Source organism: Brevibacillus laterosporus LMG 15441 (assembly GCF_000219535.2).
Classification (GTDB): Bacteria; Bacillota; Bacilli; order Brevibacillales; family Brevibacillaceae; genus Brevibacillus_B; species Brevibacillus_B halotolerans.
Genome location: NZ_CP007806.1, coordinates 142,501 through 198,715, shown reverse-complemented (window position 1 = coordinate 198,715; position 56,215 = coordinate 142,501). Strand labels below are relative to the sequence as shown.

69 protein-coding genes, 1 rRNA gene and 2 other annotated features (2 of these 72 running past the window's edge) are annotated in these 56,215 nt (G+C 42.8%); of the genes, 2 read left to right on the top strand and 68 right to left on the bottom strand.

Translation table 11 applies throughout. From position 1 onward, the window contains the following. From BRLA_RS01055 to rpsJ, 32 genes are all read right to left on the bottom strand, one after another. Nucleotides 1-437 carry the start of an energy-coupling factor transporter ATPase gene (locus BRLA_RS01055; RefSeq protein ID WP_003333758.1) on the bottom strand. The gene continues 442 nt to the left of window position 1, outside the view, so only the first 437 of its 879 coding nucleotides appear in the window; the start codon lies at nt 435-437; its stop codon lies off the left edge, out of view. Further along, the gene (locus BRLA_RS01050) at nt 413-1,249 is read right to left on the bottom strand and encodes an energy-coupling factor transporter ATPase (protein WP_031309258.1); all 837 of its coding nucleotides are present in this window, start codon (nt 1,247-1,249) and stop codon (nt 413-415) included. Before BRLA_RS01050 ends, BRLA_RS01055 begins: the two co-directional genes overlap by 25 nt. A gap of 151 nt (nt 1,250-1,400) precedes the next feature. Next, entirely contained in the window at nt 1,401-1,763 is a 363-nt protein-coding gene (rplQ, locus tag BRLA_RS01045; protein WP_003333760.1) for a 50S ribosomal protein L17, read from the bottom strand. Nucleotides 1,764-1,889: 126 nt separating this feature from the next. Next, the gene (locus BRLA_RS01040) at nt 1,890-2,834 is read right to left on the bottom strand and encodes a DNA-directed RNA polymerase subunit alpha (protein ID WP_003333761.1); all 945 of its coding nucleotides are present in this window, start codon (nt 2,832-2,834) and stop codon (nt 1,890-1,892) included. A gap of 158 nt (nt 2,835-2,992) precedes the next feature. After that, nucleotides 2,993-3,391, bottom strand: coding sequence for a 30S ribosomal protein S11 (rpsK, locus tag BRLA_RS01035; RefSeq protein ID WP_003333762.1), 399 nt, complete (start codon nt 3,389-3,391; stop codon nt 2,993-2,995). A gap of 16 nt (nt 3,392-3,407) precedes the next feature. Beyond that, nucleotides 3,408-3,776, bottom strand: coding sequence for a 30S ribosomal protein S13 (gene rpsM / locus BRLA_RS01030; protein ID WP_003333764.1), 369 nt, complete (start codon nt 3,774-3,776; stop codon nt 3,408-3,410). 23 nt (nt 3,777-3,799) lie between these two features. Beyond that, nucleotides 3,800-3,913 (bottom strand): 50S ribosomal protein L36, encoded by a 114-nt coding sequence (gene rpmJ, locus BRLA_RS01025; RefSeq protein ID WP_003333770.1) that lies wholly within the window; start codon nt 3,911-3,913, stop codon nt 3,800-3,802. Nucleotides 3,914-3,944: 31 nt separating this feature from the next. Further along, a complete protein-coding gene (gene infA, locus BRLA_RS01020) occupies nt 3,945-4,163 on the bottom strand; it encodes a translation initiation factor IF-1 (RefSeq protein ID WP_003333772.1) in 219 nt (72 codons plus the stop codon). 136 nt (nt 4,164-4,299) lie between these two features. After that, nucleotides 4,300-5,046 carry a type I methionyl aminopeptidase gene (map, locus tag BRLA_RS01015; protein WP_003333773.1) on the bottom strand — a complete coding sequence of 249 codons (747 nt, stop codon included), beginning with the start codon at nt 5,044-5,046 and terminating at the stop codon, nt 4,300-4,302. Between the two features lie 6 nt (nt 5,047-5,052). Further along, a complete protein-coding gene (locus tag BRLA_RS01010; RefSeq protein ID WP_041752452.1) occupies nt 5,053-5,697 on the bottom strand; it encodes an adenylate kinase in 645 nt (214 codons plus the stop codon). Nucleotides 5,698-5,805: 108 nt separating this feature from the next. Continuing rightward, nucleotides 5,806-7,101 carry a preprotein translocase subunit SecY gene (gene secY / locus BRLA_RS01005; protein WP_003333775.1) on the bottom strand — a complete coding sequence of 432 codons (1,296 nt, stop codon included), beginning with the start codon at nt 7,099-7,101 and terminating at the stop codon, nt 5,806-5,808. Continuing rightward, nucleotides 7,101-7,541 (bottom strand): 50S ribosomal protein L15, encoded by a 441-nt coding sequence (gene rplO / locus BRLA_RS01000; protein ID WP_003333776.1) that lies wholly within the window; start codon nt 7,539-7,541, stop codon nt 7,101-7,103. Before rplO ends, secY begins: the two co-directional genes overlap by 1 nt. 31 nt (nt 7,542-7,572) lie before the next feature. Beyond that, on the bottom strand, nt 7,573-7,761 hold the full coding sequence (gene rpmD / locus BRLA_RS00995; protein WP_003345160.1) for a 50S ribosomal protein L30: 189 nt from the start codon (nt 7,759-7,761) through the stop codon (nt 7,573-7,575). Nucleotides 7,762-7,777: 16 nt separating this feature from the next. Next, on the bottom strand, nt 7,778-8,275 hold the full coding sequence (rpsE, locus tag BRLA_RS00990; protein ID WP_003333777.1) for a 30S ribosomal protein S5: 498 nt from the start codon (nt 8,273-8,275) through the stop codon (nt 7,778-7,780). A gap of 29 nt (nt 8,276-8,304) precedes the next feature. Next, nucleotides 8,305-8,667, bottom strand: coding sequence for a 50S ribosomal protein L18 (rplR, locus tag BRLA_RS00985; protein ID WP_003333778.1), 363 nt, complete (start codon nt 8,665-8,667; stop codon nt 8,305-8,307). A 33-nt stretch (nt 8,668-8,700) separates the two neighbouring features. Continuing rightward, nucleotides 8,701-9,237: a 50S ribosomal protein L6 gene (rplF, locus tag BRLA_RS00980; protein WP_003333779.1), complete on the bottom strand. Its 537-nt coding sequence runs from the start codon at nt 9,235-9,237 to the stop codon at nt 8,701-8,703. Nucleotides 9,238-9,267: 30 nt separating this feature from the next. Next, nucleotides 9,268-9,666 carry a 30S ribosomal protein S8 gene (gene rpsH, locus BRLA_RS00975; protein WP_003333780.1) on the bottom strand — a complete coding sequence of 133 codons (399 nt, stop codon included), beginning with the start codon at nt 9,664-9,666 and terminating at the stop codon, nt 9,268-9,270. A 27-nt stretch (nt 9,667-9,693) separates the two neighbouring features. After that, entirely contained in the window at nt 9,694-9,879 is a 186-nt protein-coding gene (locus tag BRLA_RS00970) for a type Z 30S ribosomal protein S14 (protein ID WP_003333781.1), read from the bottom strand. 24 nt (nt 9,880-9,903) lie between these two features. Then, a complete protein-coding gene (gene rplE, locus BRLA_RS00965) occupies nt 9,904-10,446 on the bottom strand; it encodes a 50S ribosomal protein L5 (protein WP_003333782.1) in 543 nt (180 codons plus the stop codon). A gap of 26 nt (nt 10,447-10,472) precedes the next feature. Next, nucleotides 10,473-10,787 carry a 50S ribosomal protein L24 gene (gene rplX / locus BRLA_RS00960; RefSeq protein WP_003333783.1) on the bottom strand — a complete coding sequence of 105 codons (315 nt, stop codon included), beginning with the start codon at nt 10,785-10,787 and terminating at the stop codon, nt 10,473-10,475. 48 nt (nt 10,788-10,835) lie between these two features. Further along, nucleotides 10,836-11,204, bottom strand: coding sequence for a 50S ribosomal protein L14 (gene rplN / locus BRLA_RS00955; RefSeq protein ID WP_003333784.1), 369 nt, complete (start codon nt 11,202-11,204; stop codon nt 10,836-10,838). Nucleotides 11,205-11,263: 59 nt separating this feature from the next. Continuing rightward, nucleotides 11,264-11,530, bottom strand: a complete 267-nt coding sequence (gene rpsQ, locus BRLA_RS00950) for a 30S ribosomal protein S17 (protein ID WP_003333785.1) — start codon at nt 11,528-11,530, stop codon at nt 11,264-11,266. A gap of 22 nt (nt 11,531-11,552) precedes the next feature. After that, on the bottom strand, nt 11,553-11,750 hold the full coding sequence (gene rpmC / locus BRLA_RS00945; protein WP_003333786.1) for a 50S ribosomal protein L29: 198 nt from the start codon (nt 11,748-11,750) through the stop codon (nt 11,553-11,555). After that, complete coding sequence (gene rplP / locus BRLA_RS00940; RefSeq protein WP_003333787.1) at nt 11,740-12,174, bottom strand: 50S ribosomal protein L16; 435 nt, start codon at nt 12,172-12,174, stop codon at nt 11,740-11,742. Before rplP ends, rpmC begins: the two co-directional genes overlap by 11 nt. A gap of 2 nt (nt 12,175-12,176) precedes the next feature. Next, the gene (gene rpsC, locus BRLA_RS00935; protein ID WP_003333788.1) at nt 12,177-12,839 is read right to left on the bottom strand and encodes a 30S ribosomal protein S3; all 663 of its coding nucleotides are present in this window, start codon (nt 12,837-12,839) and stop codon (nt 12,177-12,179) included. Between the two features lie 13 nt (nt 12,840-12,852). After that, a complete protein-coding gene (rplV, locus tag BRLA_RS00930; RefSeq protein WP_003333789.1) occupies nt 12,853-13,185 on the bottom strand; it encodes a 50S ribosomal protein L22 in 333 nt (110 codons plus the stop codon). A 30-nt stretch (nt 13,186-13,215) separates the two neighbouring features. After that, the gene (gene rpsS, locus BRLA_RS00925) at nt 13,216-13,497 is read right to left on the bottom strand and encodes a 30S ribosomal protein S19 (protein WP_003333791.1); all 282 of its coding nucleotides are present in this window, start codon (nt 13,495-13,497) and stop codon (nt 13,216-13,218) included. A 53-nt stretch (nt 13,498-13,550) separates the two neighbouring features. Then, a complete protein-coding gene (gene rplB, locus BRLA_RS00920; RefSeq protein ID WP_003333792.1) occupies nt 13,551-14,381 on the bottom strand; it encodes a 50S ribosomal protein L2 in 831 nt (276 codons plus the stop codon). Nucleotides 14,382-14,414: 33 nt separating this feature from the next. Then, complete coding sequence (gene rplW / locus BRLA_RS00915) at nt 14,415-14,705, bottom strand: 50S ribosomal protein L23 (RefSeq protein WP_003333793.1); 291 nt, start codon at nt 14,703-14,705, stop codon at nt 14,415-14,417. Beyond that, the gene (gene rplD, locus BRLA_RS00910) at nt 14,705-15,328 is read right to left on the bottom strand and encodes a 50S ribosomal protein L4 (RefSeq protein ID WP_003333794.1); all 624 of its coding nucleotides are present in this window, start codon (nt 15,326-15,328) and stop codon (nt 14,705-14,707) included. Before rplD ends, rplW begins: the two co-directional genes overlap by 1 nt. A 17-nt stretch (nt 15,329-15,345) precedes the next feature. Continuing rightward, nucleotides 15,346-15,972 (bottom strand): 50S ribosomal protein L3, encoded by a 627-nt coding sequence (rplC, locus tag BRLA_RS00905; protein WP_003333795.1) that lies wholly within the window; start codon nt 15,970-15,972, stop codon nt 15,346-15,348. 148 nt (nt 15,973-16,120) lie between these two features. Continuing rightward, nucleotides 16,121-16,429 carry a 30S ribosomal protein S10 gene (gene rpsJ / locus BRLA_RS00900; RefSeq protein WP_003333796.1) on the bottom strand — a complete coding sequence of 103 codons (309 nt, stop codon included), beginning with the start codon at nt 16,427-16,429 and terminating at the stop codon, nt 16,121-16,123. A 261-nt stretch (nt 16,430-16,690) separates the two neighbouring features. On the opposite strand from rpsJ, the gene BRLA_RS00895 reads away from it, so the two are divergent. Beyond that, nucleotides 16,691-17,095 carry a globin domain-containing protein gene (locus BRLA_RS00895; RefSeq protein WP_003333797.1) on the top strand — a complete coding sequence of 135 codons (405 nt, stop codon included), beginning with the start codon at nt 16,691-16,693 and terminating at the stop codon, nt 17,093-17,095. Nucleotides 17,096-17,140: 45 nt separating this feature from the next. Here BRLA_RS00895 and BRLA_RS00890 read toward each other — a convergent pair whose 3' ends face one another. From BRLA_RS00890 to BRLA_RS00765, 26 genes are all read right to left on the bottom strand, one after another. Beyond that, nucleotides 17,141-18,064, bottom strand: a complete 924-nt coding sequence (locus BRLA_RS00890) for a DMT family transporter (RefSeq protein WP_022585118.1) — start codon at nt 18,062-18,064, stop codon at nt 17,141-17,143. A gap of 145 nt (nt 18,065-18,209) precedes the next feature. Then, nucleotides 18,210-19,400, bottom strand: a complete 1,191-nt coding sequence (tuf, locus tag BRLA_RS00885; protein WP_003333799.1) for an elongation factor Tu — start codon at nt 19,398-19,400, stop codon at nt 18,210-18,212. Between the two features lie 165 nt (nt 19,401-19,565). Then, nucleotides 19,566-21,644, bottom strand: coding sequence for an elongation factor G (gene fusA, locus BRLA_RS00880; protein ID WP_003333800.1), 2,079 nt, complete (start codon nt 21,642-21,644; stop codon nt 19,566-19,568). 70 nt (nt 21,645-21,714) lie between these two features. Further along, nucleotides 21,715-22,185 (bottom strand): 30S ribosomal protein S7, encoded by a 471-nt coding sequence (gene rpsG, locus BRLA_RS00875; RefSeq protein ID WP_003333802.1) that lies wholly within the window; start codon nt 22,183-22,185, stop codon nt 21,715-21,717. A 51-nt stretch (nt 22,186-22,236) separates the two neighbouring features. Beyond that, entirely contained in the window at nt 22,237-22,659 is a 423-nt protein-coding gene (gene rpsL, locus BRLA_RS00870) for a 30S ribosomal protein S12 (RefSeq protein WP_003333803.1), read from the bottom strand. A gap of 118 nt (nt 22,660-22,777) precedes the next feature. Next, nucleotides 22,778-23,032, bottom strand: a complete 255-nt coding sequence (locus tag BRLA_RS00865) for a 50S ribosomal protein L7ae-like protein (RefSeq protein ID WP_003333804.1) — start codon at nt 23,030-23,032, stop codon at nt 22,778-22,780. A gap of 164 nt (nt 23,033-23,196) precedes the next feature. After that, complete coding sequence (rpoC, locus tag BRLA_RS00860) at nt 23,197-26,814, bottom strand: DNA-directed RNA polymerase subunit beta' (protein ID WP_003333805.1); 3,618 nt, start codon at nt 26,812-26,814, stop codon at nt 23,197-23,199. Between the two features lie 30 nt (nt 26,815-26,844). Further along, a complete protein-coding gene (gene rpoB / locus BRLA_RS00855; protein ID WP_003333806.1) occupies nt 26,845-30,381 on the bottom strand; it encodes a DNA-directed RNA polymerase subunit beta in 3,537 nt (1,178 codons plus the stop codon). Nucleotides 30,382-30,717: 336 nt separating this feature from the next. Beyond that, nucleotides 30,718-31,314, bottom strand: a complete 597-nt coding sequence (locus tag BRLA_RS00850) for a class I SAM-dependent methyltransferase (protein ID WP_003333807.1) — start codon at nt 31,312-31,314, stop codon at nt 30,718-30,720. A 108-nt stretch (nt 31,315-31,422) separates the two neighbouring features. Further along, the gene (gene rplL, locus BRLA_RS00845) at nt 31,423-31,782 is read right to left on the bottom strand and encodes a 50S ribosomal protein L7/L12 (RefSeq protein ID WP_003333809.1); all 360 of its coding nucleotides are present in this window, start codon (nt 31,780-31,782) and stop codon (nt 31,423-31,425) included. A 31-nt stretch (nt 31,783-31,813) separates the two neighbouring features. Continuing rightward, nucleotides 31,814-32,329: a 50S ribosomal protein L10 gene (rplJ, locus tag BRLA_RS00840; protein ID WP_003333810.1), complete on the bottom strand. Its 516-nt coding sequence runs from the start codon at nt 32,327-32,329 to the stop codon at nt 31,814-31,816. A 28-nt stretch (nt 32,330-32,357) separates the two neighbouring features. After that, nucleotides 32,358-32,506, bottom strand: a sequence feature (ribosomal protein L10 leader region). Nucleotides 32,507-32,554: 48 nt separating this feature from the next. After that, entirely contained in the window at nt 32,555-33,238 is a 684-nt protein-coding gene (gene rplA, locus BRLA_RS00835) for a 50S ribosomal protein L1 (RefSeq protein WP_003333811.1), read from the bottom strand. Between the two features lie 98 nt (nt 33,239-33,336). Beyond that, entirely contained in the window at nt 33,337-33,762 is a 426-nt protein-coding gene (gene rplK / locus BRLA_RS00830; protein ID WP_003333812.1) for a 50S ribosomal protein L11, read from the bottom strand. Between the two features lie 169 nt (nt 33,763-33,931). Further along, nucleotides 33,932-34,468, bottom strand: a complete 537-nt coding sequence (gene nusG, locus BRLA_RS00825) for a transcription termination/antitermination protein NusG (protein ID WP_003333813.1) — start codon at nt 34,466-34,468, stop codon at nt 33,932-33,934. A gap of 48 nt (nt 34,469-34,516) precedes the next feature. Continuing rightward, nucleotides 34,517-34,711, bottom strand: a complete 195-nt coding sequence (gene secE, locus BRLA_RS00820; protein WP_003333814.1) for a preprotein translocase subunit SecE — start codon at nt 34,709-34,711, stop codon at nt 34,517-34,519. Between the two features lie 29 nt (nt 34,712-34,740). After that, complete coding sequence (gene rpmG / locus BRLA_RS00815; protein WP_255193757.1) at nt 34,741-34,893, bottom strand: 50S ribosomal protein L33; 153 nt, start codon at nt 34,891-34,893, stop codon at nt 34,741-34,743. A 285-nt stretch (nt 34,894-35,178) separates the two neighbouring features. Then, the gene (sigH, locus tag BRLA_RS00810) at nt 35,179-35,829 is read right to left on the bottom strand and encodes an RNA polymerase sporulation sigma factor SigH (RefSeq protein WP_003333816.1); all 651 of its coding nucleotides are present in this window, start codon (nt 35,827-35,829) and stop codon (nt 35,179-35,181) included. Nucleotides 35,830-35,908: 79 nt separating this feature from the next. Further along, nucleotides 35,909-36,433, bottom strand: a complete 525-nt coding sequence (locus BRLA_RS00805; protein ID WP_003333817.1) for an NYN domain-containing protein — start codon at nt 36,431-36,433, stop codon at nt 35,909-35,911. 1 nt (nt 36,434) lies between these two features. Then, the gene (gene rlmB, locus BRLA_RS00800; RefSeq protein ID WP_003333818.1) at nt 36,435-37,190 is read right to left on the bottom strand and encodes a 23S rRNA (guanosine(2251)-2'-O)-methyltransferase RlmB; all 756 of its coding nucleotides are present in this window, start codon (nt 37,188-37,190) and stop codon (nt 36,435-36,437) included. 5 nt (nt 37,191-37,195) lie between these two features. Further along, on the bottom strand, nt 37,196-37,603 hold the full coding sequence (locus BRLA_RS00795) for a Mini-ribonuclease 3 (RefSeq protein WP_003333819.1): 408 nt from the start codon (nt 37,601-37,603) through the stop codon (nt 37,196-37,198). 11 nt (nt 37,604-37,614) lie between these two features. Continuing rightward, nucleotides 37,615-39,021 carry a cysteine--tRNA ligase gene (gene cysS, locus BRLA_RS00790; RefSeq protein ID WP_003333820.1) on the bottom strand — a complete coding sequence of 469 codons (1,407 nt, stop codon included), beginning with the start codon at nt 39,019-39,021 and terminating at the stop codon, nt 37,615-37,617. Further along, nucleotides 39,002-39,667, bottom strand: coding sequence for a serine O-acetyltransferase (gene cysE, locus BRLA_RS00785; RefSeq protein ID WP_003333821.1), 666 nt, complete (start codon nt 39,665-39,667; stop codon nt 39,002-39,004). The genes cysS and cysE overlap by 20 nt, the downstream gene beginning before the upstream one ends. 151 nt (nt 39,668-39,818) lie before the next feature. Further along, nucleotides 39,819-40,070, bottom strand: a binding site (T-box leader). A gap of 17 nt (nt 40,071-40,087) precedes the next feature. Beyond that, on the bottom strand, nt 40,088-41,554 hold the full coding sequence (gene gltX, locus BRLA_RS00780) for a glutamate--tRNA ligase (protein ID WP_003333822.1): 1,467 nt from the start codon (nt 41,552-41,554) through the stop codon (nt 40,088-40,090). Nucleotides 41,555-41,604: 50 nt separating this feature from the next. Then, nucleotides 41,605-42,078, bottom strand: coding sequence for a 2-C-methyl-D-erythritol 2,4-cyclodiphosphate synthase (gene ispF / locus BRLA_RS00775; RefSeq protein ID WP_003333824.1), 474 nt, complete (start codon nt 42,076-42,078; stop codon nt 41,605-41,607). After that, the gene (gene ispD / locus BRLA_RS00770; protein ID WP_003333825.1) at nt 42,075-42,776 is read right to left on the bottom strand and encodes a 2-C-methyl-D-erythritol 4-phosphate cytidylyltransferase; all 702 of its coding nucleotides are present in this window, start codon (nt 42,774-42,776) and stop codon (nt 42,075-42,077) included. Before ispD ends, ispF begins: the two co-directional genes overlap by 4 nt. Before the next feature lie 30 nt (nt 42,777-42,806). Then, nucleotides 42,807-43,898 carry a PIN/TRAM domain-containing protein gene (locus BRLA_RS00765; protein ID WP_003333826.1) on the bottom strand — a complete coding sequence of 364 codons (1,092 nt, stop codon included), beginning with the start codon at nt 43,896-43,898 and terminating at the stop codon, nt 42,807-42,809. A 307-nt stretch (nt 43,899-44,205) separates the two neighbouring features. Here BRLA_RS00765 and BRLA_RS00760 point away from each other — a divergent pair, with 307 nt between their 5' ends. Next, the gene (locus tag BRLA_RS00760; protein ID WP_041751882.1) at nt 44,206-44,598 is read left to right on the top strand and encodes a nucleoside triphosphate pyrophosphohydrolase family protein; all 393 of its coding nucleotides are present in this window, start codon (nt 44,206-44,208) and stop codon (nt 44,596-44,598) included. Nucleotides 44,599-44,699: 101 nt separating this feature from the next. On the opposite strand, the gene pssA is transcribed toward BRLA_RS00760, so the two are convergent. From pssA to BRLA_RS00710, 10 genes are all read right to left on the bottom strand, one after another. After that, the gene (gene pssA, locus BRLA_RS00755) at nt 44,700-45,419 is read right to left on the bottom strand and encodes a CDP-diacylglycerol--serine O-phosphatidyltransferase (protein ID WP_003345131.1); all 720 of its coding nucleotides are present in this window, start codon (nt 45,417-45,419) and stop codon (nt 44,700-44,702) included. A gap of 140 nt (nt 45,420-45,559) precedes the next feature. Further along, complete coding sequence (disA, locus tag BRLA_RS00750) at nt 45,560-46,606, bottom strand: DNA integrity scanning diadenylate cyclase DisA (protein WP_003333829.1); 1,047 nt, start codon at nt 46,604-46,606, stop codon at nt 45,560-45,562. 9 nt (nt 46,607-46,615) lie between these two features. Next, on the bottom strand, nt 46,616-47,980 hold the full coding sequence (radA, locus tag BRLA_RS00745; RefSeq protein ID WP_003333830.1) for a DNA repair protein RadA: 1,365 nt from the start codon (nt 47,978-47,980) through the stop codon (nt 46,616-46,618). Between the two features lie 191 nt (nt 47,981-48,171). Beyond that, nucleotides 48,172-50,634 carry an ATP-dependent Clp protease ATP-binding subunit gene (locus tag BRLA_RS00740; RefSeq protein ID WP_003333831.1) on the bottom strand — a complete coding sequence of 821 codons (2,463 nt, stop codon included), beginning with the start codon at nt 50,632-50,634 and terminating at the stop codon, nt 48,172-48,174. 27 nt (nt 50,635-50,661) lie between these two features. Beyond that, nucleotides 50,662-51,726 (bottom strand): protein-arginine kinase McsB, encoded by a 1,065-nt coding sequence (locus tag BRLA_RS00735; RefSeq protein ID WP_003333832.1) that lies wholly within the window; start codon nt 51,724-51,726, stop codon nt 50,662-50,664. A gap of 26 nt (nt 51,727-51,752) precedes the next feature. Next, nucleotides 51,753-52,289, bottom strand: a complete 537-nt coding sequence (locus BRLA_RS00730; RefSeq protein ID WP_003333833.1) for a protein-arginine kinase activator protein McsA — start codon at nt 52,287-52,289, stop codon at nt 51,753-51,755. A gap of 77 nt (nt 52,290-52,366) precedes the next feature. Beyond that, on the bottom strand, nt 52,367-52,831 hold the full coding sequence (locus BRLA_RS00725; protein WP_003333834.1) for a CtsR family transcriptional regulator: 465 nt from the start codon (nt 52,829-52,831) through the stop codon (nt 52,367-52,369). A gap of 225 nt (nt 52,832-53,056) precedes the next feature. Then, on the bottom strand, nt 53,057-53,728 hold the full coding sequence (locus BRLA_RS00720) for an HAD family hydrolase (protein ID WP_003333836.1): 672 nt from the start codon (nt 53,726-53,728) through the stop codon (nt 53,057-53,059). Nucleotides 53,729-53,789: 61 nt separating this feature from the next. Next, a complete protein-coding gene (locus BRLA_RS00715; protein WP_003333837.1) occupies nt 53,790-54,890 on the bottom strand; it encodes an MGDG synthase family glycosyltransferase in 1,101 nt (366 codons plus the stop codon). A 408-nt stretch (nt 54,891-55,298) separates the two neighbouring features. After that, a 23S ribosomal RNA gene (locus BRLA_RS00710) occupies nt 55,299-56,215 on the bottom strand (it continues 2,013 nt past the right edge of the window).

Sequence of the window (56,215 nt, the reverse complement as noted above, 5' to 3'; positions counted from 1 at the left end):
CTTAAATGGAAAGGAGAGCGATCTTTAACCTCATCGAAAGAAAGTCCCACAATTTCAAGCGATTCTTTTGCCCTTTGATAAGCCATTTGTTCGGGTAATTCATAATTTAGTGGACCGTACATCACATCTTTAAGTACAGTTTCTTCAAAAAGTTGATGTTCCGGATATTGGAACACGAGCCCCACCTGACGGCGCAAATTACGCGTTTTTTTCGTTGTCGGAGTAACAACCATCTCGCCGACCCGCACAGTACCCTCTGTCGGCTTAATTAAACCGTTCAGATGCTGTATCAAAGTTGATTTTCCGGAGCCGGTTTGGCCAATAATACCTACAAACGAACCCGATGGGATAGTAAAGGAGATGTGCGAAAGTGCCTCTTTTTCAAACGGAGTCCCTTTTCCATACAAATAGGTCACATTTTCAAAAGATATTTGCATAATTCGTCAACCAACTCCTCTTGATCCAGTACAGTCTGAAGTTTTATACCTTGTTGCCTTAAAGTGTGACGAAGCCTTCCTGCAAAGGGAACATCCAGACCAATAGCCTTCAGACCCTCTACGTCAGCATACACTTCAACAGGAGTACCATCCGCATAAATCTTCCCCTGATCCATCACAATAATGCGATCAGACTCTAATGTCTCTTCAGGAAAATGCGTAATGTTAACGATTGTGAGCCCTTCTTCTCGGTTCAACCGGTGAACCAATTGAATAACTTCTTTCCTTCCTTGTGGGTCAAGCATAGCTGTGGCTTCATCCAAAATAATAATGGACGGGCGCATTGCCAGAATTCCAGCAATCGCAACACGCTGCTTCTGCCCACCAGATAGCCGTTGAGGCTGGCTTTTCAGGTAGGCTGTCATCTTAACCGATTCTAAGGATTCGTCAATACGCTTACGCATCTCAGTTGCTTCAATACCAAGGTTCTCAAGCCCAAAGGCTACGTCATCCTCGACGATCGTACCAACGATTTGATTATCTGGATTCTGAAACACCATACCTACCTGCTGTCTGATGTCCCATAATCGTTCCTCATCGTCAGTAGAAAATCCTGTGACCGTCAGTACCCCTGCAGTCGGTACCAACAAAGCGTTCATAAGCTTTGCTAACGTCGATTTGCCAGAGCCGTTATGTCCAATGATTGAAACAAAAGAACCTTCCTGAATAGAAAAGTCTATACCTTTTACCACGGGGGATGCTTCTGCTAGCTCCGAGTGATATTGAAAAGAAAGCCCACTAGCCTGAATCATGTTAGATTGTTCTTTCAAAGTCCTCACATCCCTCGTCACAGGCAAAATTACAAGATGTTTTTGGAACTAAATCTGGATAAAAGAAAAAAGGGTTGAATCAGAACCCGGCAAAACCAGACCCTGTCCTCACCCTTTCTCTAGCAACCAGTTACTATTCAACTAATTCGATATAAGCCATTGGTGCAGCATCGCCACGGCGAGGACCAACTTTAAGGATACGAGTGTATCCACCATTACGCTCAGCGAAACGTGGTGCGATATCATCGAAAAGTTTTTGAACAGCTGTTTTGCCTTCCTCAGTAGCAACTTCGTTACGAACGAAAGCAGCTACTTGACGACGTGCATGAAGATCACCGCGTTTTGCAAGAGTGACCATTTTATCAGCGATAGAACGTAGTTCTTTCGCTTTCATTTCAGTCGTTTCGATGCGCTCATTGATGATAAGATCTGTTACCAAATCGCGGAACAGAGCTTTACGAGCCGCAGAACGACGTCCAAGTTTACGGTATGCCATGTTCTAACCTCCTTCTTTCTGGTATGTTGTGACTTAATATGCATCAGCATTTCACACCAGATTTGACCCTCTCCCAAGACAAGGAGTGGATAGTAGCATCTGTATAGATAACTATGCTAAAAGCTCTTAGTCGTCGTTACGTAGTCCTAGACCAAGCTCTTGAAGTTTTTCTTGAACTTCTTCTAAAGATTTACGTCCCAAGTTACGAACTTTCATCATATCTTCTTCAGACTTCTGAGTTAACTCTTGAACCGTGTTGATACCAGCGCGTTTCAAGCAGTTGTAAGAACGAACAGAAAGATCAAGCTCTTCGATAGTCATCTCTAAGACTTTTTCTTTCTTATCTTCTTCTTTTTCGACCATGATTTCAGCATCTTTCGCTTCGTCAGTCAAACCAACAAACAAGTTAAGATGCTCCGTCATGATTTTGGCTCCAAGGCTAACAGCTTCCTCAGGGCGGATGCTTCCATTTGTCCAAACTTCCAATGTTAATTTATCATAGTTAGTCATTTGCCCTACGCGGGTATTCTCAACCTGATAGTTAACACGTTTGATTGGAGTGTAAATGGAGTCAATTGGAATAACACCAATTGGTTGATCCTCAGATTTATTGCCATCTGCTTGAACATACCCACGACCGCGCCCTGCTGTCATGCGAATATGCAGACGACCGCCATTTGCTAACGTTGCGATATGCAGATCAGGGTTTAAAATCTCCACATCACTATCAGCACGAATATCTCCTGCTTTCACAACGCCTTCGCCTTCAGCATCAATCTCAAGAATTTTTTCTTCATCAGAATGGATCTTAAGCGCAAGACCCTTGATGTTGAGGATGATTTCAGTTACGTCCTCCACTACTCCCTCGACAGTCGAGAATTCGTGTAGTACTCCGTCAATTTGAACAGAAGTAACCGCCGCGCCTGGCAAAGAAGACAGTAAAATCCGTCTGAGTGAATTGCCAAGGGTTGTACCGTAACCACGCTCAAGGGGCTCAACGACGAATTTGCCGTACAAGTTGTCGTCGTCTAACTCCACAACCTCAATTCTAGGTTTTTCTATTTCTATCATTCTTAACAAACCCTCCTTCAAAACGTCGAAATTCAAGGGTGGGCCTAGGGACCCACTCAGGAATTTCTTTCGGCGGTTTACCGTTTGCATGCATGTCAAGCCAAAAAAGCAGAATCTACCATTCTATTATGGACAAGTTCTGAGCTTTATAAACCCGACTACACGCGGCGACGTTTTGGTGGACGGCAGCCGTTGTGTGGGATTGGGGTAACATCTTTAATCATGTTAACTTCCAAACCAGCAGCTTGCAATGAACGGATAGCAGCCTCACGACCAGCACCAGGACCTTTAACTAGTACTTCCAAAGAACGCATTCCATGATCCATTGCAGTTTTTGCTGCAGTTTCAGCAGCCATTTGAGCTGCGAATGGAGTGCTCTTACGGGAACCTCTGAAGCCGAGGGCACCAGCACTGGACCAAGAGATTGCGTTGCCATGAGGGTCTGTGATCGTAACGATAGTGTTGTTGAACGTAGAACGGATATGTGCTATGCCAACTTCAACATTTTTACGATCGCGACGACGTGTACGAGTCGCAACTTGTTTTCTTTTAGCCATGTTAATTTACCCTCCTTTACTTCTTCTTGTTCGCTACTGTACGACGAGGACCTTTACGTGTACGAGCATTTGTTTTAGAACGTTGACCACGAACTGGTAAACCACGACGATGGCGGATACCACGGAAGCAACCAATTTCCATCAAGCGTTTAATGTTAAGAGAGATTTCACGACGAAGGTCCCCCTCAACTTTGATGTTCTTGTCGATGAATTCACGAAGTTTGTTAACTTCATCTTCAGTCAAATCACGAACACGAGCATTAGCATCTACGCCAGCTTCCGCAAGAATGCGTTTGGAAGTAGAGCGACCGATACCGAAGATATAGGTAAGTGCGATTTCCACTCGTTTTTCACGAGGCAAGTCGACGCCTGCAATACGTGCCATTCTTCTAAAGCACCTCCTTAAATTTATCCTTGTTTTTGCTTATGTTTTGGATTTTCACAAATAACCATAACGTTACCTTTGCGACGGATAACTTTGCACTTTTCGCAAATCGGTTTTACCGACGGTCTTACTTTCATGGTTCTTGCCTCCCTTTTCTAGGGGTTAAAATTATTTGTAACGGTACGTAATACGCCCGCGAGTTAAATCGTAAGGCGATAGTTCGACAGTTACCTTGTCTCCAGGAAGAATACGAATGAAGTGCATTCGAATTTTTCCAGATACATGTGCCAATACTTTATGTCCATTTTCCAGCTCAACACGGAACATTGCATTTGGCAATGGTTCGATGACGGTACCTTCTACTTCAATTACGTCGTCTTTGGCCATTGGCTAGTCTCCTTTCAACTGTTTATACAGTCAGACCATGAGTTTGGCATCATCATAATGCCTCGAGAAACTTCTCGGCTACTTGAACAAACTTATCGTCAACACGTTGAACGACAATCTTCCAGTTCACCTTCGTTTAGGGTCTAGTCAAGATCTCATAGCCATCTTCCGTAATCGCGATGGTGTGTTCATAGTGCGCACACTTTTTCCCATCCACTGTTACGACCGTCCAATTGTCCTCCAATGTGCGGACATAACGCTCGCCAGCATTCACCATCGGCTCGATTGCTAAAACCATTCCTGGCTTTAATCTTGGCCCTCTGTTAGGAGAACCATAATTAGGAATTTGTGGATCTTCATGCAAACTTTGACCGATTCCATGTCCCACGTACTCGCGGACAATTGAATAACCAGCAGCTTCCGCATGTAGTTGAATCTCATGAGAGATATCAGAAAGGCGTCCATCAGGAATTGCTTTCGCTAAACCTTTATATAAGGACTCTTCCGTGACTTGCATCAGACGCTGATCATCCACAGAGATGTTACCAACAGCATAGGTCCAGGCTGAGTCACCATGATAACCTTGGAACTTAGCACCAATATCTATGCTGATGATATCTCCTTCTTGCAATGCCCGTTTTCCTGGAATTCCATGTACGAGTTCCTCATTGACTGAGGCACAGATACTGCCTGTAAACCCACCGTAGCCCTTAAACGACGGAATCGCATTATGACTGCGAATAAAAGTTTCGGCCAGCTCATCAAGTTCCTTTGTAGTAACACCCGGCTTTATGAAGTTTGCCAGTTGTTGATGAGTTAAAGCGACAATTCGGCCAGCTTCCCTCATTATCTCAAGTTCAGCTTTAGACTTTATATTAATCATTATCGCTTACCCTCGCAATAACGTGGCAATATTTTCAAACACCTTGTTGATATCCTGTTCCCCATTGATTGTACGCAAGATACCCTCTTTGGAGTAGTAATCAACTAAAAGATTAGCTTGAGAAATATTAACATCTAAACGTTGTGTTACTACTTCTGCTTTGTCATCATCTCGTTGGAATAGCTTGCTGCCATCTTTGTCACAGAATCCATCCACTTGAGGTGGGTTAAACACTGTGTGGTAGCTCGCAGCGCAAGTTGGGCAGATCCAGCGACCAGTAAGACGTTCAATTAACAACTCGCGGCGAACCTCGATGTTAATCACGTGGTCAAGTTCACGTCCCAGTTCTTTTAGCATGGAGCTTAATGCTTCAGCTTGTGGAACTGTGCGCGGAAAACCATCGAGAAGAAATCCTTTTGCACAATCATCTTTACTTAAACGTTCCCGCACAATGCCGATCGTAATCTCATCTGGTACCAAGTTACCTTTATCCATGTAGGACTTTGCTTCCACGCCTAATGGAGTCTGGTTCTTAATAGCAGCCCGGAACATATCTCCGGTAGAGATGTGTGGAATGTTAAAGGTTTCTACGATACGCTCTGCCTGTGTGCCTTTACCGGCTCCAGGAAGACCCATCAAAATTATATTCATGTCAATCCCCCGTCCACTTACGAAAGACCCTATAAGGAAATCCTTAAAGAATTCTTTCTGCACCAGATCCTCTCCCATTAGGAGGTTCAGAGGTGATTATTATACTCGTTATTTAATGAAGCCTTTGTAATGACGCTGTATAAGCTGGCTCTCGATTTGTTTCATGGTGTCGAGAACAACCCCAATCATAATCAAGATGGAAGTACCACCGATATAAATCGTGTTAGGTAATCCAAACATCTTACTAAAAGCGAAAGGCAATAGTGAGATGATAGTCAGGAATATAGCACCGGCGAACGTTAGGCGAGTTAATGTACGAGTAATATATACCTCGGTGTTAGTACCAGGGCGAATTCCAGGAATGTAACCGCCATTCTTTCTCATATTTTCTGCCATTTGAGCAGGATTCATCTGAACAAATGTATAGAAGAACGTAAAGCCAATGATTAACACCGCATAGAGCGTCATACCAAGCGGAGCGCTAACTTGGAAGTTGTTATAAATCCAGTTAGCAATTCCTTCACCAGTTGGTTTAACCCAGAAACTAGCGATTGTTGACGGGAACACTACTAGCGACACAGCGAAGATTACCGGAATAACCCCTGCTGAGTTGACTTTTAGTGGAATATGAGAAGACTGTCCACCATACATCTTGCGTCCTACAACACGTTTCGCATACTGAACAGGAATCTTACGCAAGCCTTGTTGCATGTAGATAATCCCTACAATCAGTAATAGAACTGCAAGTAGAATCAGCAAGATTTTAATAACTCCAAAGAAAACTTGCGAGTTGGGATTGTTAAACTGCATCTCATAGATCGTATGAATCCCACCAGGTATATTGGCGACGATACCCGCCATGATGATAATGGAAATACCATTACCAATGCCCTTTTCGGTAATTTGCTCACCTAACCACAGCAAAAAAGCAGTTCCTGCTGTTAGAGTCAAAGCAATTAACAAAAAGCTGCTCCAAGATGTATCAGTAACTAATCCGTTCATCATTCGGTTAAAACCATAGGTCATACCAAGTGATTGGATAAATCCAAGAACAATCGTACCGTAGCGTGTTACCTGCGCAATTTTGCGACGTCCCACTTCTCCTTCCTTCGACCATTGCGTAAACTTCGGAACCACATCCATGGAAAGAAGCTGCATAATGATCGAAGCAGTGATGTATGGCATAATTCCCATCGCGAAGATAGAGAATTTTTTCAATGCACCACCAGAGAATGTATCCAGAAGACCTACAAAATTGTTGGTATTACCTTGAAGTAAATCAACATTGATGTTAGGCACAGGAACGTGGGTTCCAATTCGGAAGACGACAAGCATCAAAAGAGTGAAAAACACCTTTCGACGCAGGTCGCCTATCTTAAAGATGTTAGAAAAAGATCCTAACATTAGATCACCTCAGTGGTTCCACCGACTTGAGCAATCTTTTCAGCAGCAGCACCAGAGAATTTGTGAGCTTTTACTGTTAGCTTCACTGTTAATTCACCGTTAGCCAAAACTTTCACGCCATCACGAAGAGCACTGATAACTCCTGTTTCTTTAAGCAACTCAGGTGTAACCACTGTACCTTCAGCAAAGCGGTTCAATGCATCTAGAGATACGATTGCAAACTCTTTGCGGTTGATGTTGTGGAAGCCACGTTTAGGTAAACGACGGAATAGTGGGTTTTGACCACCCTCAAATCCTGGGCGTACGCCACCACCAGAACGAGCATTTTGACCTTTGTGACCTTTACCAGCTGTTTTACCAGTTCCGCTTCCGATACCACGTCCTAGACGTTTACGCTCATGACGGGAACCTTCTGCTGGTTTAAGTTCATGCAATTTCATAGGTTGCACCTCCTCACTATCAATCTGTAGCTTATTCTCCGATTTCCTTTACATCTACAAGATGTTTAACTTTGAAAATCATACCACGCATTGCTACGTTGTCTTGTTTTTCTACTGTTTGATGGATTTTGCGAAGGCCAAGGGCTTTCACCGTTTCCTTCTGGTCAGCCGGACGACCGATTAGGCTACGTTTTAGCGTGATTTGTAATGATTTCGCCATGTCCCTTTCCCTCCTTCTATCCTAAAAGTTCTGCGACAGTTTTTCCGCGAAGTTTAGCTACGTCCTCAGCAGTTTTCAGACGGCTAAGACCTTCAAGAGTAGCGCTAACCATGTTGATTGGGTTGTTAGAACCCAAAGATTTACTCAACACGTCACCTACACCTGCAAGTTCAAGTACCGCACGAACTGGGCCACCCGCGATAACTCCTGTACCTTCAGAAGCTGGCTTGATCAATACGCGGCCAGAACCGAAATGGCACAAAACTTCGTGAGGGATGGTAGTTCCTTTTAAAGGTACGCGAATCATGTTTTTCTTCGCGTCATCAATTGCTTTACGAATAGCGTCTGGTACTTCTTGGGCTTTACCCATACCAGAGCCAACATGGCCGTTCTTATCGCCTACTACTACTAGTGCGCTAAAGCTGAAGCGACGACCACCCTTAACCACTTTCGCTACGCGGTTAACAGCGACGACTCTTTCTTCTAGCTCTAATTTGCTAGCGTCGATACGCATTCTTTTCCCTCCTTGTATCTTATTGTCTCCTAGAATTGCAGACCAGCTTCACGTGCTGCATCAGCTAGTGCTTTAACACGTCCATGGTACAAGTAACCACCACGGTCAAAGACGATTTCAGTGAGACCTTTTTCTTGAGCGCGTGCTGCGATCAAGTTACCAACAGCAGTTGCTGCTTCGGTATTAGAACCGTTATTTAAGTTAAGCTCTTTATCAAGTGAAGATGCAGCTGCAAGAGTTGTACCTGCTACATCATCGATTAACTGAGCATAGATATGCTTAGAAGAACGGAAAACGTTCAAACGTGGACGAGCAGCAGAACCCATTACACGCTTACGAATACGCAGTTGACGTTTTTTCCGTGCTTTGTTTTTATCGTTTTTCGTAAACATTAAGCGGCCTCCTTTCTGATGAAACTATGCGGCTTATTTACCTTTTTTACCTTCTTTACGACGAACAACTTCATTGCTGTAACGAATACCTTTACCTTTGTAAGGCTCAGGTTTACGTAGAGAACGGATTTCAGCAGCCACTTGGCCTACACGCTCTTTATCGATACCTTTAACAACAAGTGTTGTTTGGTTAGTTAATTCTAATTCGATTCCTTTTTCAGGAGTTACCTCAACTGGGTGAGAGAAACCTAAAGAAAGAGTTACACCGTTAGCAGACTTAGCTCCACGATAACCTACACCTACTAGTTCAAGTGTACGAGTGAAACCTTCAGATACACCTACAACCATGTTCGAAACCAAGGCACGAGTAGTACCATGGAGAGAACGATGAAGTTTATTGTCAGACGGACGTTCAACGTTTACTTCAGATTCAGAAATGTTGATTTTGATGTCCGGATGAAAGTTACGAACGAGAGTACCCTTAGGGCCTTTTACTGTCAACTCTGTACCGTTCAGAGTTAAAGTAACGCCTGCAGGAACCGTAATCGGTTTTTTACCGACACGTGACATGACTTGCACCTCCTGTGCGTAAATCTAAGATTACCAAATATAAGCTAGTACTTCTCCACCAACATGCGCTTGACGAGCTTGCTTGTCAGTCAAAACACCTTTGGAAGTAGAGATCAAAGCGACACCTAGTCCGCCTAATACACGAGGAATTTCATTGTTGTTAGCATAAACACGGTGTCCTGGCTTACTGATACGTTTTAGGCCAGTGATTACACGTTCGTTGTTAACCCCGTATTTAAGGAACAAACGAATGATTCCTTGCTTGTTGTCTTCAATAAATTCCGCATCACGGATAAAGCCCTCTTCTTTCAAAATACGAGCAATTTCCTTCTTCAGGTTAGATGCAGGAATTTCAACTTTCTCGTGACGAACCATGTTCGCATTGCGGACACGAGTTAGCATATCAGCAACTGGATCAGTCATTACCATGAGAGAAAAACCTCCTTCCCGTCTATATTACCAGCTGGCTTTCTTTACACCTGGAATTTGGCCTTTGTAAGCCAATTCACGGAAGCAAATACGGCACAGTTTAAATTTGCGAAGCACAGAGTGCGGACGACCGCAACGTTCGCAACGAGTATACGCACGAACTTTAAACTTTGGATCACGCTGTTGCTTCACGATCATAGATTTCTTTGCCACAATTGTCCCTCCTTACGATAGGGTTTATTTACGGAATGGCATACCCATCTGAGTTAGAAGTTCACGAGCTTCTTCGTCAGTTTTCGCAGATGTTACCACTACGATGTCCATACCGCGAACCTTATCAATTTTATCGTATTCGATCTCTGGAAAAATCAATTGCTCTTTAAGACCAAGAGTATAGTTTCCACGACCGTCAAAAGCTTTGGATGAAATACCACGGAAGTCACGAACACGTGGTAGAGATACGTTCATCAATTTATCGAGGAATTGGTACATACGCTCACCACGAAGTGTTACCTTCGCACCGATTGGCATACCTTCACGCAATTTGAAACCAGCGATAGACTTCTTCGCACGAGTAACAATTGGTTTTTGACCAGCGATTAATTGCAAATCTTCAATGGCTGTATCGATAGCTTTTGCGTTAGCAACTGCTTCACCAACACCAATGTTGATTACGATTTTCTCTACTTTAGGAACTTGCATGACAGTTTTGTAGTTAAACTTAGTCATCAAGCTAGGAACGATTTCCTGCAAGTACTTATCTTTCAATCTTGCTGCCATTTAAGACAACCTCCTTTCCGACCTGACTACTTATCGATTACTTCGCCAGATTTTTTCGCAACCCGAACTTTTTTACCGTTCTCTAATACTTTGTAACCTACGCGGGTAGGTTTTCCTGTTTTAGGGTCAATTAGAGAGACATTAGAAACGTGGATAGCAGCTTCTTGTGTTACGATTCCGCCTTGAGGATTCGCTTGAGAAGGACGAGCATGCTTCTTCACAAGATTAATACCTTCTACCAACACACGGTCTTTTTTAGGTAAAGCAGCCAATACTTGACCTTTTTTACCTTTGTCTTTGCCCGCAGTAACGATAACCATATCGCCTTTTTTTACGTGCATCGCTGGGTGCACCTCCTATCGAACAAAATACAAATTTGTTACGTTAATTTAGATAACCTCAGGAGCCAGAGAGATGATCTTCATGAAATCTTTTTCACGAAGCTCACGAGCAACCGGTCCAAAGATACGTGTACCACGTGGAGAGTTATCATCTTTGATAACTACCGCTGCATTCTGGTCGAAGCGGATGTAAGAACCATCGTTACGACGTACACCACTAACGGTACGAACGATAACAGCCTTAACTACTTGACCTTTCTTGACAACTCCTCCGGGTGTAGCAGCTTTGACAGAGCAAACGATAATGTCGCCTACGTTAGCAGTCTTGCGGCCAGATCCACCAAGAACCTTAATGCACATTAATTCTTTAGCACCAGAGTTGTCAGCAACTGCTAGTCTGGATTGAGTTTGGATCATTCTGAGTCACTCCCTTCGGATGTGATGTTTTATCCGAGTCTATCATATAGTAAGCTATCTTATACAATGACAGCTTCTTGTACTACTTTTACAAGACGGAATCTCTTGTCCTTAGAAAGCGGACGAGTTTCCATAATTTCTACGATATCACCGATTTTAGCTGTATTGTTTTCATCGTGTGCTTTGAACTTTTTAGAGTACTTCACACGCTTACCATACAACGTATGTTTTTTGTAGGTTTCAACCAGAACAACAACGGTTTTATCCATTTTGTCTGATACTACACGACCTACCAGCGTTCTACGCAAATTGCGTTGTGCGGTCATCGTTGGAACCTCCTTCCTTATATTAGCCGATTCCTAATTCACGTTGGCGTAGGATAGTTTTCGCGCATGCGATATCCTTACGCACTTGCTTAATACGAGCCGTGTTTTCCAATTGGCCAGTAGCTAATTGAAAACGAAGGTTGAACAATTCTTCTTTCAAAGAAGAAACGTTTTGTTCGATCTCGGCAGTGGTTAGATTGCGGTATTCATTAGCCTTCATGTGCGTCACCACCCACTTCTTCGCGCTTAACAAACTTACACTTAACAGGTAGTTTGTGCATAGCAAGACGCATAGCTTCACGCGCTACTTCTTCAGATACACCAGCAAGTTCAAACATAACTTTACCTGGTTTAACTACAGCAATCCATTTTTCAACGGAACCTTTACCAGAACCCATGCGGACTTCTAGAGGTTTTTGTGTAATCGGTCTGTCTGGGAAAACTTTAATCCAAACTTTACCGCCACGACGGATATAACGTGTCATCGCAATACGTGCTGCCTCGATTTGACGATTCGTTACCCAAGCTGGTTCAAGAGCTTGGAGGCCATATTCACCGAAAGCAACAGTTGTACCGCCTTTAGCGTTACCGGACAACTTCGGACGATGTTGTTTACGATGCTTCACGCGTTTAGGCATCAACATGTTTACTTGCCTCCTTCCACTCGTGCAACGTTCTTCTTAGTTGGAAGAACTTCACCACGGTAGATCCATACTTTTACACCGATGCGGCCATAAGTAGTGTGAGCTTCAGCTGTACCATAGTCGATGTCAGCACGCAATGTATGAAGAGGTACAGTACCTTCGCTGTAACCTTCAGAACGAGCGATATCAGCTCCACCTAGACGACCACTAACAAGTGTTTTGATACCTTTCGCACCTGCACGCAAAGAACGAGTGATTGTTTGCTTTTGTGCACGACGGAAAGAAATACGGTTTTCTAATTGACGAGCAATGTTTTCAGCTACTAGAGTAGCGTCAAGATCAGGTTTCTTGATCTCATTGATATTGATGTGTACACGCTTGCTAGTAAGTTGGGAAAGAGCTTTACGAAGTGTTTCAACTTCAGAGCCACCTTTACCGATAACCATACCAGGCTTAGCAGTGTGAATTGTTACGTTTACGCGGTTTGCAGCGCGTTCGATTTCAACTGTAGATACAGCAGCGTCTTTAAGACGACCTTTGATGTATTTACGAATGTGAAGGTCTTCATGCAACAAAGTTGCGAAGTCCTTATCAGCATACCATCTGGATTCCCAGTCACGAATTACGCCAACTCGCAGACCGACCGGACTTACCTTTTGTCCCACTCAATTTCCCTCCTTATTTTTCGTTTAGTACCACTGTAATGTGGCTAGTGCGCTTATGAATACGGCTAGCACGACCCATTGCACGTGGGCGGAATCGTTTCAAGGTAGGACCTTGATCTACGAAAACTTGACTCACAACAAGATTCTCAACGTCCATGTTGTGGTTGTGCTCAGCATTAGCAATCGCAGAGTTTAAAAGCTTCTCTACTACTGGAGAACCTGCTTTAGGAGTGTGTTTCAAAATACCTAGAGCTTCTCCAATTTTCTTGCCTCTGATTAGATCGATAACTAGACGCACTTTACGAGGCGCGATTCGAATATTACGAGCAACTGCTTTAGATTCCATGTTTGTACCTCCCCTCTATGAAGAGAATAATTAGCGCTTCTTGGATTTTTTGTCGTTGTCGACGTGACCCCTGAAGGTACGAGTAGGTGCGAATTCACCTAATTTGTGTCCGACCATATCTTCAGTCACGTATACAGGAACATGTTTACGACCATCGTATACAGCGAATGTATGACCGATAAAATCAGGGAAGATAGTAGAACGGCGAGACCAAGTTTTGACAACTTTCTTCTCGTTTTTCTCGTTCAAAGCATCAACCTTTTTCATCAAGTGGTCGTCCACGAAAGGACCTTTCTTCAAGCTACGACCCATAGTTCAGAAACCTCCCTTCGCCAAAGGCGTTCGGTTTATTGTATTATCCGATCTTACTTCTTACGGCGACGGATAATGTATTTATCGTTCTTGTTTTTCTTCTTACGAGTCTTAAGACCCAATGCAGGTTTACCCCAAGGAGTAACTGGTGCTTTACGACCGATAGGAGCGCGACCTTCACCACCACCGTGTGGGTGATCGTTAGGGTTCATTACGCTACCGCGAACAGTAGGACGTACGCCCAACCAACGTTTACGACCAGCTTTACCGATGTTGATCAACTCATGATCCAAGTTACCAACTTGACCGATAGTAGCACGGCATACGTTGTGGATACGGCGAGTTTCACCAGAACCTAGACGCACGATTACGAATTCGCCATCGCGACCTAGCAATTGAGCAGAAGTACCAGCTGCACGAACCAACTGAGCACCTTTACCTGGTTTCAACTCGATGTTGTGGATTGTTGTACCAACAGGAATGTTTACAAGTGGTAAGCAGTTACCTGTTTTGATGTCTGCATCTGCGCCAGATACAATCTCATCTCCAACTTTCAAACCATGTGGAGCGATGATGTAACGCTTTTCACCATCAACGTAGTTAATTAACGCGATGTTTGCAGAACGGTTTGGATCGTATTCGATAGTAGCTACGCGACCTACGATACCATCTTTGTTACGTTTGAAATCGATAACACGATATTTACGCTTATGGCCGCCACCTTGATGACGAACAGTAATCTTACCTTGGTTATTACGTCCAGCTTTTTTGTTAAGCGGTTGTAGAAGAGATTTCTCCGGAGTGGAGGTTGTGATCTCTTCGAAGGTAGAAACCGTCATATGGCGACGACTCGGAGAAGTCGGTTTAAACTTCTTGATACCCATTCCTTATTCCCTCCTTATAGAAAGTCGTCGAGCTTAAATACCTTCGTAGAATTCTAGCTCTTTGCTATCAGCAGTCAATTTAACGATTGCTTTTTTCCACTCAGAAGTGTATCCAGCATATTTACCATAGCGTTTAGGTTTTGCAGCAACGCGAATTGTGTTAACTGCTTCAACTTTTACGCCGAAAACTTTCTCAATAGCTTGTTTGATTTCCGTTTTGTTGGCTTTCATAGGTACTTCGAAAACGTACTTCTTGTCAGCCATCATATCGGTGGTGCGCTCAGTAATGATAGGGCGCTTGATAACATCATGAAGGCTCTTCATTATGCGAGCACCTCCTCTACTTTAGCAACCGCTTCTTTAGTTACGATTACTTTATCATGAGCAACTAGGTCAAGAACGTTAACGCCAGCAGCATCAATGCACTTAGCACCTGGGATGTTGCGAGAAGAAAGAGCGATGTTTTGATCAAAGTCTGCTGTTACGATAAGAACTTTACGATCAACTTTCAAGCTAGAAAGAATACCAGCAAATTCCTTAGTTTTAGGAGCAGACAAAGTCAATGCATCTAGTACCAACAATTCATTGTTTTGTACTTTTGTAGATAGAGCGGATTTAAGAGCCAAACGACGAACTTTACGGTTTAGCTTATATCCATATTTACGAGGTGTAGGTCCGAATACTACGCCGCCGCCTTTCCATTGAGGAGAGCGAATAGATCCTTGGCGTGCACGACCAGTACCTTTTTGACGCCATGGTTTGCGTCCACCACCACGTACTTCAGAACGATTTTTAACATCGTGAGTACCTTGGCGTTGAGAAGCTTGTTGCATAACGATTGCATCAAACAGTACAGCGTTGTTTGGTTCGATACCGAATACAGCTTCAGCCAATTCGATGTCGCCTACTTGCGCACCTGTTTGGTTATAAAGAGCTACTTTTGGCATGTCAGTTCCTCCTTTCCTTATTTCTTGACAGCCGTACGCACGACTACGTAGCTGTTTTTAGGTCCAGGTATGGAACCTTTAACAAGAATCAAGTTACGGTCTGTATCAACTTTAACAACCTCAAGATTTTGGATTGTTACTTTTTCGCCACCCATTTGACCAGGTAATTTCATACCTTTGAATACACGGTTAGCTGCGATAGAACCCATGGAACCTGGTCCACGATGGTAACGAGAACCGTGAGCCATTGGTCCACGAGCGTGGTTGTGGCGTTTGATAGAACCTGCAAAACCTTTACCTTTTGACTCGCCGGACACGTCTACAAACTCTCCTGCGGCAAAAATATCGGCTTTAAGTTCTTGACCTACCTCATAATCAGCGAGGTTAATTCCGTTGATTTCACGGATGAAGCGCTTAGGTGCAGTGTTAGCTTTAGCTGCATGCCCTTTTTCAGGTTTGTTCGTACGATTTTCTTTCTTATCGTCGTAACCGATCTGAATTGCCTCATATCCATCAGTCGCTTGATCCTTCTTTTGAAGAACCACGCAAGGACCTGCTTGGATTACAGTTACAGCAGTTGCTGTACCATTTTCAGCGAAAACTTGAGTCATTCCAAGTTTTTTTCCTAAGATTCCTTTGGTCATTTGTGCCACCTCCTACATTAACATTTTCATAAAATGACCTTTGTTGTATCAAGTCCCTACTGACGAGCAGGGGAGCTATATGGTGAATCCTTTAACTTCCGTACTCATCAAGACAACGCTAGCTAGCGTGTCGCGCTCTAGGTAGAGATTAAAGCTTAATCTCAATATCAACACCAGATGGTAGATCCAAACGCATTAGTGCATCAACCGTTTGTGGTGTTGGATTCAAGATATCAATTAGACGCTTATGCGTACGCATTTCGAATTGCTCACGAGAATCTTTATACTTATGAACCGCACGAAGAATTGTGTACACAGCTTTCTCAGTAGGAAGTGGAATCGGACCAGATACATTTGCACCGGAACGTTTCGCAGTTTCTACGATTTTTTCTGCTGATTGATCTAGAATCTTATGATCATATGCTTTCAATCGGATACGAATCTTTTGTTTTGCCATTGTAGTCCCTCCTTTTTCGCCCATATTATAACGGACATTTCTCCGCGAAAATATCCTGCACCCCAGCAATGGCAAAGGAGCCGGGTGTGTCAGCAACCTCCCGCATCATCGCAAGTCCATGACCAACATTCACTATTTTACTAAAGAAATATAGGCATTGCAAGTTTTTTTTGTAATTCCTATGAATTTCTAATCAAACAAGTATAATAGATTTATGCGAGCTACGACTTTTGCTATTATACAATAGAAAGGAGCCTTCATGTGATTGAAAAGTCTGGAAGCCTTTATGACCAAATTGGAGGAGCTCCCACCCTTAGGAAACTAGTAAATCACTTCTATGATTTGGTTGCCAAGCATGAAGACTTAATTCCTATTTTTCCTTCCGATCTTACAGAAGTAAAAGCAAAGCAATATTTGTTTCTTACTCAATTTCTTGGTGGACCTTCTCTTTATTCTGAAAAACATGGACATCCCATGCTTCGCGCGCGTCACTTGCCTTTTGAAATTACTCCAAAACGAGCAGGAGCTTGGCTTCTTTGTATGGAACAAGCTCTAGATCATACTGAGATAGAGGAACCGATGAAATCTCAGATTTTTGAACGACTTACTTTGACAGCGCACCATATGATTAATCAATGGAATCAACAAGAAGGAACGCCTTCCTAGGCGTTCCTTCTATATAATATAAGTTTTTCACTCTTGGAGCTTCATTTAAACTTCTCTTTCTTTGATAGGTAGTGGAATTTTCACAGGACGCGACTTTGTAGAACCTAGATAAACTCCCGCAACCGTGCATAGTAATGCAATTATAGCCAAATAAGTAAACGGCTCATCAATAAGCAAAGCAGCAAAAAGCAAACTCGCTATCGGCATGCCATTGAGAAAAATGGACGTTTGACTAGCCCCTATCTTTTGAATGCCATAATTCCAGCCTAATGATCCGAGTCCACTTGAAATGCCACCTGAGCAAAAAATGACAAACCAGGTAAACCAACTGATATTCATCTCCTGATAGATATATGTAGGATACATCCCCACGCTCAAAATCCCTAACATGATAGCACCTATCCACTGAGAATACGCCGTCAGCTCCCACACGGGCAAACCAGTAGATTTAGCTCCTCTTACCAACAAACCACCTACTACATACATCAGCATAGATCCAAAAATAATTATCTCTCCCAATCCAAAGGAGATTTGTCCATTCCCTTTTGATGTAACTGCAATAATTACACCAGTAAAACCAAGTAAAATACCTAAGCCCTTGCGCAAATCCAGCTTTTCCCCAAAAAACATAGCGGCTAATAAGGTAGTGGCTAAAGGATTTAATGCCATAATCAATGAGGAGCTTCCAGCCGTACTATGTTGAAGCCCCCAAGCTAAAAGAATCTGATGCAGAGCAATTGATGTAGAGCCGATAGCTACTATAAACAGCCATTGCTTTACTGAGATCTTACATTTTTCTTTCTTAATAAATAGGATTGGCGTCAATACAATTGCGGCAATCAACATTCGAATCGCTGCAATGACCACTGGAGGAAAAAAAGATAGATATTTGATCATCACTACATTAAGTCCCCAGAAGCATACTACAGATGTTAATATGACATAGATGTATGAATCTTTCTTGCCCACTTCTGTTCCACTCCTCAATCAAAATATGAAAGGTATTGTAACAGGTTGATAATGATTTGACTATAGGGTGGCTGAAAAGTAATTTTTTACAAAGCATACAAAAAACCCGAGGAGCATATCCTCGGGTTTTTATATCAAGTAAATACTATTCAACGATAGTAGATACTACGCCAGCGCCTACTGTACGGCCACCTTCGCGAATCGCGAAACGAGTACCTTGTTCCATTGCAACTGGAGCGATAAGTTCAACAGTGAACTCAGTGTTGTCACCAGGCATGATCATTTCAACGCCTTCTGGCAATTGAACGATACCTGTTACGTCAGTTGTACGGAAGTAGAACTGCGGACGGTAGTTAGCGAAGAATGGAGTATGACGTCCACCTTCTTCTTTAGATAGAACGTAAACTTCACATTTGAATTTAGTGTAAGGTTTAACGGAACCTGGTTTAGCTAGACATTGTCCACGCTCGATGTCTTTACGCTCAACACCACGTAGAAGAGCACCAATGTTATCCCCAGCTTCAGCTTGATCAAGAAGCTTACGGAACATCTCAACACCTGTTACAGTGGAGTTGCGAGTTTCTTCTTGAAGACCGATGATTTCGATAGCGTCACCAACTTTGATAACACCGCGCTCAACGCGACCAGTAGCAACTGTACCACGACCAGTGATTGTGAATACGTCCTCTACAGGCATCAAGAATGGTTTGTCAGTAGCACGTTCTGGAGTTGGGATGTAAGAATCAACAGCTTCCATCAACTCAAGAATTTTCTTAGCCCAATCGCCATTAGGGTTATCCAAAGCTTCTTTAGCAGAACCTTTGATTACTGGAGTGTCGTCACCTGGGAACTCGTATTGAGACAATAGGTCACGGATTTCCATTTCAACTAGTTCTAGCAACTCTTCATCGTCAACCATGTCGCATTTGTTCATGAATACTACGATGTAAGGTACACCTACTTGTTTAGAAAGAAGGATGTGCTCACGAGTTTGTGGCATTGGACCGTCAGCAGCAGATACTACTAGGATCGCTCCGTCCATTTGTGCAGCACCAGTGATCATGTTTTTAACATAGTCAGCATGGCCTGGGCAGTCAACGTGTGCATAGTGACGAGTTTCAGTTTCGTACTCAACGTGTGCAGTGTTGATTGTGATACCACGCTCGCGCTCTTCAGGAGCAGCGTCGATGCTACCGTAGTCCATAGCAGTTGCTCCACCAGTTACAGAAAGAACAGTAGTGATAGCAGCAGTTAGAGTTGTTTTACCATGGTCAACGTGACCGATAGTACCGATGTTAACGTGGGGTTTATTCCGCTCAAATTTAGCTTTTGCCATGAGAATTTGTGCCTCCTTAAAGATTAAAGGTTTTTTTTATAATAAGTATAGAGAGAAAGGTTTACACGAATTTGGCTGTAACCAAACAATATTGTAAACCTTTCTTCTTTGAAGATAAAGAGAGAAATCTACACTGGAAGTAAATTCCCAAAAAATAGATACTGATTATTCACCTTTGGACTTCTTGATGATTTCATCAGAAATATTTCTTGGTACTTCTTCGTAGTGGTCGATTTGCATAGAGTACTGACCGCGACCTTGTGTACGGGAACGTAGTACTGTAGAGTAACCAAACATCTCAGAAAGTGGAACCATTGCGCGGATAACTTGTGCGTTTGCACGAGCATCCATACCTTCAATGCGTCCACGACGAGAGTTAAGGTCACCCATTACGTCACCCATGTAGTCCTCAGGTACAGTAACTTCTACTTTCATAACTGGCTCAAGAAGAACAGCTCCACACTTCTTAGCTGCTTCTTTAAGTGCCAAGGAACCTGCAACTTTAAACGCCATCTCAGAGGAGTCTACATCATGGTAGCTACCGTCTACAAGAACAGCTTTAATGTCTACAAGTGGGAATCCTGCAAGAACACCATTTTTCATAGATTCTTCGATACCCGCTTGAGCTGCTGGGATGTATTCACGAGGAACCGCACCACCAACAACTTTGTTCTCAAACATGAAGCCTTGACCTGGCTCAAGTGGAGAGAACTCAACCACAACGTGACCGTATTGACCACGACCACCGGATTGGCGTACGAATTTACCATCAACCTTAGCAGATCCGCGGAATGTTTCACGGTAAGCTACTTGTGGAGCACCCACGTTAGCTTCTACCTTGAATTCGCGTCTCATACGGTCAACGATGATATCTAGGTGAAGCTCACCCATACCACCGATGATGGTTTGTCCAGTTTCTTCATCAGTGTGCGTACGGAACGTTGGATCCTCTTCAGAAAGTTTAGAAAGGGCAATACCCATCTTATCTTGGTCTGCTTTGGATTTTGGTTCAATAGCAACGTGGATAACTGGCTCAGGGAATACCATAGACTCAAGGATAACTGGCGACTTCTCATCGCACAATGTATCCCCAGTTGTAGTATCCTTCAAACCTACAGCCGCTGCAATGTCACCGGAGTAAACCATAGGGATTTCTTCACGGTGGTTAGCGTGCATTTGTAGGATACGTCCGATACGCTCGCGTTTACCCTTAGTAGAGTTCAGCAAGTAAGAACCGGAAGCTAGTGTACCAGAGTATACACGGAAGAATGTAAGTTTACCAACGTAAGGGTCAGTCATGATCTTAAATGCAAGAGCAGAGAACGGACCATTGTCATCGGATTCACGAACTACTTCTTCTTCACTATCAGGAAGAGTACCTTTGATAGCTGGTACGTCAATTGGAGCTGGCAAGTAGTCAACTACTGCATCCAACATCAATTGAACACCTTTGTTTTTATAGGAAGAACCACAAAGAACAGGAACTAGATTAACTGCGATAGTACCTTTACGTAGAGCAACTTTGATTTCTTCAATCGTTAACTCTTCGCCTTCAAGGTATTTCATCATTAATTCTTCGTCTTGTTCTGCAGCTGCTTCAACAAGATGCATGCGAAGTTCTTCGCATCTTTCTTTCAATTCAGCAGGAATCTCTGTAGTTTCAGAAGTTTTACCCAAGTCATCTACATAGATGTGAGCTTTCATTTCAACAAGGTCAACGATACCTGTGAAATTATCTTCCGCACCAATTGGATATTGGATAGCTACAGGGTTAGCGCCTAGACGCTCTTTAATTTGTTCTAAACACATATCATAGTTTGCACCCATGATATCCATTTTGTTTACGTAACAAACACGTGGTACACCATAACGGTCTGCTTGGCGCCATACAGTCTCAGACTGAGGTTCTACGCCGCCCTTCGCGTCAAAAACCGCAACAGTACCATCAAGTACACGCAGAGAACGTTCAACCTCAACTGTGAAGTCTACGTGCCCAGGTGTATCGATGATGTTGATGCGGTGACCATTCCATTGAGCAGTCGTAGCAGCAGAAGTGATTGTGATACCGCGCTCTTGTTCTTGTTCCATCCAGTCCATCGTTGCGGCACCTTCGTGTGTCTCACCGATTTTGTGAACGCGACCGGTATAAAAAAGAATACGCTCGGTTGTTGTCGTTTTACCGGCATCGATGTGTGCCATGATACCGATATTACGCGTATTCGCTAGAGAGAATTCGCGAGCCATTTAGGAATTGCTCCTTCCATACTCATATGTGAGAATATGCGGGTATCTAAAGGATACCCGCCTTTGCATTCTACCAGCGATAGTGTGCAAACGCTTTGTTTGCTTCAGCCATTTTGTGAGTGTCCTCACGTTTCTTAACAGCTGCACCAGTACTGTTTGCTGCATCCATAATTTCGCTAGCCAAACGCTGTTCCATAGTTTTTTCACCACGAAGACGAGCGTAGTTAACTAACCAACGAAGACCAAGAGTCGTACGACGCTCAGGTTTAACCTCGATAGGTACTTGGTAGTTAGCACCACCTACACGGCGAGCTTTTACCTCAAGTACAGGCATGATGTTTTTAAGAGCTTCTTCGAACACTTCCATAGGGTTGCGTCCTGTACGTTCTTGAATGATGTCAAACGAGTTATATAGGATATTTTGCGCAACTCCACGCTTACCATCCAACATCAAACGGTTGATTAAACGAGTAACCAACTTGCTGTTATGAATTGGATCTGGCAATACGTCGCGTCGAGCAACTGGACCTTTACGCGGCATCAAGTTTCCCTCCTTTTCCTAGAGTTAATATAATGTAATCACGCAACGTGATTATTTTTTTGCAGCCTTCGGACGTTTTGTACCATATTTGGAGCGAGATTGCATACGGTTGTTAACACCGGCAGTATCAAGCGCACCACGTACGATATGATAACGTACCCCTGGTAAGTCTTTTACACGACCACCACGAACTAGTACAACACTATGTTCTTGAAGGTTGTGACCGATACCTCCGATGTAAGCTGTAACCTCGATTCCGTTAGTTAAACGTACACGAGCATACTTACGAAGCGCGGAGTTCGGTTTTTTAGGTGTCATTGTACCTACACGAGTACATACACCACGTTTTTGAGGCGAGCTTTGGTTCGTTTGAGATTTCTTAAAGCTGTTGTACCCTTTTTGTAGAGCTGGGGACTTAGACTTTACGACTTTATCTTTACGACCTTTGCGCACTAATTGGTTAATTGTAGGCATGATCTTTTTCCTCCTTCCTCATTCTTTATTGTAAGACCACAGATCCAGGTGAATCACATATGGGCAAAATAAGATGCTCTTGCTAGAAAAACATAACGTTCTTCAACAAAAACATGACTTAACCACTCTTTTTTATTGCACAAGCGGCTGCCCCAACCTGTATTCCGCACGCTTTACCCAAGCGCTTCATGGAATCAACAAAGTTGACGGGAACACCCTTTTCTTTACATAGAAGTGCGATCTTTTGTATTAAACGTCTATCTGCATCCTTAGCCAGAAACACTTCCTCAATAAGTCCGTGTTCGATCGCTTTGGTGGTCTGATTAATACCGATCGTTAACTCCTTTGCCCACTCTACTTTTTCATAAGACATGATGATCATATCCTCCAAAGTAATTGAGTATCAGGCACACTCAAGTATCATACCAGCTATTTTTATAGAAGTCAACCTATTATTCTATAAAAAATTACTTTCTATTAAATTGATAAGGAGGCGGTTTCCCCAGAGAGGAAACGCCTCTTTATCAATATAGCAAACTAGGATTCTACTGATACTGTTTCTAGTACGTCAGAGTTACCTTCTGCTTGTTCGCGGTTTAAGAGTCTTGAGTTGCGATAACGGTTCATACCGGTACCAGCTGGGATCAGCTTACCAATAATTACGTTCTCTTTCAATCCAAGTAGTTTATCTACTTTACCCTTAATCGCTGCATCTGTAAGAACACGTGTTGTTTCTTGGAAGGATGCTGCAGACAAGAAGGAATCTGTCTCCAAGGAAGCTTTTGTGATACCAAGCAACACTGGACGTCCAACTGCTGGGCTCTTACCAGACATAAGCACTTTCGCATTGGCTTGCTCAAATTCATGAACCTCTACGAAGGAACCTGGCAACAGATCAGTTTCTCCACTATCAATGACGCGCAACTTGCGAAGCATCTGACGAATCATTACCTCAACGTGCTTGTCGTTGATTTCTACCCCTTGCATACGGTAAACTTTCTGAACCTCTTGCAGGATGTAGTTGGATACACCGCGCTGACCGCGTACTTTCAGCATTTCTTTCGGGTCTACAGAACCCTCTGTTAACTCATCACCGGCATTAAGTTTTTGGCCAACAGATACCTTGATACGTGCACCGTATGGCGCTGCGTATTCTTTGTTTTCTGCTTCACCGCGAACCTCGATGATGCGTTTATCTTTATCTTCACGGATGCTAACCACTTCTGAGTCGATTTCGGTAATAACCGCTTGACCTTTCGGGTTACGAGCTTCAAACAACTCTTGGATACGCGGCAAACCTTGCGTGATATCGTCCCCTGCTACCCCACCGGTATGGAACGTACGCATTGTTAACTGAGTACCTGGTTCACCGATAGATTGTGCAGCAATAATACCTACTGCTTCACCGATTTCTACCTCTGCTCCTGTTGCTAGGTTACGGCCATAGCAACGTTTGCAGACCCCGTGACTTGTGCGGCAAGCAAGGACGTTACGAATGTATACGTCTTGAATGCCAAGCTTAACGATTAATTCAGCCATCTCCTCAGTAATTTCCTCATTTCGATGAACAAGGATCTCACCTGTTTCAGGATGACGAACAGTTTCAAAGCAGGTACGACCTTCTAATCGGTCAGACAGCTTTTCGATTTCTTCTTTACCATCTTTAATAGCACTTACGCGAATACCTTTATCTGTTCCGCAATCTTCTTCACGAACGATAACGTCTTGCGCTACGTCTACCAGACGACGAGTTAAGTAACCTGAGTCAGCAGTACGCAGGGCTGTATCGGCCAAACCTTTACGCGCACCATGCGTAGAGATGAAGTATTCCAATACCGTTAAACCTTCACGGAAGTTGGATTTGATCGGTAACTCGATGATTCGACCTGACGGGTTTGCCATCAGACCACGCATACCAGCTAGCTGAGTAATCTGGGACACGTTACCGCGGGCTCCGGAGTTAGCCATCATGTAAATCGCATTGAATTGATCCATGGATTTCATGAGAACATCAGTTACTTCATCTTTAGCTTTTGACCAGATGGAGATAACACGATCATAACGTTCGTCTTCAGTAATTAAACCACGACGGAATTGCGTCATTACCGCATTTACTTTCTCATCGGCACTGTTAAGAATGGATTGTTTTTCAGATGGAACTACGATATCGGCAACGGCTATCGTAATACCAGCTTTTGTTGAGTATTTAAATGCCAATTCTTTTATTTTATCAAGAATTTCAGAGGTCATGGTTGTTCCAAAGCGACGGAAGCATTCAGCAATGATTGTTCCCAAGAAGCCTTTTTTAACAGCACCCGGATCCTTCAAGCTCTTAATAAAAGCAGTAGTATCCTGACCTTTTTCAAACATAAAGTACTCATCAGAAACTTGGTTCTGAAGGTTGTCTCTTGTAGGAGCATTGATGTATGGCAGCTCTGGAGGGAAAATTTCATTAAAGATTACTTTACCTACAGTAGTTGCTAGCAATGCATTCTGTTGTTTTTCTGTAAATGAAGTTTTGCTCAAGCTATTAGCCGGAATAAGGATACGTGTTTGCAGCGTGATATATGCATTCTCATAAGCTGCAATCGCATCAGCAGGGTCACGGAAAATAGAACCTTCACCCACATCTCCTCTACGCTCCAGCGTCAGATAGTAAGAACCAAGCACCATATCCTGAGAAGGTGTAACAACTGGTTTACCATCTTTCGGGTTCAAGATGTTTTGAGCAGCAAGCATTAGGATACGAGCTTCAGCTTGTGCCTCCGCAGACAACGGTACGTGAACCGCCATTTGGTCACCGTCAAAGTCAGCGTTATAAGCTGTACATACGAGCGGATGTAGACGAATCGCACGTCCCTCAACCAATACTGGCTCAAATGCTTGAATACCCAAACGGTGCAAGGTAGGAGCGCGGTTTAGTAATACAGGATGTTCCTTGATTACCTCTTCCAATACGTCCCATACCTCAGGTTGTATACGCTCAACTTTACGTTTCGCACTCTTAATGTTATGAGCTAGGCCTTTTGCTACAAGCTCCTTCATTACGAAAGGCTTGAACAGTTCCAACGCCATTTCCTTAGGCAGACCGCATTGGTACATGCGAAGGTTCGGTCCTACTACGATAACGGAACGACCAGAGTAGTCAACACGTTTACCCAAAAGGTTTTGACGGAAACGACCTTGCTTACCTTTAAGCATATGACTCAAGGATTTCAATGGACGGTTACCAGGACCAGTAACAGGACGTCCGCGACGACCGTTATCAATCAACGCATCCACTGCTTCTTGTAGCATACGTTTTTCGTTTTGTACGATAATGTCTGGCGCGCCAAGTTCAAGCAGGCGTTTTAGACGGTTGTTACGGTTGATCACACGACGATACAAGTCATTTAGGTCAGATGTCGCAAAGCGTCCACCATCCAACTGTACCATCGGGCGCAATTCTGGAGGAATTACAGGCAATACGTCAAGTACCATCCAATCAGGGCGATTACCAGAGTTACGGAATGCTTCCAGCACCTCTAGGCGTTTAATCGCACGAGTACGGCGTTGACCCTGTACGGTTTTTAAATCTTCCTTCAATGTACTTACTTCTTTTTCAAGATCAATTTCAGCTAGCAAACGGCGAATTGCTTCAGCACCCATTGCTGCTTGGAAGGATTGACCATATTTCTCGCGATAGTTACGGTATTCTTTTTCAGACAAAAGTTGTTTTTTGTCCAAAGGAGTATCCCCGGCATCTACTACTACATAAGAAGCGAAGTAGATAACTTCCTCAAGGGAACGTGGAGACATATCCAGTACCAGACCCATACGGCTTGGGATACCTTTGAAATACCAGATGTGGGAAACAGGAGCAGCAAGCTCAATGTGTCCCATACGTTCACGACGCACTTTTGCACGAGTTACCTCAACGCCGCATCGATCACAGACTACACCTTTATAACGAACGCGCTTGTATTTACCGCAATGACATTCCCAATCCTTGGTTGGTCCGAAAATACGCTCACAGAACAAACCATCCTTCTCAGGCTTCAGGGTACGGTAGTTAATTGTTTCAGGTTTTTTAACTTCCCCGAAAGACCACGAACGGATCTTATCGGGAGAAGCTAAACCAATCTTCATATATTCAAAATTATTGACGTCAATCACAGGGCGTTACCTCCCTCTTGTACCGGAATCTTACTCATCTTGTGCGCCTATGCTTTCAGGTAAGAGATTTAACTTTTCTCCAGTTCCTTCATCCTCATCATCGGTTTCGCGCATTTCAATTTCCTGCTCGTCACCAGAGAGGATTTTTACGTCCATACCTAAGCTTTGAAGTTCTTTAATCAATACTTTGAATGATTCTGGAACGCCCGGTTCTGGTACGTTTTCACCTTTAACGATCGCTTCGTACGTTTTAACACGACCAACAACATCGTCAGATTTAACGGTGAGGATCTCTTGCAGAGTATATGCGGCACCGTATGCTTCAAGCGCCCATACCTCCATCTCCCCGAAGCGCTGACCACCAAATTGGGCTTTACCACCCAATGGTTGTTGCGTAACAAGAGAGTATGGTCCAGTTGAACGAGCATGAATCTTATCGTCAACCAAGTGAGCCAGTTTCAGCATGTACACGCAACCTACTGTTACACGGCGATCAAATGATTCACCTGTACGGCCATCGTATAGGAGGGTTTTACCGTCACGGTCTAATCCAGCTTCTTCGAGTGTATCAAGAACATCGGCTTGACGCGCACCGTCGAAAACAGGAGTCGCTACGTGAATACCCAACAATTTAGCAGCCATACCTAAATGTGTTTCAAGTACCTGACCGATGTTCATACGCGATGGTACACCCAGTGGATTCAAGACGATCTCAACTGGAGAACCATCCGGTAGGAACGGCATATCTTCTTCCGGCATGATACGGGCAATAACCCCTTTGTTACCATGTCGACCGGCCATTTTATCCCCAACGGAAATCTTACGTTTTTGAGCAATGTATACACGCACTAGTTGATTAACACCTGGAGGCAATTCATCGCCATTGTCGCGCGTAAATACTTTTACATCAACAATAATACCGGAGCCACCGTGTGGTACACGTAGTGATGTATCACGAACTTCGCGTGCCTTTTCACCGAAGATCGCATGCAATAGGCGCTCTTCTGCTGTTAGCTCTGTTACACCCTTAGGCGTTACTTTACCAACCAGGATATCGCCATCGCGGATTTCGGCACCAACGCGAATGATACCACGTTCATCAAGATTCTTCAGCGCCTCTTCCCCTACGTTCGGAATATCGCGTGTAATCTCTTCTGGTCCTAGTTTCGTATCACGTGCTTCTGATTCATATTCTTCAATATGAATGGACGTGTAGACGTCATCTTTAACCAGTTTTTCACTTAGCAAGATCGCATCCTCGTAGTTATAACCTTCCCAAGTCATAAACGCTACGATTACGTTGCGACCAAGCGCCAATTCGCCCTTCTCAGTGGACGGACCATCACCGATAATATCGCCTTTTTCGATAATATCGCCAGGCATTACAATCGGACGTTGGTTAATGCAAGTCCCTTGGTTAGAACGGATAAATTTGTGCATTTTATATTTATCTAGGTCTCCAAGAACTTGTTTGCCATCAACCTCTATATAACGTCGAACAGTTACTTCGCGAGCTGTTACACGCTCTACTTTTCCAGGCCATTTTGCAACAACCGCAACACCGGAGTCTTGCGCTGCTTTATGTTCCATACCAGTTCCTACAAATGGAGCTTGAGGAATTAGCAAAGGAACGGCCTGACGTTGCATGTTTGATCCCATTAGGGCGCGGTTGGCGTCATCGTTCTCAAGGAACGGAATCAACGCTGTCGCAACCGATACAACCTGCTTAGGAGAGATGTCCATAAAGTCTACCTTATCGCGAGGAACGTTAAGGATTTCACCTTTACGGCGGCAAATAACCATCTCGTTAGCAAATCTGCCATCTTCAGCTAGTGGCTGATTCGACTGAGCTACGTTATATACATCCTCTTCATCAGCAGTCAGGTATTCAATCTCAGACAACACAACGCCTGTTTCAGGATTAATTTTACGGCGAGGTGTTTCAATAAAGCCGTAATCATTAATACGAGCAAACGTAGACAAGGAGTTGATCAAACCGATGTTTGGTCCCTCTGGAGTCTCGATCGGACACATACGTCCATAGTGAGAGTGATGCACGTCTCGCACTTCGAAACCAGCGCGTTCACGCGTCAAACCACCAGGTCCTAATGCGGACAAACGGCGTTTATGTGTTAACTCAGCAAGCGGATTCGTTTGATCCATGAACTGTGAAAGCTGGGAGCTACCAAAGAACTCTTTGATTGCCGCGATCACAGGACGGATGTTAATCAAAGCCTGCGGTGTAATTTGATTTTGATCTTGAATGGACATGCGTTCACGAACCACGCGTTCCATACGAGAAAGACCGATACGGAATTGGTTCTGTAACAATTCACCTACAGAACGCAGACGACGGTTACCCAAATGGTCGATATCGTCTGTAGTACCTACACGATGCAGTAGGTTAATAAAATAGTTAATTGCCGAAACGATGTCTGCTGGAGTAATATGCTTTACAGACATATCGATATTCGCATTACCGATAACCTTAACTACTTTACCTTCTTCATCAAAGATATCTATAGATTGAAGAGTAATCGTTTCATTTTCTAGAACTCCACCATGTGTACGTACGTCCACATAGTTTACGCCACCCTCCAACATAGGAAGAATCTTTTCCATAACACGACGGTCAATAATTTGACCTGCTTCTGCAAGGATTTCACCTGTTGATTTATCAATCAGCGTCTCAGCAAGACGTTGGTTGAATAGGCGGTTTTTAATATGGAGCTTTTTGTTCATTTTATAGCGACCTACTGATGCTAAATCATAGCGCTTTGGATCAAAGAAGCGAGAAATCAATAAGCTCTTCGCGTTCTCTACTGTAGGTGGTTCACCTGGACGCAAACGCTCATAGATTTCGATCAAAGCTTTCTCAGTAGAATCGGTGTTATCTTTTTCAAGCGTGTTGTTAACGAATTTCTCGTCATGACCCAGCAGGTCTAGAATATCTTTATCAGTTCCAAAACCTAAAGCACGAAGTAATACTGTAACTGGAATTTTACGAGTACGATCGATACGCACATAAATAATATCTTTCGCATCGGTTTCAAGTTCAAGCCATGCTCCACGGTTCGGAATAACAGTAGCGCTAAAAGTCTGTTTACCGTTCTTATCAATTTTAGTGTTATAGTAAACACTAGGGGAACGAACGAGCTGACTGACAATAACGCGCTCCGCTCCATTTATAATGAAGGTACCCGTTTCTGTCATCAGTGGGAAATCTCCCATAAAGACTTCTTGCTCCTTCACTTCGCCCGTCTCTTTGTTTAGAAGACGTACTTTAACACGCAATGGAGCAGCATACGTTACATCACGTTCCTTCGACTCGTCTACGCCGTATTTAGGCTCACCAAGACTATAATCAATAAACTCCAGCACTAAATTACCAGTAAAGTCTTGGATTGGCGAAATGTCTTGGAACATTTCTCTTAAACCAGTATCCAAAAACCATTGGTAGGATTTTTGCTGAATTTCGATTAGGTTAGGTAGTCCCAGTACTTCGTTGATTCGAGAATACGTGCGACGCTGGCGGTGCTTACCGCTCTGGACCAGTTTACCTGCCAACTCATTCACCCCTCACTATTTGTTGCAACATCCTTTATTAGATGTTGACCGCAACATGTCTTCCCTCTTAATATTTAGGAAAACGGAAAGCATCTAGTAATATAACACCAGACACTGAAGACACAAAAATAAAAATGGGTTAACCATTTAACCTCATTTTTGATAAAAAACTCTATTCTAAAAGAATTCCCAACCTTTTACAGCTTTAACCCTCAACACTAAAAAATCAGCATAAAAAGGTATTGACAAATCAGGAATCGCTCAGTTTAGACATTTAACCCATATTGACATTTTATAATGTTAACATAAGGCAAATGCCTCGTCAAGGAGATTTGGTCATTTTTTTGCTCGAATGATAAAATAACCCTTGCTTTTTTCGACAGTTTCTACCTCTCGAAAATATTCTTCTAATTTTTTAATTGCAGATGGTGCGCCTTGCTTTTTTTGAATAACAACCCACATCTCACCATCAGGCGCTAAAAGCTTATAGCCTTCCGTGAAAATGTGATGCACCGTCTCTTTTCCAGCTCGGATGGGAGGATTGGTTAAGATAACATCAAACTCTCTACCCTCTACTTGTTCGTAAAGGTCACTGGCCATAATCTCCACATTGGAAACACCATTTCGCTCTGCATTCCGTTTCGCAAGCGCTACTGCTCGTTCATTTATATCAATCATGGTAACGAGACCCTTGTTAGCTATCGATGCAGCTGCAAAACCTATCGGACCGTAGCCACAGCCTACATCAAGAACGCGTGCACGTTCCGAAAACTGCATGGTTTCTATTAAGAGCACGCTCCCAAAATCAATTCGTTCCCGAGAAAAAACACCACTATCGGTAGTAAAGTGATAGGTTTTTCCACGCAGCTCAAAATCAAATTCAACTTCCTCATGTGCCGATTGTGGTCGGTTTGTGTAATAATGATCACTCATCCTCTTGCCTCCTTTCCCAAGCAATTCATTAAAATGAAATAAGCCTAGATAGCAGAAATCCCCCAACCTTTATAGGTAAGGGGGATTTCTCTATAGACAGTAGAAGAATTACTTAACTTCTACAGTTGCACCTGCTTCTTCAAGCTTAGCTTTCATGCCTTCAGCTTCGTCTTTAGAAACGCCTTCTTTAAGAGCTTTAGGAGCGTTATCTACCAAGTCTTTAGCTTCTTTCAAGCCAAGACCAGTGATTTCGCGAACAACTTTGATTACGTTGATTTTGGAAGCTCCGCCGCTAACTAGGTTAACAGTGAACTCAGTTTGCTCAGCAGCTGCTTCAGCGCCACCAGCCATAACAGCTACAGGAGCTGCAGCAGTTACACCAAACTCTTCTTCGATTGCTTTTACTAGATCGTTCAATTCAAGAACGGACATACCTTTAATAGCTTCTAAAATTTGTTCATGATTCATTTTATTGTCCTCCAATCTTTCTTATAACGAATTAGGCACCCTGGCCTTCTTTTTGTTCGGAAACAGCTTTAACCGCAAGCGCGAAGTTGCGAACTGGTGCTTGTAGTACGCTGAGAAGCATAGACAACAAGCCTTCGCGAGATGGTAGTGCAGCAAGTGCTTTGATTTCAGCATCGCCTACTACTTTACCTTCAATAACTCCACCTTTGATTTCAAGTGCTTCATTTTTCTTTGCGAAGTCAGCGATGATCTTCGCAGGAGCAATCACGTCATCTTTGGAGAAAGCAATTACGTTTGGTCCCAAAAGGTATTGGTCCAAATCGCTCAAGTTTTCTTGAGCTGTAGCTAAACGAGCCAAAGTATTTTTGTATACTTTAAATTCAACGCCAGCTTCACGCAATTGTTTACGAAGTTCAGTTACCTGAGCAACTGTAAGACCACGATAGTCAGCTACTACAGTTGTTTGGCTTTCGCGTAACTTAGTAGCGATTTCGCTGATAACTTGTGCTTTCTCTTCACGGATAACAGTTGGACGAATTTCTGCCATTTGTTACACCTCCCGTGCAATCATTCCTAATGTAAATTGAAAATGCCCTCGCAGACGTTCGCGAGGGCACATATCAACAGAGCTAATCTATTAATAGTACACACCTCGGAAGGAAATTAAGCAACTTACCATTCGGTTCATTGCACCCTCTGTCTGCGGCATGACAATATTCTCTTTAACAACAGGTTATATATTATCAACTTCTCTAGTAGAAGTCAACTGTAATTATTTTACATCAACGCGTACACCAGGACCCATAGTGGAGCTGATAGATACGCTCTTCATGTAAATACCTTTAGCTGCTGCTGGTTTTGCACGGTTAAGCGCATCTGTCAGAGCTGCAAGGTTTTCAGTTAGTTTTTGAACATCAAAGGATACTTTACCGATAGGAGCGTGGATGATACCACCTTTTTCTACACGGTATTCGATCTTACCAGCTTTGATTTCATTAACTGCTTTTGTAACATCAAATGTTACAGTTCCAGTTTTAGGGTTTGGCATTAGACCTTTAGGACCTAATACGCGACCCAATTTACCTACTTCACCCATCATGTCTGGAGTAGCAACGATAACGTCGAACTCAAACCATCCACCTTGGATTTTAGCAAGCATGTCTGCATCGCCTACATAATCTGCTCCAGCTGCTTCAGCTTCTTTCGCTTTTTCACCTCTAGCAAATACAAGAACACGTTGTACTTTACCAGTACCGTGTGGCAATACAACAGCACCACGAATTTGTTGGTCAGCACGTTTTGGATCTACACCCAAACGGAATGCTGCCTCAACTGTTTCATCAAATTTAGCAGAAGCTACGTTTTTCACTAGCTCGATCGCTTCAGTTACAGGATAAACTTTAGTCTTATCGATCTGCTTTGTAGCTTCTAGATATTTTTTACCATGCTTAGGCATTTGCAAATCTCCCTTCAATGTGGTCGTAGCGGTTTAATCCTCCCACAGGGTGAGTTCCAAAGCTTGTAACTCACCCTTAACAAGCAATCAAAGACAAATTAGTCTTCGATTACGATACCCATAGAACGGGCAGTACCTTCAACCATACGCATAGCTGCTTCAACAGAAGCTGCGTTTAGATCCGGTTGTTTCAAGATCGCGATATCACGAACTTTATCACGTTTCAAAGTAGCAACTTTTGTTTTGTTAGGCACGCCAGAACCAGACTCGATTCCTGCTGCTTTTTTCAACAAAACTGCTGCCGGTGGAGTTTTTGTAATGAATGTGAAAGAACGATCTTCAAATACAGTAATTTCTACTGGAATGATCATTCCTGCTTCACTCTCTGTACGAGCGTTAAATTCTTTACAGAAGCCCATGATATTAACCCCAGCTTGACCGAGTGCCGGACCTACTGGAGGTGCAGGGTTTGCCTTACCTGCTGGAATTTGTAGTTTAATTACGCGGATTACCTTCTTAGCCACGTAATACACCTCCTTCTTCGTGTGTGGTAATGCGGGGTACTCGCCCCTCCCACTCTACCAAAAAACCATATAAGTCAATCAGTAGTGAGATTGAGAACCGCATTCGTCTGCAGATTCTAGAATCATCAAGAACTGTATCATATGACACGATACTTTTCAAGATGAGTTCTTAATCCATTTTTTCAACTTGTGTATAATCTAATTCAACTGGTGTCTCGCGACCGAAAATATCCAATAGCACGCGAATTTTTTGTTTGTCGGCCAGAATTTCAATGATTTCTCCATCACGACCTGTGAAAGGACCATCCTTTACAGTAACCATGTCGCGAAGATCAAAATCGATCCTAACTTTCGGCGCTTCAAATCCCATTGTTTTGAGAATTGTATCCGCTTCTTCAGGAAGCAACGCTGTTGGTTTGGAACCAGCTCCAGTGGATCCGACAAAACCCGTGACCCCTGGGGTATTCCGCACGACATACCATGAATCGTCCGTCATAACCATTTCAACAAGCACGTATCCAGGAAATACCTTTTTGGTAACTGTGCGTTTTTTACCGTCTTTATTCTCTACTTCTTCCTCAGTAGGAACAAGCACCCGAAAGATTTTGTCTTCCATGCCCATAGACTCAACACGTTTTTCCAGATTCGCTTTAACCTTGTTTTCATACCCAGAGTAAGTATGAACGACATACCACGCTTTTTCCATATCCACGAGGACGTTAGACGTCCGTCCCTCCTAAGACCCGAATATTACCTACTTCTTAATAATAAGACCGATTAGCTCTGAAATTCCAAAGTCCACCACAAACATAAATACCGCTAAGAACGTAATCGCAAGCACAACGACTGTTGTATAGCTAACCAGCTCTTTGCGATTCGGCCAGCGGACTTTTTTCAATTCAGAGACAACATCTTTTAAAAACGAACCTGTTCTGGAAAAGATATTCATATTGCTACCTCCAGACTTTTCGTTCATCATTATTTAGTTTCACGATGAACTGTGTGCTTTTTATCACGGGAGCAATACTTCTTCTTTTCGATGCGCTCAGGGTTCGTACGCTTGTTCTTCGTGCTGATATAGTTACGATCACCGCAATCGGTGCACGCTAATGTAATGTTTACTCGCATCATTGCCACCTCCATCTTTTCTGTTACCTAAAGACTATAACTACAACCCAAATAAACTCGGGAAAAACCGCTACTTTTTTCCGTATGTTCATAGAAGTAACCATAGAATCTACTCTATGGCTACCAAACAAATTTATCACATCAGCTAGCATAATGTCAACGAAATGCCTTGACAATTTTATACACTATCGTTCTAACTAATTTTTCCTTGAATATAATTCGACAAAAAACAGGATTTTTGCGTTTATAGCCGAATACATGCTATAGACAATCTTGTAAAACTCCAAATTACAGTTGCACTTCTCTACCTTCTAGATATCGTTCCAACTTCCGTTTCACTCGTTGCAATGCATTGTCGATAGACTTTACATGGCGATCCAACTCAACTGCGATCTGTTGATAGGAACGTCCGTCCAGATAAAGCATCAGTACCTGACGTTCCAAATCGCTAAGAATTTCACTCATTTTTCCTTCAATGTCGTCAAATTCTTCTCGATTAATAAACAGCTCTTCAGGATCAGTTACCTTTGTTCCACAAATCACGTCAAGCAATGTTCGATCCGAATCCTCATCATAGATGGGCTTGTCCAACGATACGTAAGAGTTAAGAGGAATGTGCTTCTGCCTTGTTGCCGTCTTTATCGCTGTAATGATTTGACGGGTAATGCATAACTCGGCAAATGCCTTAAACGAAGTGAGCTTGTCCCCTCTGAAATCCCGTATAGATTTGTATAGGCCAATCATGCCCTCCTGTACAATATCTTCACGGTCCGCCCCGATCAAAAAATAAGAACGAGCTTTGGCCCGTACGAAATTTTTGTACTTATTGATCAGGTATTCTAGGGCCTCAGCATCGTTCTCTCGTACTAACTCTACTACTTCTTCGTCGGACATCAGATCATATTGAGTATGTTTCAACTCCTTGAGATCAACACTCACTATTATCCCTCCGACACCTGGTTACATAAGATAGTGTTATTATACATGAATCGATAAAATAGCGTCAACCAAATGCGTTTTACTCTCTTCTCCATTTTTCGAAGATTTTCGCTATTTCATCATTTAACGGAATCCGTGAAAAATACTGGTCTTCATTTGTTTCTTTTACTGTTTGATTAATTTCCTTTTGGGCATTTTCTACTTCTAATAACAGCTCTCGTGCCGATTTCCGCAGAGCTCCCTGTCCAAAAATGACCCGCTGCGAGGTATAGTCGGATGTAGCTACATATATTTGTCGATTTTTCTCGAAAAATTCATGAACTAGTCGTTCAATTTTTTCGTCAGCCGTCTCTTTTTTCTTCGTAAAATAAACCTCAATCTTAAAATCTTCCTGCTTTTTTCCAATTCCCGGTATTTTATAGGCATCAAAAACTACAATGACTTTGATTCCTGAGTAGCTTTGGTATTCAGCTAATTGAGAAATGAGGATGTCGCGCGCCTCATCCATCTGATCCTGATCCTTTAAGACGCGCAACTGTGGCCAAGCCCCAATAATGTTATAGCCATCTACAATGAGCAGTTGCTTGCTCTTTCTTTTAGCCATTTCATTTTCCTCTAGGTAAGAGTGGGTTTCGTCCTCGATATACCTCATACATTAGAATAGCCGCCGCAACCGAAGCATTCAGCGAAGTAACTTGTCCAGCCATCGGTAAACGGTAAAGGAAGTCGCAATTCTCGCGTACAAGACGACTCATTCCCTTCCCCTCACTGCCAATTACCAAAGCAAACGGCATGGTATAATCCCCTTCTCGGAAATCCTGTTTTCCTGCCGCATCTGTACCACCAATCCAGAAGCCTTTTTCCTTTAGTTCCTCCATGGCACGTACAATATTGGTCACACGGGCAACCGGTACATATTCAATCGCTCCAGCAGATGCTTTCGCAACGGTTGCTGTCAAAGAAACAGATCGGCGTTTTGGTATAATGACGCCATGCGCTCCAACCGCATCAGCAGTTCGCAGAATCGAGCCTAAATTATGCGGATCTTCCAGCTCATCTAAAATAATGACAAAAGGTACTTCATTTCTCTCTTCTGCCTTAGCCAAAATATCATCTATCTCCACATAGTCGTACGCCGCTACTGAAGCAATAACTCCTTGATGGTTATCTGAGTTAACCAATTGATCCAGCTTCTTTCGGTTAGCCGTGGTAATCACCACTCCAAGCTCCTTTGCTAGCGTGAAGATAGGCCCCATTTGGTTTTTATTAGCACCTTCTGCCATCCATATCTTATTAATAGTACGTCCCGAGCGCAAAGCTTCGATAACAGGGTTTTTACCCAAAATCCACTCTTCATTCATTTCATTTATTCTCCTTCCACGATCGCAAACGCTTGTTGAATAATCTCCTGCAATCGCTTGTCTTCACCATTCAAATATAAATAACCGATCAAGGCTTCAAATGCTGTAGCATGCCGATAATCAACAATGTTAGCATTCTTGGCACTCGATCCCGATTTAGCATTTCTTCCCCGCTTTACTTGCGCCATCTCCTCCTCCGTCAAAGAAGGAAGGAGATGGTGCAGGATAGTCGCCTGCGCTTTTGCAGCCACATAGCGGTTTGCCGTTTTATGCAGCAGATTTGGTTTTGCAATCCCTTGCGTTATCAAATGACAGCGCACGTAATGAGCGTACGTAGCATCCCCTAAATAGGCGAGCACTAGCGGATTAATAAGCTTAGGATCACGGGCTAGTGTATCTCTTTCTATTATCATGTTATTGCTCCTTATTTTCGACGCCAGCGAATACCCTGTGGTGTATCTTCAAGGATAATTCCCATCTCTTGTAGTTGATCGCGGATTTCATCAGAACGAGCAAAGTTTCGAGCCTTTCGAGCTTCTGTGCGTTCTGCTATTAAAAGCTCAATCTCTTCATCTAGTAAAGTAGCCTCTTCCTGCAAAATTAACCCTAATACAGAACTTAGCTCTTCTAGCAACTGACGGTAAGCCTTGATTTCCGTAGCCCCTACGTTATCATGACGCGTATATAGATTAGCTTCCTTGGCGATGTCAAACAATACCGTAATTCCATTAGCAGTATTTAAATCGTCATCCATCTCTTCCTCAAAACGCTTACGCAAGCTCTCAATTAACTGCGCTTGCTCCTGTGCTAAGCCATTTGGCTCTTCCTCGCGCGCCGTATTGAGACGATGCCCCAGATTTACATATGCATTTTTAATCCGATCTAATCCATTAGCTGCTTGCTCCAGCATTTCATCGCTAAAATTAATCGGACTGCGATAATGACCGCTTAGCATGAAAAAGCGAATGAGTTGACCAGTGTATTTTGCAATCAGGTCGCGTGCTAATAAAAAATTGCCCAAGGACTTAGACATCTTTTCGTTGTCGATATTCAGCATTGCGTTATGCATCCAGTATCGAGCGAACGGTTTGCCTGTAAAGCACTCTGACTGTGCAATTTCATTTTCATGGTGAGGGAAAGTAAGATCTGTTCCACCTGCATGAATATCAATGGACTCTCCTAAGAAGCGAAGGGCCATCGCAGAGCACTCAATATGCCAGCCAGGACGACCCGCTCCCCAAGGGCTCTCCCAAGAAATTTCTTGAGGCTTAGCCGCTTTCCACAAGGCAAAGTCAAGCGGGTTCTCTTTCTTTTCATTTACTTCAATTCGTGCCCCTGCTTGCAAATCATCTAGGGGCTGATGAGATAGTTTGCCATACTCGTTAAAGCGATTAGTGCGGAAATAGACATCGCCCTCACTCTCGTAGGCAAACCCTTTTTCAATTAACCCTTCAATAAAGGAAATAATTTCCGGAATCGTATTCATAACTCGCGGTTGAATATCAGGTGGCAGGACATTTACTCCCTGTAGATCCTGATTATATGCTACCGTATAGCGGTCAGCCAATTCGGCCACTGTTGTCTGCTCTTCATTTGCTTTGCGAATGAGTTTGTCATCTACATCGGTGATATTTTGTACAAATGTAACCTCATAGCCTTTGTATGCCAAATAGCGGCGCAATGTATCAAATACGATGGCAGGACGCGCATTTCCTATATGAATATAATTATAAACGGTTGGGCCGCAAACATACATTTTCACTTTGCCTTCCTCTAACGGGACAAAGGTCTCTTTTTCGCGTGACATCGTGTTATATAAGCGTATGCTCATTATTTGATTTCTCCTTTTTAACTTGATCAAGCTCCACCTTTAATTGAGCAATTTCCTTTTGCATATCCCGAATCATTTCTAATATCGGGTCTGGTAAATTAACATGGTCCAAATCACATTCTACCTTTTGACCATTTTGCACCTTAATACGGCCCGGAATCCCAACTACTGTTGAGTGGGAAGGTACAGGCTGGAGGACGACAGAGCCCGCTCCAATTTTAGAGTAATCTCCAATTTTAAATGAACCGAGCACCTTTGCTCCGGAGGCAATAATAACATTGTTTCCTACCGTCGGATGACGCTTTCCTTTTTCTTTCCCTGTGCCTCCAAGGGTAACCCCTTGATATATGGTTACATCATCGCCAATCTCACAAGTTTCCCCAATTACAACACCGGCTCCATGGTCAATAAACATTCTCCGACCAATCGTTGCTCCTGGATGTATCTCGATTCCTGTAAAAAAGCGCGTGATTTGAGAAACGAAACGAGCTGAGGTTTTCCATCCTCTTTTCCATAAGCTATTCGCCACTCGGTGTCCCCAAATGGCATGAAGCCCTGCATAAGTTAGCACCACTTCCCACGTACTCCGTGCAGCAGGGTCACGCTCAAACACGATCTGTATGTCTTCCTTCATCCTAGCAAACATGGGACTCCCCCTATTCTTTTGCCTGACCACCGGTTTCTTAACGTTTCATCGTAAACGAAGCAGGCTTTACGTTTTGACAAGGCTTCAGCAGGGCAGGATGTTGCTTTTCTCAGATGAATGCAAAAAACACCGCCTCTTACGCCTATATAGACGCAGAGACGGTGCTTTTACCGTGGTTCCACTCTGCTTAGATGAATCAAACTCTACCCCAAAGAAGACTAGAGTCCATCTCGCTCAATACCCTTTATCGGCGGGTCCCCCGACCAATCTACTTGCAATAGACATTGTGTTCAATTGGTTGCTCCCAGGTGCATTTCCAAGAAGAGTCTACAAACGGCTTCCACCTATCCCGTTCTCTCTATTGAATCCTCTTTCTTGTACTTCTCCTGTTCAACGCATGCAAAATCTATGTTGTTTTTATTATAGACTAGAAATCACTTGCTGTAGACGTGCCAATACTTTTTCGCGGCCAATTAAGTAAATGGATTGGCCAAGATCACGTCCGTGCGCCTGACCTGTAATGGAAACACGTACTGGCATAAATAGTGCTTTCCCCTTATATCCAGTTGCTTTTTGGACTGCCTTTAAAGAAGCATTAATTGTTTCTACACTATATTCATCTGCAGATTCAATGTGCTCCTTAAAGCTCACAAGTACTTCTTTTACTTGAGGTTCTTTTAATACTGCCTTGGCATCCTCTTCATACACTACTTCCTCTAAGAAAAAGAGAGCGGAAAGAGGTACAATCTGTGCGCAATAAGACATCTGCTCTTGATATAGCGCTACGATTTGTTTTGCCCATTCTCTACGTTCAGTAGTTAATTCTTCTTCTAAGAAGCCCGCTTCTTGAAGATGAGGAATACACATGTCCACGATCTCATCCACTGATTTAGCTTTGAGATAATGATTATTCATCCAATTCATTTTGGTGCTGTCAAATACAGCCGGGGATTTGCTAACTCGATCGAAGCTAAATCGCTCGCTCAACTCTTTTAATGAGAAGATCTCTTGTTCGCCACCTGGAGACCATCCTAATAATACAAGGAAATTCACAATAGCTTCTGGCAAGTAGCCCATATCGCGATATTGTTCAATGAACTGAATAATGCTTTCATCGCGTTTACTCATCTTTTTACCCTCTTGATTTAAAATAAGGGCTAAGTGAGCAAATTGAGGTGCTTCCCAACCGAATGCTTCATAGATCATCAATTGACGAGGGGTGTTGGATAGATGCTCTTCTCCTCGAACAACATGACTGATTTTCATGAGATGGTCATCGATTACAACCGCAAAGTTATAGGTTGGGATGCCATCTGGACGACAGATAACGAAATCTCCGCCCATTTCATTTGAATCAAAGGTTACTTCACCACGAACAAGATCGTTTACTGTATAAGAACGATTTTCTGGCATAATGAAATGAACAGAAGGAACTCGTCCTTCTTTTTCATAGGCAGCTTTTTGTTCTGGTGTTGTATAGCGGTGCTTTTCTAAAATACGAGGGGTTTCATTACGTGCAAGCTGCTCTTCGCGTTCTGCATCGAGCTCTTCCTTTGTTGCATAGCAGTAATATGCTTTTCCCTCTTTTAATAATTGTTCAACATATCCTTTATAAATATCCAAGCGGTCCATGCAACGATATGGGCCATATGGGCCACCAATGTCATCGCCCTCATCCCACTCGACACCGAGCCACTTCAAGTTTTCCATTTGTTTCTCTGCGGCATTTTCCACATTGCGCACTTGATCTGTATCCTCGATGCGCACAATAAATTTTCCGCCTAAACGACGTGCATACAAATAATTAAATAGCGCTGTACGAGCACCGCCAATATGCAAATGACCGGTTGGACTCGGAGCATAGCGCAAACGAACTTCCTTTGTCATGATGACACCATCCTTATCCCATCTCTTCCAAACTTATGATACTACTAGACTTACGCATTGACAAGCAAACATACAGCCTGTGCAGCGATACCCTCGCCACGTCCAGTAAAGCCTAATTTTTCAGTTGTAGTTGCTTTAATATTCACCTGAGCAGTATCCGCATCAAGCGCTTTAGCAATTACTTCACGCATCTGAGGAATATATGGTGCCATTTTAGGCGCTTGTGCGATGATCGTAGCATCAACATTTCCTAATTGATATCCTCGCTCTTTTACCAAATTCCATACATGGATGAGTAGCTCTAAACTATCGGCATCCTTAAAAGCTGGATCAGTATCAGGGAAATGCCGTCCAATGTCCCCCTCTCCAATCGCGCCAAGAAGTGCATCAGAAACCGTATGTAATAGTACATCTGCATCTGAGTGTCCTAATAAGCCTTTTTCATATGGAATCGTTACACCGCCAATGATGCAGGGCCTGCCTTCAACTAGTTGATGTACATCGAAACCTTGTCCGATCCTCATTTTCTCCTCTTCCTCTCTTCCAAACGCCTCTTCATAATCTCTTCCCCAAACCAGAGATCATCAGGAGTTGTCACCTTGATGTTTTCATAGCTACCATCAACAATTGTAACTGGGTATCCAAGCATTTCTACGAGCATCGCATCATCTGTTCCTGCTTTTCCCTGTTCAAGTGCAAACTGGTGCGCTTCTTTTACGAGTGAAAGTGGAAAAGCTTGTGGGGTCTGAACCGCCCACAAGCTCTCGCGTGCCGGGGTTGCTTGCACGATTCCATCTGGACCTACGATTTTAATCGTATCCTTTACAGGAACCGCTACAACAACTGCCTGATGATCTTTTAATTTGGTTATGATTCCAGAAATTTGCTCAGCTGTGATAAAAGGTCTTGCTGCATCATGGATTAATACATGCGTACAGCTCTTTGATAAAGCTTCAAGTCCATTTCGCACACTATCTTGACGCTCTGCACCACCTATAGCCAAGATCACTGAATATGGCATGCTCTTTCGCCATCGATCCATATCCTCGTAATCTTGTTCATTTATCACCAGAACCACCTCGGAAATTCCCGGATGTTGAATGAAAGCTTCAACCGTATGCTGAAAAATCGGCTTATGCTGTAAATGCAACCATATCTTGTTCTTACCAACTTTCATTCGTTTCCCTTTTCCAGCGGCAACAATCACCACGCTTGTTTCCACACGTACCCTCTCCATTATGTTATCAATGCGCTACAATGCCTTCTCCAGCATCTTTGGCTTCGCGAAGATCATGCGGCCTGCCGATGTCTGTAGCACGCTGGTTACCAGCACATCAATCTCTAACCCAATATAATCACGGCCGCCTTCTACTACGATCATAGTACCGTCATCAAGATAAGCTACTCCTTGACCGTACTCTTTTCCGTCTTTAATTACCTGCACATGTAATTCTTCACCCGGCAGGACCACAGGTTTAACCGCATTGGCCAAATCATTGATATTAAGAACTGGAACACCTTGCAATTCACAGACCTTATTTAAGTTGAAGTCATTGGTAACCACTTTACCATTAAGGACCTTTGCTAGCTTAATTAATTTACTATCCACTTCCGCAATCTCTTCAAAATCTCCTTCATAAATTTGAACATTAACTTTTAATTCTTTTTGAATTTTGTTTAGAATGTCCAAACCTCTGCGACCACGGTTTCTTTTTAGTGCATCAGACGAATCAGCAATATGTTGTAATTCTTCAAGTACGAACCCTGGGATAACAAGCGCTCCCTCGATAAAGCCGGTGCGACAGATATCAGCAATGCGACCGTCGATAATAACGCTAGTATCCAGAACTTTATGCTCAACGTTGGCACCAATGCCTCCGCTTTCCTTTTTGCTTTTCTCCTTGCGACCTATAGAAAATACCGCCATAATTTCGTCTCTTTTGCGAAATCCCACCTGAAAGCCTAAGTAACCAAGCAAACCGGAAACAAGAAGTGGTAAGAAATCACCGAGAACTGGGACAGGTATACTATTGATCGGTAGGAATAATAAAAAGGCAACGATAAGTCCGATAATCAAACCTAAGGCTCCAAACATGACATCAGTAATAGGGAGTGTCAATAGCCTTTCTTCACCCCAGCGGATTGCATTCACCAAATAATCCACCAACGTATTTGCCAATAGGTAAAACAAAATCACCCCTAGTACAGCCCCAATGTATGCTGGACGTGGAACTTCTCCAAAATTGAGCAAATCATTCAAAAATGAGAAAAATGCAGGCCCAAACTGATACCCCAGTCCTCCACCAATGATAACAAAGAAAAACTTACAGATTCGTTTTAACATAGGCTCACCTCCTCTTATTAATATAGACAGAAGATCTAACAAAAAAACCTAGTCTCCTGCAAATGATTTGAATGGTTTGTCTCATATCTCTTTCCCCTCACTATAACAAAATATTTTTTATAGTGTCAAATAGCCGGAAATTTTAACACAGCTTAAACATATACGTCAATCAAAAAAACATAAATTTGAAAAAGCCAGCAAAAATTCTAAGGTTTGACAGATGGATTATGGAGTTTCTATAATAAACCATAATCAAGTGAATAGAATTTTCTGACTCCCCCTCATCAGAGAACAGAGGTGAATACTATTGTCTAGTGAAATCAAGGATTTTCAAGAACAAGTTTCCAACCTACTGATTAGACATCGGAGTATTTTAGATGTCATGTCTAAGCTGCAGGAGTCCGGCGCTCGAACAAACCGGGCCTTGACGAAAGCAGTAACTGATTGTGGATGCGTGGAGATTACTGCCTTAAAGCAAGCTTTTGATCCAGCAAGTTCCTTACACGATAACCAACCTCATCTAGACACGCATTTTTCGGGACAGCTTTGTGAGCACTGCCGGGATATCCTAACCGCTGAAATTGGAAAAAACTTATTTTACTTGGCTGCCCTTTGCAACGTCACTGATATTTCCTTATCCAAAGTACTCGATGTTGAAACAGATCGACTCAATACGTTGGGAGTTTTTAATCTCTCCTAACATCCAATTGTTCTGTTCTCTCTATACTACGGATGAACCGGCAAGAAAGTTGCAACCCCCCGTTTGCGTTAAACGGGGGGTTGTTGTTTGATCCTATCAAGTTATAGATAATGCTTTTTCTCTTCTTGCGATTCTCTTTTTCTTACCTTGCGAATAAAATATTCAACGTTTTTTTTTATCCCATACAAAGCATATAGTGCGAGTGGCACAAATACCAGTTTGGAAATTTGATTCGGGAACATAATCGCAATAACAATCACACCAACGATGATGATGGGAGCAATCCAATATGCTGACTTCGGAATCCCTACTTTTTTGAAGTTCGGGTATTTTACGCGAGATACCATAAGGTAAGCAAGCATCAGCATTCCAAGTGCCAAGATGGTTGTTGGAAATACTTCATGAAATAATGCCAGTGTAGCTAGTACACCACCAGCAGCCGTAATAGGCAAGCCGATAAAGTAACCAGGAACACCCGCTTGTACATTAAAGCGCGCTAAACGACAAGCTCCACAAATGGGGAAAAGAGCCGTGATGATAATACCTACTACACTGATTTCCTGCAATGCAACTACATACATGATAAAGGCCGGTGCGACCCCAAAAGATATAACGTCCGATAATGAGTCCAATTCTTTTCCAAATTCACTTTGTGCATTTAACATACGTGCTACACGCCCATCCAAACCGTCCAACAGCATACCGACGATTACTGTAATGGCTGCGAAATCAACATAATCGTTAAATGCCAAGATCATTGCTACTATACCTAAAAATAGGTTGCCTAGAGTGAGCATGTTCGGCAATGCTTTCACAATCATAGTCTACCTCCGTTAATTATCATCCCGCGATATTCTATCCCTACGGCTAATCGTAATTGGTAAGAGTAGAAAAAGGGGGTAATTTATACCTGTTGACTTTAAAAAGAAAACCGTAGCATAATTCCTTCATACTAATAGAACTAAATGTGCCTGTCAATGAACACTTGTTCCTGGATTCTTTTCAATCCGTCCTTAATGGCTCGCGCTCTAATCTCCCCAATTCCTTCTACGTCGTCCAATTCCTCGATAGTAGCCATCATAATGAAGTGTAGATTACCAAAGTGGCAAATGAGATTGCAAATCACAGTGGAAGGAAGTCTAGATATTTTGCTAAGCAATCGATATCCACGTGTCATTACTATCTCGTCCGACAGCTTATTCATATTTATATACCCCAATAGTCGAAGAAAGACACTTGGATCCATTAATTCCTCTGGACTTAGCTTACTCATTTCGTTTAAGACTTGCTTAGTATCCACCTTATTATCTTTTGCATAGTCTAAAATGAGTAGCTCTGCCTCTTGCTCCACATTGAACACAAGCTCTTCTAGCTGTAGATTAATTAATCGACCCTCCGTACCTAATTCCAGGATATATTTTTTCATCTCTAACTTTATACGGATGACCATCTCAATCCGTTGCATAACCGATACAATTTCATGAACAGTGACTAATTGTTCAAATTCTAACGCACTTAGATTCGTAAGCCCCTGCTCTAATACCATCTTATATCTTTCCAAAGTTTGCAGTGCTTGATTCGTTTTTGCCAAAATAACGCTAATATCTTTAATCACATAGCGCTGAGTTCCTTGGTATAACGTAATGACATTGCGCCTTTGCGAAATGGCAATAACCAAATGGTTCGTTAATCGCGCTGTACGATCGGCTGTACGATGCCTTGTTCCCGTTTCATTCGAAACAACAGCCCCACTGGGCAATAGCTGTGTGTTGGCATATAAAATCCGCTTAGCGTCCTCGCTGACAATAATAGCTCCATCCATTTTGGCCAATTCATATAAATGGGCTGGAGTAAACTCACAGTCAATAAAAAAACCACCGTCAATGATGTTTTTCATCTGTGGACTACATCCCACAACAATTAAAGCGCCTGTTTTGGCATGTAGAACGTTTTCCAGACCCTCACGAAAAGGCGTGCCTGGAGCGACAAAACGCAAAGCATCCAACATCAAATATAGCTACCCCCTTAATGCATATTGCAAAGCTTCCTCCACATTTTTCACACCAATTACCTCAATCCCAGCAGGCTTATCTAGTCCTCGTATGCTTCTCTCTGGAATAATGACCCGCTTAAAGCCCAGTTTTTCCGCTTCGCGTATACGCTGCTCAATTCGTGAAACACCGCGGACTTCGCCTGTTAAACCTATTTCTCCAATCACTACATCATATGGGTTCGTTGAATGATCTCGAAAGCTACTAGCAATGCTTACCGCAATCGCTAAGTCAATAGCGGGCTCATCTAACCGGACCCCACCTGCTACGTTTACATAGGCATCTTGATTTTGTAGCATTAAGCCTACTCGTTTCTCCAAAACTGCCATAATCATAGCGATTCGCTGATGGTCTACCCCTGTTGCCATTCGACGAGGAGTAGCAAAGCTGGTTGGGGAAACTAATGCCTGTAGTTCAACAAGCACGGGGCGAGTTCCTTCCATACTTGCTACTACCGTTGATCCAGCAACTCCAATTGGTCGTTCCGCTAAGAATAGCTCAGATGGGTTTTCTACTTCAGCTAGCCCTTTTTCTTTCATTTCAAAAATACCCATTTCATTTGTAGAACCAAATCGATTTTTAACCGCTCGTAAAATACGGAAGGTATTATGTCGATCTCCTTCAAAGTAAAGAACAGCATCAACCATATGCTCAAGCATACGCGGTCCAGCGATTGCTCCTTCTTTTGTAACATGTCCGACAATAAAGATAGCGATACCTTTACTTTTTGCTATTCGCATCAGATGGCTGGTACACTCTCGGACTTGAGCTACACTCCCTGCTGCGGATGTGACAGCAGGATGAAAAATGGTTTGGATTGAGTCAATAATAACCACATCAGGGTCGACAAACGTGATCTGCTCCTCCACCTGCTCCAAATCAGTCTCCGTCACTACTAGTAGATTTGATGTTTGTACACCAAGCCGATCAGCTCGCATTTTAATTTGTTTAACAGACTCCTCACCGGAGATATACAACACTTTATTATTCTGATGGGCAAGAGCAAAGGAAGTTTGGAGAAGTAAGGTAGACTTTCCGATCCCCGGATCTCCCCCAACAAGCACCAACGATCCCAAAACTAAACCGCCACCTAAGACACGGTTTAATTCACCTAAGGTGGTATCTAACCGTGGTTCCTCCTCACTTATGACCTCTGTGATGGGCTGTGCCTTTTGTTTAGTGGACATACCACGCTCTCTACCACCGGCTTGTTTACGCTCTAATTCCTCAACCATTGTATTCCAATTATTACAGCCTGGGCATTTGCCCAGCCATTTAGGACTTTCGTACCCGCATTCCTGACACACAAACTTTGTTTTTACTTTTGACATATAACATACTCCCGTATCTATAAATTCATTCTACTTGTTGTTCGTGCAACTACTGTTAAATCCTGCTAATGGACAGCATTTTTATATCACCTTACATGTATGCTAGATGTATAAAAAATATCCCCGAATCATCTTCGGGGATACGTACTGCTTTCTCCTGAAATTATACCATGTTTTGCTTCAAGATTCGTTTATTTTGTTACTTTTACTTGTTCCAAGCGTTTTACCGTTAATTTGCCGTCTTCCGCATCAATTTGAACGGTATCTCCTTTTGTGATCGTTCCCTTGAGCAATTCCTCAGATAAGCGGTCTTCAATATTTCGTTGAATTGCCCGACGTAGAGGTCGTGCACCATAGGCGGGATCAAAGCCCTCTTTAGCGAGAATTTTCTTAGCCTCTTCGCTTAGTTTGAAATCAATCTCCTGTTCGACTAGGCGTTTGCGCAGGTCCTCGGTCATCAAGGTAACGATTTTTTCAATATGCTCCTGTTCTAGAGAGTGGAACACAATAATTTCGTCGATACGGTTCAGGAACTCTGGACGGAAGCTACGTTTCAATTCATCCATGACTTTATCTTTCATATCTTGATATTTCTTTTCAGAATCATTTGTAGTAAAGCCAAGGGAGCTATTTTTCTTAATCATGCTTGCACCCACATTGGATGTCATGATGACTACCGTATTGCGGAAATCAACTGTCCGTCCTTTAGAATCTGTTAATCTTCCATCATCAAGCACTTGTAATAAAATATTAAAGACATCTGGATGTGCCTTTTCAATTTCGTCTAGCAAAATAACTGAGTATGGTTTACGGCGAACCTTTTCTGTCAATTGACCGCCTTCATCATAACCCACATATCCTGGAGGCGCACCGACTAGACGGGCCGTGGTGTGCTTCTCCATGTACTCGGACATGTCTACACGGATCATGGCATCTTCATCACCGAATAATGTTTCAGCCACAGCACGAGCTAATTCTGTTTTACCTACCCCTGTAGGGCCTAAGAAGATAAAAGAACCAATTGGACGCTTTGGATCTTTTAAGCCAGCACGAGCGCGACGTACTGCACGGGCAACTGATTTAACAGCCTCGTCCTGTCCAATAACTCGGTCGTGTAGAATATCTTCCATTTTTAATAGACGTTCTGTTTCTTCTTCCTTCAATTTTAAAACAGGAATACCAGTCCAGTTAGCTACCACATGAGCGATATCCTCCTGAGTAACCTCCATGTTTAGTTTTCCTTGTCTCTCTTTCCAATCCTTCTTCGTGGAATCGAGCTCCTCGCGTAGTTTTTGTTCCTTATCTCTTAACGCTGCAGCTTCTTCAAATTCCTGAGATTGTACGGCTGCGTCCTTTTCTTTGCGAACCTCTTCTAATCGTGCTTCTAGCTCTTTTAGGTTAGGTGGTACGGTAAAGGATTGCAGGCGAACCTTGGAAGCTGCCTCGTCAATTAAATCAATAGCTTTATCTGGCAAAAAGCGATCCGTTATATAACGATCTGACATTTTTACCGCCTGATTAATAGCTTCATCTGTAATTTTTACACGATGATGAGCTTCATAACGATCACGTAAACCGCTTAAGATTTTTATCGCATCTTCAGGAGTCGGTTCATCTACTTGAATGGGTTGGAAGCGGCGTTCGAGCGCGGCATCCTTCTCAATGTATTTACGATACTCATCCAGCGTGGTAGCACCGACACATTGTAGCTCGCCGCGAGCAAGTGCTGGTTTAAGAATATTGGATGCATCAATCGCTCCCTCAGCCCCACCTGCTCCAATTAATGTATGCAACTCGTCAATGAACAGAATTATATTTCCTGCTTGTCGAATTTCATCCATAATTTTTTTCAGACGATCCTCGAATTCTCCACGATATTTGGTGCCAGCTACCACTGTACCCATATCTAAAGTCATGACACGTTTATCACGCAATGTTTCTGGAATCTCATTATTAACAATTTTTTGGGCTAGACCCTCAGCTATCGCTGTCTTACCAACACCCGGTTCACCAATTAATACGGGGTTATTCTTTGTCCGTCTGCTCAATACCTGAATCACACGTTCAATTTCCTTCTGACGACCGATCACCGGATCAAGTGAACCTTCTTTAGCAATAGCCGTCAAGTCCCGTGCTAATCCATCTAAAGTAGGAGTATTTGCCGATGCATTGCTTCCAGAAGGCTGATGAGATGACATCATTTCTGAGCTGCCCAATAGTTGCAATACCTGTTGACGTGCTTTATTTAGGCTAATGCCTAAGTTGTTCATAATTCGCGCAGCAATTCCCTCTCCCTCGCGAATTAGACCCAACAAAATATGTTCGGTTCCCACGTACGTATGACCTAGCTTGCGAGCCTCGTCCATGGACAGCTCAATTACTTTCTTAGCTCGTGGGGTGTAGTTTGGTGTATAATTCGTCGTGTTTGCCGGTTGTTCAGGAGCACGACCGATTAAAGATTCCACTTCATTTTGAATTTTATCAAGTCCGAGACCGAGTGCTTGAAGTGCTTTTGCCGCAATTCCTTCTCCCTCTCGGATCAGACCTAAAAGAACATGTTCGGTTCCAATATCTTTGTGACCTAAACGAACTGCCTCTTCCAATGCTAAAGCTAATACTTTTTGTGCACGCTCTGTAAATCGTCCAAACATCATAGTATAAGCACCTCCATTACTCTTCTCTTATGAATTGCATTTTAGTCGTTCTCGAATGACAGAAGCTCTACGCTCATCTCGTTGTTCTGCTGTTAATTTCTGTCCCGCATCATATTGTAAAAAACCGGGTTGTGTGCTAACTAACAGTTCATTTACAACAAATGGGCTGCATGCTTGTAAATAACCCAAATCTATTCCCAAGCGTACATCAGATAAGCGCTGAGCCGCTTCTTTTGATTCGACCGTTCTGGCATGAGTCAAAATCCCATAAGAACGAAAAATCTTATCCTCAATAGATATGCGACTATGCTCTTGCAAATACTGTCGCGCTTCTCGCTCTTGTTCAATAATTTGGCTTGCAACGCTGTATAGATTTGAGATAATATCTGCTTCCGACATACCGAGTGTCACTTGATTGGAAAGCTGAAAGAGGTTGCCAACAGCTTCGCTTCCTTCCCCATACAAACCGCGAACAACCAAGCCTACCTGAGTAATTGCCTGCAAAATTCGATTAATCTGCTGGGTCATCACAAGTGCCGGTAAATGTAACATGACAGAAGCACGTATACCAGTACCTACGTTTGTAGGACAACTAGTTAAATAGCCTCGTTTTTCATCAAAAGCATAATTGACTTGTTTTTCGAAGATATCATCCATCTTGCTTCCTTTTTCCCAGGCTTCCCGTAATTGGAAACCTGGCAAGAAAACCTGAATACGTAGATGATCTTCTTCATTGACCAATACACTGATGGATTCGTCCTCACTTAAAATGACGGCACCTTTTCTGGATTCCTCTGCCAAATTGGGGCTGATAAGATGTTTTTCTACCAGCACTCTCTTTTCGAGAGGCTTCATGTCCTCCATGGACAACAGTTCGAAGGCGCCTTTCTTCTTCATAGAAGACGAATCGATTACTTCTTTTACTTTACGTACGACCTCTTCTGCTTGTGAGTCAGTAGCTAAGAGTGGAAAAGGATGCTGACGTAGGTTCCTAGCGATTCGCAACCGCGTACTAATTACAATATCAGAATCAGGACCCTCGCCTTTCATCCAATTACTCCATGGGTGCTGGGTAAAACGCTGTAGGGACATACTTGATGTTCACCTCCACCATTTATTCACTTGGATTGTTCAATCTTTTGTTCCAATGCACGAATACGGTCTCTAATTTCCGCTGCCTTTTCAAACTCCTCTGTAGCAATATGCTGTTGAAGAGCAGTTTTTAGTTGCTGTAAATCCTTTTTTATCTTTAATTGGCTACCTGTACGTTCAGGTACTTTCCCCATATGCTGGGTATTTCCATGAATTCTTCTAAAAAGCGGGTCAAGTTTAGCCCCAAAATGGTTATAACAATCACTGCAACCAAAACGACCACTCTTGCTAAATTGTGTATAGGTTAATCCGCAGGTTTCGCAACGCGTAAGCGGAGAAACTGTATTTTGGTTCATCTGTTGACTGCTGACACCTTTGTTCATTGGGTCAAAATTTAATAGACCAGCCAATAAATTATTTAGACCAAAATTACCAAAGCCTGAGAAATATTCGCCTTTTTCCTTGGCACATTGCTCGCAAATGTGAGTCTCAGACTTTTCACCATTTACGATTTTGGTAAGATGTAAGGTTGCGGGACGTTTGCCGCACTCTTCACAATTCATAATAAGAACCTCCTTACAAGTCAATCGGTACAACCAGACTTTTAGGGTTAATTCTATTTTTTGCAAAGGTGTAACTTCTATGTTATGAGAATCGATGTAATCATATGCTTTAAGATACTAGCTCTTAGCTGATCTCGTAAAGATGTATTAACCATCAGCACCTGTCTTGAGGTGGCTACCTTCATTAAGGTGGCTTCTCGTAAACTAATCCATCTTTCTTCCACCAATCGATCAATGATAGAGTAACCGTATGATTGAGTTATACTATCCCCAATCATTTCTTCCGTCAAAAGCTCCTGTAATGTATCCTTACACAAAATTTGTGCCTTTCGAATCCGGATAAAGCCTCCACCGCCACGTTTACTTTCAACAATATATCCTTTTTCAATAGAGAAACGAGTGTTAATGACGTAATTAATTTGGGACGGTACACATTGAAACTTTTCGGCAATATCACTCCGCTGAATTTCAATAGCTCCATTCGGACTCTCCTGAAGTATGCTCTTTAAATGCCGCTCAATGATGTCCGATATATTTCGCAAAGTGTCGCCTCCTTGCCTAAGAATATGAGTGAAACTAAGGGCGTTAAAATTGATTTTTTAGTTAGTCAATTTGACTTTGACTATCTTTGACTTTTATTATAATTACTTTTTTATTTACTTTCAACCCTTATTTCCCTTACTCCTTTATTTTGGTCAAAAAAGGTCTATTTCAACCTGCATCAATCAAAAAAACCACCTTTAAAAAGGTGGTTCACTTTTACCTGTTTATTTAGATTGATAAAATGGTACTTGTTGAAGTAATTCCGCATAGCCTTGAATGACTACATCTGCGTTTTTCAACTCACCAGAATCAGCAAAGCCAAAATCACAGCCTATTGTCCATAAATGATTTTTTTTACCTGCCTCAACATCTGACTTACGATCTCCTACCATGACTGCCTGCTTAATATCGTATGTTTTTAGAAGAAGGGCTACTAGATCTACTTTTGACTCGGTTTGGAAACGTCCGGCTGAGTATAGATCAGTAAAAAGATGCGTGATGTTAAAGTGCTCACATATTGCTTCGACATAACCGTCCATGGCATTAGATGCTACAAAAAGCGCAATTCCCTTCTCGTGCAGTGCTGTTAGTTGTTCTACCACTCCCGGATACAGGGAAACAACACCTTCATCCAATAATTTCTCTTCATGCTTAGCTAATAACTCCGTAGCCAGTTCTCTTGTCTTTTCATCTGCTTCCGGTAGCAGTATATCCCATATTTCATCTAGAACCATGCCAAGAGTATTAGTAATTGCATGATCATCAGGAAGTTCACCATCCCATAGCTGGCGATCTCGTAAATCTTGAAAGGTGCGTCTAAAACCTGGAATAGCCATAGACTCTGTTTGCAATAAAGTACCATCCATATCAAAAATAACGGCATGCTGTATGCTCACTCTACCACCTCAATATCGTGTTGTTACATGATTGTGACCGATTTTCATAGAACTCACTCATCTACTGCATATCTTGCTTAATAAATGCAGCAATGTCATAAGCGGCAAACGGACGTGCAATCATCTCTGCTTGTTGTCGCATTGCTTTAGACTTTTGTTCATCTAAAAGCACTTGCTCAATTGAGTATATCAAATTTCGACTCTCTGTAGCGTGGACAGCACAGCCATTGTTTAACAAAAAGTGACTATTTCGTTCCTCTTGACCTGGCAATGGATTAAATATAACCATCGGGACACGTTTGCTTAATACCTCAGCAGTTGTTAGACCACCTGATTTTGTTACAATCGCATCGGCTACTTCTAAATACTCATGAAAATTATCTACATATTGTAATGCCACTACATCATGAGAATACGAACGGTTTGTAACACTTCTATATAATTTTTCATTTAGACCTGTTAAGACGAAAATTTTTAAAGGAATATGTAAGGCATCGAGACCTTGTAATACTTTATCCATGGGGCCTAACCCTAATCCACCACCGGACAATATTAACACCTTTTGGTCTGGCTTAATCTCAAATTTAGCACGAAGCTCCTGTTTATGAACCTCTTCTCTAAATTTGCGCATAATCGGGATGCCCATTGGTTTAAATTTTTGCCGATTTTCATGATAAAGATCAACTAAGTAAAAAAGCTGTTCACTAGCAATAAAATAATGGTCAATATGATGATTTACCCAGGATGGGTGGATTGTATAATCCGTTATAATTGTATAAATTGGTTCCGTCCATTGATTGCGTCCCTTTAATACAGAGAGCATACAGCTAGCAAATGGATGCGTAGCAATAAAAGCATCCGGTTCTACACTGTTAATCAATCGTTTTAAATTATTTGCTAGTAGCTTATTAACAAAAACGTTCATATCAAAAAGTCTGGTTTTCTCTGTATTATGATAAATTTTACCCCAAACACTTGGAGAGAGTTTTAATATATTCGTATAGCTTTCCAATAAGATTTTATGGAAGGTTGGACTTATATATTCAAGGGTGTCAATTACCATAGAAGCATAACCAAGTTCGCTTAACTCTTCCTGAATCGCACGAGCAGCCTGGTTATGACCGTTGCCAATGGAGGCGGAAAAGATGAGTATCTTTTTCATTTCGACTCTCCTTTGCTGTCTATTCCAACATCAGTTCACTTGCCCCCAATTCTTTTTACATACCAGTATGCCTTACATGTTCTGTAAGGCTTCAATGGGTGTCCTATGATTGGGGTACGAAGATGAGGAAGGCCTAATTCATGTAGGAAAAGTATATTTAGCCGGATTTGATTCTTATCCTTAGCATATCATACCATTGGTTATAACCTAAGTCATATCTTCATGTGCATATATGTTCTAATGTTCTCTTATGTAATACGATTTAACACGGCAATAAGATACACTATGATTCTATCTAAATAATCTTTTCATAAAACGAAAAATCTCTCAACAATAATCTGTTGAGAGAATCTATTCATGAACTTCATTCTCTGAAAACTAGATAATGAAAGTCAGCATAAAGGCAATGTGGATAAGTCCTCGACCGATTAGTATTCGTCAGCTCCATGCATTACTGCACTTCCACACCGAACCTATCAACCTCATCGTCTATAAGGGGTCTTACTAGCTTGCGCTATGGGAAGTCTCATCTTGAAGGGGGCTTCACGCTTAGATGCTTTCAGCGCTTATCCCGTCCGCACATAGCTACCCAGCTGTGCCACTGGCGTGACAACTGGTGCACCAGAGGTGCGTCCATCCCGGTCCTCTCGTACTAAGGACAGCTCTCCTCAAACTTCCTACGCCCGCGACAGATAGGGACCGAACTGTCTCACGACGTTCTGAACCCAGCTCGCGTACCGCTTTAATGGGCGAACAGCCCAACCCTTGGGACCTACTTCAGCCCCAGGATGCGATGAGCCGACATCGAGGTGCCAAACCTCCCCGTCGATGTGGACTCTTGGGGGAGATAAGCCTGTTATCCCCAGGGTAGCTTTTATCCGTTGAGCGATGGCCCTTCCATGCGGAACCACCGGATCACTAAGCCCGACTTTCGTCCCTGCTCGACTTGTAGGTCTCGCAGTCAAGCTCCCTTGTGCCTTTACACTCTACGAATGATTTCCGACCATTCTGAGGGAACCTTTGGGCGCCTCCGTTACTCTTTAGGAGGCGACCGCCCCAGTCAAACTGCCCACCTGGCATGGTCCTTCCACCCGATAAGGGCGGCAAGTTAGAAACTCCGTACATCAAGGGTGGTATCCCAACGACAGCTCCACGAAGGCTGGCGCCCTCGCTTCACAGCTTCCCACCTATTCTGTACATGATGCACAAAGTTTCAATACCAGGCTACAGTAAAGCTCCATGGGGTCTTTCCGTCTTGTCGCGGGTAACCTGCATCTTCACAGGTATTATGATTTCACCGGGTCTCTTGCCGAGACAGCGCCCAA

What these genes read in the sequence shown, in the direction of transcription:
- BRLA_RS01050 (WP_031309258.1), bottom strand. Translation starts at nt 1,249, where the DNA reads ATGATTCAGGCTAGTGGGCTTTCTTTTCAATATCACTCGGAGCTAGCA.
- rplQ (WP_003333760.1), bottom strand. Translation starts at nt 1,763, where the DNA reads ATGGCATACCGTAAACTTGGACGTCGTTCTGCGGCTCGTAAAGCTCTG.
- BRLA_RS01040 (WP_003333761.1), bottom strand. Translation starts at nt 2,834, where the DNA reads ATGATAGAAATAGAAAAACCTAGAATTGAGGTTGTGGAGTTAGACGAC.
- rpsK (WP_003333762.1), bottom strand. Translation starts at nt 3,391, where the DNA reads ATGGCTAAAAGAAAACAAGTTGCGACTCGTACACGTCGTCGCGATCGT.
- rpsM (WP_003333764.1), bottom strand. Translation starts at nt 3,776, where the DNA reads ATGGCACGTATTGCAGGCGTCGACTTGCCTCGTGAAAAACGAGTGGAA.
- rpmJ (WP_003333770.1), bottom strand. Translation starts at nt 3,913, where the DNA reads ATGAAAGTAAGACCGTCGGTAAAACCGATTTGCGAAAAGTGCAAAGTT.
- infA (WP_003333772.1), bottom strand. Translation starts at nt 4,163, where the DNA reads ATGGCCAAAGACGACGTAATTGAAGTAGAAGGTACCGTCATCGAACCA.
- map (WP_003333773.1), bottom strand. Translation starts at nt 5,046, where the DNA reads ATGATTAATATAAAGTCTAAAGCTGAACTTGAGATAATGAGGGAAGCT.
- BRLA_RS01010 (WP_041752452.1), bottom strand. Translation starts at nt 5,697, where the DNA reads ATGAATATAATTTTGATGGGTCTTCCTGGAGCCGGTAAAGGCACACAG.
- secY (WP_003333775.1), bottom strand. Translation starts at nt 7,101, where the DNA reads ATGTTAGGATCTTTTTCTAACATCTTTAAGATAGGCGACCTGCGTCGA.
- rplO (WP_003333776.1), bottom strand. Translation starts at nt 7,541, where the DNA reads ATGAAATTGCATGAACTTAAACCAGCAGAAGGTTCCCGTCATGAGCGT.
- rpmD (WP_003345160.1), bottom strand. Translation starts at nt 7,761, where the DNA reads ATGGCGAAATCATTACAAATCACGCTAAAACGTAGCCTAATCGGTCGT.
- rpsE (WP_003333777.1), bottom strand. Translation starts at nt 8,275, where the DNA reads ATGCGTATCGACGCTAGCAAATTAGAGCTAGAAGAAAGAGTCGTCGCT.
- rplR (WP_003333778.1), bottom strand. Translation starts at nt 8,667, where the DNA reads ATGTTTACGAAAAACGATAAAAACAAAGCACGGAAAAAACGTCAACTG.
- rplF (WP_003333779.1), bottom strand. Translation starts at nt 9,237, where the DNA reads ATGTCACGTGTCGGTAAAAAACCGATTACGGTTCCTGCAGGCGTTACT.
- rpsH (WP_003333780.1), bottom strand. Translation starts at nt 9,666, where the DNA reads ATGGTAATGACTGATCCAGTTGCTGATATGCTAACTCGTGTCCGCAAT.
- rplE (WP_003333782.1), bottom strand. Translation starts at nt 10,446, where the DNA reads ATGGCAGCAAGATTGAAAGATAAGTACTTGCAGGAAATCGTTCCTAGC.
- rplX (WP_003333783.1), bottom strand. Translation starts at nt 10,787, where the DNA reads ATGCACGTAAAAAAAGGCGATATGGTTATCGTTACTGCGGGCAAAGAC.
- rplN (WP_003333784.1), bottom strand. Translation starts at nt 11,204, where the DNA reads ATGATCCAAACTCAATCCAGACTAGCAGTTGCTGACAACTCTGGTGCT.
- rpsQ (WP_003333785.1), bottom strand. Translation starts at nt 11,530, where the DNA reads ATGACCGCACAACGCAATTTGCGTAGAACGCTGGTAGGTCGTGTAGTA.
- rpmC (WP_003333786.1), bottom strand. Translation starts at nt 11,750, where the DNA reads ATGAAGGCTAATGAATACCGCAATCTAACCACTGCCGAGATCGAACAA.
- rplP (WP_003333787.1), bottom strand. Translation starts at nt 12,174, where the DNA reads ATGTTGATGCCTAAACGCGTGAAGCATCGTAAACAACATCGTCCGAAG.
- rplV (WP_003333789.1), bottom strand. Translation starts at nt 13,185, where the DNA reads ATGGAATCTAAAGCAGTTGCTCGTAATATTCGAATCGCGCCTCGTAAA.
- rpsS (WP_003333791.1), bottom strand. Translation starts at nt 13,497, where the DNA reads ATGGGTCGTAGCTTGAAGAAAGGTCCTTTCGTGGACGACCACTTGATG.
- rplB (WP_003333792.1), bottom strand. Translation starts at nt 14,381, where the DNA reads ATGGGTATCAAGAAGTTTAAACCGACTTCTCCGAGTCGTCGCCATATG.
- rplW (WP_003333793.1), bottom strand. Translation starts at nt 14,705, where the DNA reads ATGAAGAGCCTTCATGATGTTATCAAGCGCCCTATCATTACTGAGCGC.
- rplD (WP_003333794.1), bottom strand. Translation starts at nt 15,328, where the DNA reads ATGCCAAAAGTAGCTCTTTATAACCAAACAGGTGCGCAAGTAGGCGAC.
- rplC (WP_003333795.1), bottom strand. Translation starts at nt 15,972, where the DNA reads ATGACCAAAGGAATCTTAGGAAAAAAACTTGGAATGACTCAAGTTTTC.
- rpsJ (WP_003333796.1), bottom strand. Translation starts at nt 16,429, where the DNA reads ATGGCAAAACAAAAGATTCGTATCCGATTGAAAGCATATGATCATAAG.
- tuf (WP_003333799.1), bottom strand. Translation starts at nt 19,400, where the DNA reads ATGGCAAAAGCTAAATTTGAGCGGAATAAACCCCACGTTAACATCGGT.
- fusA (WP_003333800.1), bottom strand. Translation starts at nt 21,644, where the DNA reads ATGGCTCGCGAATTCTCTCTAGCGAATACGCGTAATATCGGTATCATG.
- rpsG (WP_003333802.1), bottom strand. Translation starts at nt 22,185, where the DNA reads ATGCCGCGTAAAGGTCCAGTTGCTCGACGCGACGTATTGCCAGATCCA.
- rpsL (WP_003333803.1), bottom strand. Translation starts at nt 22,659, where the DNA reads ATGCCTACAATTAACCAATTAGTGCGCAAAGGTCGTAAAGATAAAGTC.
- BRLA_RS00865 (WP_003333804.1), bottom strand. Translation starts at nt 23,032, where the DNA reads ATGTCTTATGAAAAAGTAGAGTGGGCAAAGGAGTTAACGATCGGTATT.
- BRLA_RS00850 (WP_003333807.1), bottom strand. Translation starts at nt 31,314, where the DNA reads ATGAGTGATCATTATTACACAAACCGACCACAATCGGCACATGAGGAA.
- rplL (WP_003333809.1), bottom strand. Translation starts at nt 31,782, where the DNA reads ATGAATCATGAACAAATTTTAGAAGCTATTAAAGGTATGTCCGTTCTT.
- rplJ (WP_003333810.1), bottom strand. Translation starts at nt 32,329, where the DNA reads ATGGCAGAAATTCGTCCAACTGTTATCCGTGAAGAGAAAGCACAAGTT.
- rplA (WP_003333811.1), bottom strand. Translation starts at nt 33,238, where the DNA reads ATGCCTAAGCATGGTAAAAAATATCTAGAAGCTACAAAGCAGATCGAT.
- nusG (WP_003333813.1), bottom strand. Translation starts at nt 34,468, where the DNA reads ATGGAAAAAGCGTGGTATGTCGTTCATACTTACTCTGGGTATGAAAAC.
- secE (WP_003333814.1), bottom strand. Translation starts at nt 34,711, where the DNA reads ATGAATATCTTTTCCAGAACAGGTTCGTTTTTAAAAGATGTTGTCTCT.
- rpmG (WP_255193757.1), bottom strand. Translation starts at nt 34,893, where the DNA reads ATGATGCGAGTAAACATTACATTAGCGTGCACCGATTGCGGTGATCGT.
- BRLA_RS00805 (WP_003333817.1), bottom strand. Translation starts at nt 36,433, where the DNA reads ATGGCTAAAAGAAAGAGCAAGCAACTGCTCATTGTAGATGGCTATAAC.
- rlmB (WP_003333818.1), bottom strand. Translation starts at nt 37,190, where the DNA reads ATGAATGAAGAGTGGATTTTGGGTAAAAACCCTGTTATCGAAGCTTTG.
- BRLA_RS00795 (WP_003333819.1), bottom strand. Translation starts at nt 37,603, where the DNA reads ATGATAATAGAAAGAGATACACTAGCCCGTGATCCTAAGCTTATTAAT.
- cysS (WP_003333820.1), bottom strand. Translation starts at nt 39,021, where the DNA reads ATGAGCATACGCTTATATAACACGATGTCACGCGAAAAAGAGACCTTT.
- cysE (WP_003333821.1), bottom strand. Translation starts at nt 39,667, where the DNA reads ATGTTTGCTAGGATGAAGGAAGACATACAGATCGTGTTTGAGCGTGAC.
- gltX (WP_003333822.1), bottom strand. Translation starts at nt 41,554, where the DNA reads ATGACAAAGGAAGTTCGTTTGCGCTATGCTCCGAGTCCAACCGGTCAT.
- ispF (WP_003333824.1), bottom strand. Translation starts at nt 42,078, where the DNA reads ATGAGGATCGGACAAGGTTTCGATGTACATCAACTAGTTGAAGGCAGG.
- BRLA_RS00765 (WP_003333826.1), bottom strand. Translation starts at nt 43,898, where the DNA reads ATGTTAAAACGAATCTGTAAGTTTTTCTTTGTTATCATTGGTGGAGGA.
- pssA (WP_003345131.1), bottom strand. Translation starts at nt 45,419, where the DNA reads ATGATTGTGAAAGCATTGCCGAACATGCTCACTCTAGGCAACCTATTT.
- disA (WP_003333829.1), bottom strand. Translation starts at nt 46,606, where the DNA reads ATGTTGGATGCTTTGCGTTTTGTCGCTCCAGGCACGCCTTTTCGTGAG.
- radA (WP_003333830.1), bottom strand. Translation starts at nt 47,980, where the DNA reads ATGTCAAAAGTAAAAACAAAGTTTGTGTGTCAGGAATGCGGGTACGAA.
- BRLA_RS00740 (WP_003333831.1), bottom strand. Translation starts at nt 50,634, where the DNA reads ATGATGTTTGGACGATTTACAGAGCGTGCACAAAAAGTATTAGCTTTA.
- BRLA_RS00735 (WP_003333832.1), bottom strand. Translation starts at nt 51,726, where the DNA reads ATGTCCCTACAGCGTTTTACCCAGCACCCATGGAGTAATTGGATGAAA.
- BRLA_RS00730 (WP_003333833.1), bottom strand. Translation starts at nt 52,289, where the DNA reads ATGAATTGTGAAGAGTGCGGCAAACGTCCCGCAACCTTACATCTTACC.
- BRLA_RS00715 (WP_003333837.1), bottom strand. Translation starts at nt 54,890, where the DNA reads ATGAAAAAGATACTCATCTTTTCCGCCTCCATTGGCAACGGTCATAAC.